Genomic DNA, 57,671 nt, shown 5'->3' with positions numbered 1-57,671 from the left:
GCGACGGCACCATCAATGTCTCGTCACGTTTCAGACGCGAGCAGATGATTTTGTCGCTGTTCAGAATCGGGACATCCTGAATTGCCATATTGTTGATGTTTGGGTTTTCCACACGGATGTTCATCGTCTGAATCAGTGCGTGCCCGTTGGTTAGCGTGGATTCATGCTGCTGGGCTTCAGCATCGACGTTAACGCGGAAAATAAGGCGCATCAGCCACATGGTGAGTAAAATTCCGCAAATGCCGAAAGGATAAGCCATGGCATAGCTCATCCCCATCTGGTCAACCACATCGCCAGGGGTACCCAGATCGCGCAGAATTTGCTGCCCGGCTCCCAACGCCGGGGTATTGGTGACCGCCCCGGAGAATATACCCAGTACCACGGGAAGAGGAATGGCAAAAAGCTTATGCAGGATCGCGGTGACCAGGCCACCCATGATGACAATCAGCACAGCAAACAGATTCAGCCGCAGGCCCGAAACGCGCAATGACGCAAAAAAGCCCGGTCCGACCTGGATACCGATGGTGTAGACGAACAGGATCAGGCCAAATTCCTGAATGAAATGCAGCATGTCGCCGCTCAGGGTCATCCCTGCCTGATCGACAAAATGCCCGACAATAATACCGCCGAAAAGCACGCCTCCGATGCCAAAACCCACACCACGTATTTTTATGTTGCCGATCCATAATCCGACAACTGCCACTAATGCCAGAACGCTGACCGTCAATGCTATATCACTCATTATCTTGTTCCCTGTGAATAACATCATTAAGTAAATGGATTCTCGCAGAGTACAGTCGCAATGTATGGGTGGTAAAGCACAAAAAAGCCCCGTCATTTCTGGCGGGGCAAAGGCATGGAGCTATTTAACTATTTAATGCGGGACGTTCGCTGATAGCGATACGTTGTGGAGCAATGGCTTCAGGTTCATTCCGGGTCAAATCGATATGCAGCAAGCCGTTAGTGAAGCTTGCGCCGGAGACCTCCATATTTTCAGCCAGCGTAAAGCTCAGGCTGAACGGCTGAATGACCAGCCCCTGGTGCAACCATTTGGTCTCTTTTTCCGGCTGCTGCGGCGTACCTTTCACGGTCAGGCGCGTACCTTCCAGTTGAATATCCAAATCTTCCTGGCGGAAACCGGCTAACGCAAGGGTAATGCGGTAGTGGTTATCATCGCTCTTTTCGATGTTATAAGGCGGGAAGCTCTGGCTTTCACCGGTGTTTTGCAAAGCATTGGCCAGTTTGTCAAAACCGATCCATTGACGCAGCAGTGGGGATAAATCGTAGTTACGCATAATAATCTCCTTCTAAGAAGCGAGTAGGTACCTTTCGGCTCCCTGACGGCAAGCCGATGACTTAGTAAGGCCGCCTGAAGCGGCCTATAGAATTAGTTGATTTCGATGCGGCGCGGCTTATTCGCTTCAGGAATCACGCGCTCAAGATCGATATACAGCAGACCATTTACCAGGTTTGCGCCGCGAACATGAATGTTCTCCGCTAACTGGAACTTACGTTCGAAGTTGCGCTCGGCAATACCCTGATACAGGTAAGTACGTTCTTTTTGATCGTCCGCATGGGCGCCTTTCACCACCAGCAGATTATCCTGGGCAGTAATTTCCAGTTCGCTTTCAGCAAAACCGGCAACGGCAATTGCAATGCGGTAATGGTTTTCGTCTACCAGCTCAACGTTGTACGGAGGGTAGCCGCCATTGCTTTGGCCCTGATTGTTTTCCAGCAGGTTAAACAGACGGTCAAAACCAATAGCAGAACGGTACAGCGGGGATAAATCAAAGTTACGCATAATTAATAGCTCCTGAAATCAGCGAGAATAATTGACCTTCCATCATGGACAGGTCAGGTAGCCAGGACACCCATCAGGCATGCCCTTCATTTGTCTACACTCTAAAAATGGGTCTTAATACAAACTTTTCAAGCGTATTCATCTGACTTTTTTTGCAGTTTGTTGTCTATTGCATACACTGGGGGGAGCAGTTGTTCTCGTTAAATCGCGATGGCCGCCACAGTGCGACGAAATGGTGATGTTATTTTCGCAACGGATCGCTTTAACTCACCATGCAAACACGATAAATACAGATGAATAAATGATGATTAAAAAAATGTTGGTAACACTGACGATGTGTAGTGGGATGGCGTTTGTAAGCGGCTGTTCCAGCATCATGTCGCATACCGGTGGCAAAGAAGGGACATATCCTGGCACGCGAGCCAGTGCCACAATGATTAGCGAAAGTGATACGAACTGGGGAACCAAGTCACTGGCGATTCTGGATATGCCTTTCACCGCGGTGCTCGATACGGTATTGCTACCGTGGGATCTCTTTCGCAAAGACAACTCGGTGAGATCCCGCGTAGAAAAGAGCGAGGAGAGAACCCAGGCCACGAACGCCGTTATTCCCCCGGCAGAAATGTCCGCTCCATAAGTTAACGCCCGGTTTCAGTCACCCACAGCTGGCGGAAACCCTCGACGTCTTCCATCCACGCAACCTGTCGACCATCAGGGGAGAAGACGATCGCATCGGCCGACGGCGGGTTACCATGACGTTCCGTTAAAAAATCAATCTTGCCCGTTTGAACATCACAACAAGCAATTCTGTTCTCCAGTACAAATCCCAGCCATTTCCCCGATGGGTGCCAGTTAAAGGCTGACTGAATATTCGTAGAGCATTGGGTAAGCTGACGCGGTGCTCCCCCCTGTGGGGAAATCAGCCATAGCTGCACAATACTGTTGTCATCACGCATTAAAAACGCAATCTCAGACGCCTTTGGATTACTGCGTACCCAATGGCGAGGTTGATTCACCAGCCCCGGGAAGACGCGCTCATGGGTAAACGTCAGGCGACGTTGGCAAATACCGGATGGCGGCGCAGGCATGGTCATGTCAGTCCCCTCCAGAGGCGCGTCCCCCGGCTGTTTCCAGCCGTTTTCATCCAGTGGCAAATCGACAATAAACAATTCCGGTACTTTTTCGCCATTCACTGACAACGTATCGCCGATAAACGCCAGCCTGTTTTCTCCTACCCAGCCCTCTTCATAGGCACGGTTAATCTCATCGCTACCCGGTTTTGGCGTTGGTGTCGTCTGGCTCACCAGCACGCACCAATGGCTGCCACTGTATTCACGCGGATGCTGCGCGGAGACCTTCACCGGCCCATACGGTGCAGCCACGCCGACGTTACGTAAATCCAGCGCCGCCGAGCGCTCATGCAAAACATGGTCGTTATAGGTGAAACTGACAAACTCACCGTTTGGGCTAAAGACATGCACATGACTCCCGCCACGCAGCGCGCCTGGCGTGTACGGCGCGGTAATATCCATCGCATCCAGATTCTCCACCCCAGCCTGCGTAACAATCACCCCACGACGATGATGGAAGTCGTAATGCCATGTTTCATCAGGATTTTCAGGCCCATGAATGAATACATATTTTTCCGACTTTGGATGAACGGTCACCACGCCAACGTGCGCTCCCTGAGTAGCCCGGTAAATCACCTCCAGTTCGCCAGTATGGATATTGACGCGCTCAATTGTTTCACCGGTAAAGGAGGTGCCAGAAGGACGCACATCAAAGACCAGCCACTGGCTGTCCGGTGTCCAGGTGTTAATATTGGTAAGCTGATGATTACGCAGCGTAAAGGTGATTTGCTTCATGAGATGCCCTGATACAAGACGATTAAAGCAATCATACTTCACAAGCACTTCACTTTCAGGCTTTAGCGTATCGCCATCTTCATTTTTGCGGACAGAAAGATGGAACATTTTGACGTGGCGATTATCGGATTAGGTCCGGCAGGCGCAGGGCTGGCGCGGCAGTTGAGCGGAAAAATGCGCGTGATTGCGTTGGATAAAAAACGCCAGTGCGGCAACGAAGGTTTCACTAAACCCTGCGGCGGTCTGCTGGCCCCGGACGCCCAGCGTTCGTTTATCCGCGATGGTATAACCTTACCCGTTGATGTCATCGCCAACCCGCAGATTTTTAGCGTTAAAACGGTTGATGTTGCCGCTTCTTTGACGCGTAACTACCAGCGCAGCTACATTAATATCAACCGCCATGCTTTTGATTTATGGCTTAAATCTCTCATCCCTGATGATGTGCAGGTGTACCACGACAGCCTGTGTCGGAAAATCTGGCGCGAGGGCGATAAATGGCATGTTATTTTCCGCGCCGACGGTTGGGAGGAGCAGATCACCGCGCGTTATCTAGTGGGGGCAGACGGTGCGAATTCACTGGTGCGCCGTCATCTCTATCCCCAGCACCAAATCCGTAAATATGTCGCTATTCAACAATGGTTTGCGGAGAAACATCCTGTGCCGTTCTATTCCTGTATTTTTGATAACGATGCAACTGACTGTTATTCATGGAGTATCAGCAAAGATGGCTATTTTATCTTTGGTGGCGCCTACCCCATGAAGGACGGACAGGCACGCTTTGACGCGCTGAAGGAGAAGCTGAAAGCATTCCATTTCCAGTTCGGCAAACCGGTGAAAAGTGAAAAATGTACGGTTCTGTTCCCCTCACGCTGGAAAGACTTTGTCTGCGGAGAGGACAACGCATTTTTGATTGGTGAAGCGGCCGGTTTTATTAGCGCCAGCTCGCTGGAAGGGATTAGCTATGCGCTGGACAGCGCGGAGATCCTCAAATCGGTACTGCTGCGGGATACGCCAGATATGAATCACGCTTACCGTAAAGCTACCCGAAAAATACGTCTCAAACTGTATGGCAAAATCCTGAAAAGCCGGGCACTCACGTCAGCATTTTCCCGTAAATGGATTATGCGCAGCGGCGTGGCGCATATTCCCCAGGGAGACCATTCAGCACCACAAATCATGGCTGAAACAGGGCAAATGAAACAAGGCACTTGCCCATAATTTCTTAATTCAGCGCAAATTTCTCAATGGCATACGCGACGCCATCTTCGAGGTTGGATTTGGTCACGAAGTTGGCGATTTCTTTGACTGATGGAATAGCGTTGCCCATGGCAACACCCACGCCTGCGTATTCAATCATCGCGATGTCGTTTTCCTGATCGCCTATCGCCATCACCTCTTCGGCTTTAATACCTAACGCATCGGCCAGCGATTTTACGCCCGTCCCTTTATTGACGCGTTTATCGAGGATTTCGAGGAAATACGGCGCACTTTTCAATACGGTGTACTTCTCTTTTACTTCTGCTGGGATGCGCGAGATGGCTTTATCGAGGATCTCCGGTTCATCAATCATCATCACTTTCAGGAACTGGGTTTCTGGATCCATTTTCTCGGCTTCACAGAACACCAGCGGGATGGTCGCGACAAACGATTCGTGCACCGTGTAGTAGCTGATATCACGGTTCGCGGTATACAACGTGTTGCGATCGAGGGCGTGGAAATGTGAGCCAACTTCCCGGGAAAGCTGCTCCAGGTAGCGATAATCGTCATAGCTTAACGCAGTTTGCGCTACGGTACTGCCATCTCCAGCTTTCTGCACCAGCGCACCGTTGTAGGTAATGCAGTAGTCACCGGGCTGTTCCATATGTAGTTCTTTCAGATAGCTGTGAACGCCGGCATACGGGCGTCCCGTGGTCAGCACCACATTCACGCCACGCGCGCGCGCTGCGGCAATCGCCGTTTTGACCGCAGGTGAAATGGTGTGATCGGGCAGCAGAAGTGTGCCATCCATGTCGATAGCAATAAGTTTGATAGCCATGAGTTCCCCGGATTAAATGAGTCCGTCCTCATGCTAACGCGATTCCGCTCAAAAAACAGCTACGAAAAGGGGGATAGAAAGGGGAATCGAGATTCCCCTTTTGACAATCGATGGTAGGCCGGATAAGGCCTGAGCCGGCAAACGTAGACGAACTGCCTGATGGCGCTTCGCTTATCAGGCCTACAGGAGCAGGCCTGAGGTACATGTTAGATATCGATATTCGCCGCTTTCAGGGCATTCTCTTCGATAAACGCGCGACGCGGTTCAACGGCATCACCCATCAGCGTGGTGAACAGCTGGTCGGCAGCAATCGCATCCTTCACGGTAACGCGCAGCATACGACGGCTTTCCGGATCCATGGTGGTTTCCCACAGCTGTTCCGGGTTCATCTCGCCCAGACCTTTATAACGCTGGATAGCGAGGCCGCGACGTGACTCTTTCTGCAGCCATTCCAGCGCCTGCTCGAAGCTGGCAACCGGCTGGCGACGCTCGCCACGTTCGATAAACGCATCGTCCTCGATCAGTCCACGCAGCTTCTCGCCGAGCGTACAAATACGACGATATTCGCCACCGGTCACAAATTCATGCTCCAGCGGATAATCGGTATCAACGCCGTGGGTACGCACGCGGATCACCGGCTCGAACAGGTTCAGTTCAGCGTCTTTACGCACAAAGCTGTTCCAGGTGCTGCCGTGAACTTCGTTTTCATTCAGTACGTTAACCAGCTGGGACACCCAGGCAGTGACTTTCGCTTCATCAGCCAGATCGGCTTCAGCCAGCGTCGGCTGATAAACCAGTTCTTTCAGCAGCGCTTTCGGGAAACGACGTTCCATACGGCCAATCATTTTCTGCGTCGCGTTGTATTCAGAAACCAGTTTTTCTAACGCTTCACCCGCCAGGGCTGGTGCGCTGGCGTTGGTGTGCAGCGTGGCGCCATCAAGGGCGATAGAGATCTGGTACTGATCCATCGCTTCATCGTCTTTGATGTACTGTTCCTGCTTGCCTTTCTTCACTTTGTACAGCGGCGGCTGTGCAATGTAAACGTGGCCGCGCTCAACGATTTCCGGCATCTGACGATAGAAGAAGGTCAACAGCAGCGTACGGATGTGCGAGCCGTCGACGTCCGCATCGGTCATGATGATGATGCTGTGATAACGCAGTTTGTCCGGGTTGTACTCGTCGCGACCGATGCCGCAGCCCAGCGCGGTGATCAGCGTCGCCACTTCCTGAGAAGAGAGCATCTTGTCGAAACGCGCCTTCTCAACGTTAAGAATTTTACCCTTCAGCGGCAGAATCGCCTGGTTCTTACGGTTACGTCCCTGCTTCGCAGAGCCGCCCGCTGAGTCCCCTTCCACCAGGTACAGTTCAGAGTGAGCCGGGTCGCGTTCCTGACAGTCCGCCAGTTTGCCCGGCAGACCCGCTAAGTCCAGCGCGCCTTTACGACGGGTCATTTCACGCGCGCGACGTGCAGCTTCACGAGCACGCGCAGCATCAATGATTTTGCCGACAACGATTTTCGCGTCAGACGGGTTTTCCAGCAGGTATTCGCTCAGCAGTTCGTTCATCTGCTGTTCTACCGCCGATTTCACCTCAGAGGAGACCAGCTTGTCTTTGGTCTGTGAGGAGAACTTCGGATCCGGTACTTTCACGGAAACAACGGCAATCAGGCCTTCACGGGCATCGTCACCGGTGGCACTGACTTTGGCTTTTTTGCTGTAGCCTTCTTTGTCCATGTAGGCGTTCAGGGTACGGGTCATCGCCGCACGGAAACCTGCAAGGTGAGTACCGCCGTCACGCTGCGGAATGTTGTTGGTGAAGCAGTAGATGTTTTCCTGGAAACCATCGTTCCACTGCAGCGCAACTTCAACGCCGATACCGTCTTTTTCGGTGGAGAAGTAGAAGATATTCGGGTGGATCGGCGTTTTGTTTTTGTTGAGGTATTCAACAAACGCCTTGATGCCACCTTCGTAGTGGAAATGGTCTTCTTTGCCGTCGCGCTTGTCGCGCAGACGAATAGAGACGCCGGAGTTCAGGAATGACAGCTCACGCAGACGCTTCGCCAGAATGTCGTATTCGAACTCAACGACGTTGGTAAAGGTTTCGTGGCTTGGCCAGAAACGGACCTGAGTCCCCGTCATTTCTGTTTCGCCAGTTACTGCCAGCGGCGCCTGCGGCACACCGTGCACGTAAGTTTGCTGATGCACTTTGCCTTCACGACGAATCACCAGTTCCAGCTTCTGTGACAGGGCGTTAACGACGGAAACACCCACACCGTGCAGACCGCCGGAAACTTTATAGGAGTTATCATCGAATTTACCGCCTGCGTGCAAAACGGTCATGATAACTTCCGCTGCCGAAACGCCCTCTTCCGGGTGAATACCGGTTGGGATACCACGGCCATCATCGGTAACGGACACGGAGTTGTCAGCGTGAATCGTTACCACGATATCTTTACAGTGACCCGCGAGCGCTTCGTCGATAGCGTTATCTACCACCTCGAATACCATGTGGTGCAGACCGGTGCCGTCATCCGTGTCGCCGATATACATACCCGGGCGCTTACGCACCGCATCCAGTCCTTTCAGGACTTTGATACTGGAGGAGTCATAAGAATTCGACATCAACGTTTCTCGCTCATTTTATCTTGGGTTAATCCGTTATTTTACCCTTTTCCACGGTAAACATCTTCGAATTTTCATCGGACATGTCTATAACGTGTTCAGCGCTAATTGCGCTGACAAAGACCTGAGATTGCGTGGCTTTTAAGCGGCTGGCCAGCAGCCCGCGACGCGCATCATCCAGTTCAGAGGCAAAATCATCTATCAGGTACAGGCAGCGCCGTCCGCTTTCGCGGGTCAGGAACTCCCCTTGCGCCAGACGTAAGGCGCACATCAGCAGCTTGAGCTGCCCACGCGACAACGTATCTTCCACCGGCGCACCGTCGGCGCGAATGCGGAAATCCGCCTTATGCGGACCGTGCGCGGTGTAGGTCAACATGCGATCGCGTTCAAAACTACGTTCCAGCACTTCGGCGTAATCTGTCTCTTTCTCCCAGCCGCGCTGGAAAGAGAAGGAGAGAGAAAACTCGGGAAGAAACTGCTGGCAGGTATCCGCCATATCCTGCGCGATACCGGCGCTGTACTCCGCGCGCCAGGTGCTGATTTGTTCCGCCAGTGGGATCAGTTCTTTATCCCACGGGCGCAGTTGCTCATAACGACTCACCTGGCGCAGCGCTGCATTGCGCTGCTTGAGCAGTCGCTTCAGGTTACTCCAGGCGGTGAAAAATCCGGCTTCATTGTGAAAGCATCCCCAGTCAAGGAATGCTCTTCTGTATTTGGGGCCGCCATTGAGTAAAGTAAACCCCTCAGGCGTGATCAACTGCATCGGCATCAGGTGCGCCAGTTCCGCGACCTTGTGCCCGTCAGTGCCGTCAATGCGCACTTTGCTGTCACCCAGTTTGTCTTTCGTCAGGCCAATCGACGTCTCACGTTCTTCACCCTGCAAACGCCCGTGTAAAACAAACGACTCCTGCTCGTGGCGAATCACGCGGCCAATCTGCAAACTGCGAAACGCCCGACCATGGCCGAGCGTATAGATAGCTTCCAGCACGCTGGTTTTGCCGCTGCCGTTAACGCCTACCAGAAAGTTAAAGCCGGGAGATAAAGCGAGATCCGCATTTTCGATATTGCGAAAATCGCGGATCAACAGGCGGGTCAGCGACATTACAGTCTCATTGGCATAACAACGTAAGCCGCGCTCTGGCTGGCTGCATCTTCAATTTGTACACTGGAGACGGAATCGGTCAGCAGAATACGCACGTTTTCGCACTTCAGCGCGTTCAGAACGTCCAGTACGTAGCTAACGTTAAAGCCGATTTCCAGTTCAGTACCAGGATAGGAAACATCCAGAATTTCTTCTGCTTCTTCCTGCTCCGGGTTGTTGGCAGTGATTTTGAGCTGGTTTTCGCTGACATACAGACGCACGCCACGGAATTTCTCGTTGGAGAGAATCGCCGCACGCGCAAACGCCTGTTTGAGGATATCGCAACCGGCTTCCAGATGTTTGTCCGGATTCTTCGGCAATACGCGGCGATAATCCGGGAAACGACCGTCAACCAGCTTGGAAGTAAAGATGAAGTCACCAACGTGCGCACGAATATTGTTGCTGCCAATCTGCACGCGCAGCGGGTTATCGCCGCCGTCGAGCATACGCATCAGTTCAATCACACCTTTACGCGGTACGATCACCGAATGGCTAGGCAACGGCTGACCGACAGGCATTGAACAGACCGCCAGGCGGTGACCGTCGGTCGCCACGGTACGCAACTCTTCCCCTTCGGTTTCAAACAGCATGCCGTTTAAGTAGTAACGCACGTCCTGATGCGCCATCGAAAACTGCGTGGCTTCAATCAGGCGCTTCATTGTCGCCTGTGGCAGGGTGAATTCGACTTCGCTCTGCCAGTCGTCCAGATTCGGGAAGTCGGCGGCAGGCAGCGTAGACAGCGAGAAACGGCTACGGCCAGAACGCACCAGCATACGGTCGCCTTCCAGTTGAACGGCAATTTCCGCCCCTTCTGGTAATCCACGGCAAATATCGAAGAATTTACGCGCCGGTACGGTGGTCGCACCAGGTTCATGAGGCTGGATCAGCGCCACGCGCGCCACCATCTCCATTTCGAGATCGGTACCGGTAAGCGAAAGGGTGCCGTCAGCAACCTGCAGCAGCAGGTTTCCGAGGATCGGCAGTGTAGGACGTCCACCCAGCGGGCCGCTGACCTGCTGAAGCGGTTTTAATAAATGTTCACGTTCAACGGTAAATTTCATAGCGTCACGAAGATAATGTTCTGATTAAATTGGAGAAATCTTCTTTAATATCATGGCTTTCTTCACGCAACTGCTCAATCTTGCGGCAGGCATGAAGCACGGTAGTATGGTCACGCCCACCAAACGCGTCGCCAATTTCCGGCAGACTGTGGTTAGTGAGCTCTTTTGCCAGCGCCATCGCCATCTGGCGCGGACGAGCTACCGAGCGAGATCGACGCTTAGAAAGCAGATCCGCAATTTTGATTTTGTAATACTCCGCCACCGTCTTCTGGATATTGTCGATGGTGACCAGCTTTTCCTGCAAAGCCAGCAGATCGCGCAGCGCTTCACGCACGAAATCGATAGTAATCGCCCGGCCGGTAAAATTGGCGTTGGCGATCACGCGGTTCAGTGCGCCTTCCAGCTCACGTACGTTAGAGCGTAGACGCTTGGCAATAAAGAACGCTACTTCACCCGGCAGACGAATGTCGTTTTCGTCGGCTTTTTTCATCAGGATCGCAACACGCGTTTCCAGTTCAGGCGGTTCGATCGCGACAGTCAGTCCCCAGCCAAAACGGGATTTCAGACGATCTTCAACGCCGTTGATCTCCTTCGGATAGCGATCCGAGGTCAGGATGATCTGCTGATTGCCTTCCAGCAGGGCGTTAAAGGTGTGGAAAAACTCTTCCTGCGATCGCTCTTTATTCGCGAAGAATTGGATATCGTCAATCAGCAGCGCGTCAACGGAACGGTAGTAGCGTTTAAACTCTTCGATCGCATTGTTTTGCAGGGCTTTGACCATGTCCTGCACAAAACGCTCGGAGTGCATATACACCACTTTGGCGTTTGGCTTACGCGCCATAATGCCGTTACCGACAGCGTGCAGCAGGTGAGTTTTACCCAGGCCCGTACCGCCATAAAGGAATAACGGATTGTAGGCGCCGCCAGGATTGTCCGCCACCTGACGTGCCGCCGCGCGCGCCAGTTGGTTAGATTTACCTTCAACGAAGTTATCAAACGTGTGTTTGACGTTGACGTTAGAACGATAGGTAGGTTCTGCCGGAGCCGGGACGTTATCCCAGCCTGGACGCGCCGCCGGAGCAGCACGTTGTGGTTGCACTTGCTGAGTCACGTGGGCGGGCGCAACAACGTTGTTGACCGGCGTTTTCAGCGTTTGCGTGACGGGTTTAGTACCGACTTCAAAGCGCAGCTGTGGGGCATCCGCTCCACAGAAATTATTGAGTAATCCATTAATATTATTAAGGTATTTATCCCTTACCCAATCGAGCACGAAACGGTTTGGCGCGTACAAAGCCAGCGTGTTATCGCTCAGTTCCGCCTGCAACGGGCGTATCCACATACTGAACTCTGTGGCTGGTAACTCATCCTGCAATCGGGCAAGACACTGCTGCCAAAGCGAAAGTGACACGGCGGACTCCACTCGAACAAAAGTCGATAAATGACAAAGGCTGAAACATTCATGATTGTTGACGCACACCGACAAGACCCTATGCAAAGGGTGACGTGCGAATTGCTATCTGCAATTTTTACCCGATCAGGATCCATTGAAACGATCAGGACCGCGGATCATAGCGTAAACTGAGAAAGAGATCTTCTGTTTCTCACAGATTCTTCCCGATTTATCCACAGGATGATCCAGAATCGGCTAAGTGTAAACGATCCTGGAGAAGTGCTGCAGGTTTTAGCGCGCATATTGAAAAAATTAATGAGTAAAGATGCTTTACTGCTTAAACGATCTAATAAAGATCCCGAGCGATCCTTGCGCTTTATCCACCAGCCCGTATAATTCTTACCCCCAGCGAGTAACGGTCGCCTTACGGCGTCAACGCTGCCTGTTTTTTACGCGAAACCATGCGGAAAAAAGCGGGAAATAAGGAAAGAGAATTGACTCCGGAGTGTACAATTATTACAATCCGGCCTCTTTAATCACCCACACTGTGGCGTAAGTCGTTCGAAATTCGTTCGGGTATACGCAAAAGTCAGTGAATTTATTCAAGTTTAGGTAGAAATCGCCATGAAACGCACTTTTCAACCGTCTGTACTGAAGCGCAACCGTTCTCACGGCTTCCGTGCTCGTATGGCTAATAAAAATGGTCGTCAGGTTCTGGCACGTCGTCGTGCTAAAGGCCGTTCTCGTCTGACCGTTTCTAAGTAATAAAAGCTAGCCCCTGAGTGGTTAAGCTCGCATTTCCCAGGGAGTTACGTTTGTTAACTCCCACTCATTTCACATTCGTCTTCCAGCAGCCACAACGGGCTGGCACGCCGCAAATCACCATCCTCGGCCGCCTGAATTCGCTGGGGCATCCCCGTATCGGTCTTACAGTCGCCAAGAAAAATGTTAAACGTGCGCATGAACGCAATCGGATTAAACGTCTGACGCGTGAAAGCTTCCGTTTACGTCAGCACGACCTTCCAGCAATGGATTTCGTGGTGGTGGCGAAAAAAGGGGTTGCTGACCTCGATAACCGTGCTCTCTCGGAAGCGTTGGAAAAATTATGGCGTCGCCATTGTCGCCTGGCTCGCGGGTCCTGATAGCCCTCATTCGGGTCTATCAACGCCTGATCAGTCCGCTGCTTGGGCCGCATTGCCGTTTCACTCCAACCTGTTCGAGCTACGGAATTGAGGCATTGCGCAGGTTTGGAGTGATAAAAGGCAGTTGGTTGACGGTGAAACGCGTATTAAAATGCCACCCTTTACACCCTGGTGGTGACGATCCCGTCCCGCCCGGACCATTTGATACCAGAGAACACTAACGATGGATTCGCAACGCAATCTTTTAGTCATCGCTTTGCTGTTCGTGTCTTTCATGATCTGGCAAGCCTGGGAGCAGGATAAAAACCCGCAACCTCAGGCCCAACAGACCACGCAGACAACGACCACCGCAGCGGGTAGCGCCGCAGACCAGGGCGTACCGGCCAGTGGCCAGGGGAAACTGATTACGGTTAAAACTGACGTGCTTGATCTGACCATCAACACCCGTGGTGGTGATGTGGAACAGGCTTCACTGCCAGCTTACCCGAAAGAACTCGGTTCTACCGAACCGTTCCAGTTACTGGAAACCACGCCACAGTTCATCTATCAGGCACAGAGTGGCCTGACAGGTCGTGACGGCCCGGATAACCCGGCTAACGGCCCGCGTCCGCTGTACAACGTCGAGAAAGACGCGTTTGTACTGGCTGACGGTCAGAACGAACTGCAGATCCCGATGACCTATACTGACGCAGCGGGTAACACATTCACTAAAACGTTTGTACTCAAGCGTGGTGAATATGCTGTCAACGTTAACTACAGCGTGCAGAACGCCGGCGAAAAACCGCTGGAAGTCTCCACCTTTGGTCAGCTGAAGCAATCCATCAATCTGCCATCTCATCGCGACACAGGTAGCAGCAACTTTGCGCTGCACACCTTCCGCGGCGCGGCGTACTCCACGCCGGATGAGAAGTATGAGAAATACAAATTCGACACCATTGCTGAAAACGAAAACCTGAACGTCAATGCTAAAGACGGCTGGGTCGCAATGCTGCAACAGTATTTCGCAACGGCATGGGTTCCGCGTAACGACGGCACCAACAACTTCTATACCGCTAACCTGGGTAACGGCATTGCCGCTATCGGCTATAAGTCACAGCCGGTACTGGTACAGCCTGGCCAGACTGGCGCGATGACCAGTACCCTGTGGGTCGGCCCGGAAATTCAGGATAAAATGGCGGCCGTTGCACCGCACCTGGATCTGACCGTGGATTACGGCTGGTTGTGGTTCATTTCTCAGCCGCTGTTTAAACTGCTGAAGTGGATCCATAGCTTCCTGGGTAACTGGGGCTTCTCCATCATCGTTATCACCTTTATCGTTCGTGGCATCATGTACCCGCTGACCAAAGCGCAGTACACCTCCATGGCGAAGATGCGTATGCTGCAGCCGAAGATTCAGGCAATGCGTGAGCGTCTGGGCGATGACAAACAGCGTCAGAGTCAGGAAATGATGGCCCTGTACAAAGCTGAGAAGGTTAACCCGCTGGGCGGCTGCTTCCCGCTGATCATCCAGATGCCAATCTTCCTGGCGTTGTACTACATGCTGATGGGCTCCATTGAACTGCGTCATGCGCCGTTCGCTCTGTGGATCCATGACCTGTCTGCACAGGACCCGTACTACATTCTGCCGATTCTGATGGGCGTGACGATGTTCTTCATTCAGAAGATGTCTCCGACCACTGTAACCGACCCGATGCAGCAGAAGATCATGACCTTTATGCCGGTCATCTTCACCGTGTTCTTCCTGTGGTTCCCGTCAGGTCTGGTGCTGTACTATATCGTCAGCAACCTGGTAACCATTATTCAGCAGCAGCTGATTTACCGTGGTCTGGAGAAGCGTGGCCTGCATAGCCGCGAGAAGAAAAACTCCTGATTCGGTGTAGGCCGGATTAGGCGAAGCCGCCATCCGGCAAACGGAACATAAAGTAAAGGGCGGTCATTAGACCGCCTTTTTTATTGCATTAAGAAGAGACAAACCATGAGCCATAACGACACCATCGTCGCTCAGGCCACCCCACCGGGACGTGGTGGCGTGGGTATCCTGCGTATCTCCGGCCTGAAGGCGCGTGAGGTCGCAGAAACCGTACTGGGGAAACTACCCAAACCGCGTTATGCCGATTATCTGCCGTTTAAAGACGCGGATGGCAGCACGCTGGATCAGGGGATTGCCCTGTGGTTCCCCGGCCCGAACTCCTTTACCGGCGAAGACGTTTTAGAGCTTCAGGGTCACGGAGGTCCGGTGATTCTTGACCTGCTGCTCAAACGTATTCTGACCATTCCCGGGCTGCGCATTGCCAGACCGGGTGAATTCTCCGAGCGCGCGTTTCTCAATGATAAGCTCGATTTAGCCCAGGCAGAGGCGATTGCCGACCTGATCGATGCCAGCTCGGAGCAAGCCGCTCGCTCGGCGCTGAACTCGTTGCAGGGTGCATTTTCCGCACGGGTAAATCATCTTGTGGAAGCGCTCACTCACCTACGCATCTATGTGGAAGCGGCGATCGACTTCCCGGATGAAGAAATCGACTTCCTGTCTGACGGCAAGATTGAAGCGCAGCTCAATAACGTTATCAGCGATCTTGATGCCGTACGTGCCGAAGCGCGTCAGGGTAGCCTGCTGCGCGAAGGGATGAAGGTAGTCATTGCCGGTCGCCCTAACGCCGGGAAATCAAGCCTGCTGAACGCGCTGGCAGGCCGTGAGGCGGCTATTGTGACCGACATTGCGGGGACGACTCGCGACGTACTGCGTGAGCATATTCATATCGACGGTATGCCGCTGCACATCATCGATACTGCCGGTTTGCGCGATGCCAGCGATGAAGTTGAACGCATTGGTATCGAACGTGCGTGGCAGGAAATCGAACAAGCCGACCGTGTGCTGTTTATGGTGGATGGCACCACCACCGATGCCGTGGACCCAGCTGACATCTGGCCAGACTTTATTGCCCGTCTGCCAGCCAAACTGCCGATTACCGTGGTACGTAACAAAGCGGATATTACCGGTGAGACGCTGGGCCTTAGCGAAGTAAATGGCCACTCACTGGTTCGTCTCTCCGCACGTACCGGTGAAGGCGTTGACGTACTGCGTAACCATCTCAAACAGAGTATGGGCTTTGAAACCAATATGGAAGGCGGCTTCCTGGCGCGTCGTCGTCACCTGCAGGCACTGGCAGAAGCGGCGGAGCATCTTGAGCAGGGTAAAGCCCAACTTCTCGGCGCATGGGCCGGAGAATTGCTGGCAGAGGAGCTACGTCTGGCGCAGCAGAACCTCAGTGAGATCACCGGGGAATTTACCTCCGACGATCTGCTGGGACGAATTTTCTCCAGTTTCTGTATTGGTAAGTAACGTTGTGTTGCCCGGTGGCGCGATGCTTGCCGGGCCTACAGGCCCTGTAGGCCGGATAAGGCGTTTACACCGCCATCCGGCAACAACAATTTCCCATGCGGAAATCACTGTTGTCCAAATGGCAACTCGTGCAGTTGACTCTCTGACCGTATGCTTAGCGCCACATTTCTCATGAGGTCGCTATGACACGCTTTCTAATCTGCAGTTTCGCCCTGGTTCTTCTTTATCCTGCCGGTATTGATATGTATCTGGTGGGGCTGCCCCGTATTGCGGCCGATCTACAGGCCAGCGAGGCGCAACTGCATATCGCGTTTTCGGTTTATCTGGCGGGAATGGCGACGGCGATGCTTTTCGCCGGAAAAGTTGCCGACCAGTCAGGACGTAAACCAGTCGCTATTGTCGGTGCACTCATCTTTATTTTCGCCTCTGCGCTGTGTTCATTTGCCGAGAGCGGTACGCCGTTCCTGGTAGGCCGCTTTATTCAGGGTGTGGGCGCCGGCTGCTGCTATGTGGTGGCTTTCGCTATTCTGCGCGATACGCTCGACGATCGTCGCCGGGCGAAGGTACTGTCGTTGTTGAACGGTATTACCTGTATCGTGCCGGTGCTGGCTCCGGTGATGGGGCATCTGATCATGCTCAAATACCCGTGGCAGAGCCTGTTCTACACGATGATGGGAATGGGTGTGGCTGTTTGCCTGCTGTCGGTGTTTGTCCTGCGAGAATCGCGCCCAGCAACGCTTATGGCGACGATGGAAAAGAACCACACAACCGAATCACTGGTAAACCGCTTTTTCTTAAGCCGTCTGGCCATTACCACCCTCAGCGTGTCGGTGATCCTGACCTTTGTGAATACGTCTCCGGTGCTGCTGATGGAAGTGATGGGCTTCGACCGCGGCGAGTACGCCACTACCATGGCCATGACCGCTGGCATCAGTATGGCGGTCTCTTTCTCTACGCCATTTGCTCTGAGCGTGTTTAAACCTCGCGTTATGATGCTGACCTCGCAGGTGCTGTTTCTGTGTGCTGGCGTGGTGTTAACCCTTGCTACTTCACACGCGGTAACGTTGTTCGGGTTAACCTTAATCTGCGCCGGATTCTCGGTCGGTTTCGGTGTTGCGATGAGCCAGGCGCTGGGACCGTTCTCGCTGCGCGCGGGCGTCGCCAGCTCGGCATTAGGTATTGCACAGGTTTGCGGTTCCTCGCTGTGGATTTGGCTGGCGGCTGTTCTTGGCCTTGATGCGCTGAATATGCTGATCGGGATTCTGATTGGCTGTAGCATAGTGAGTATCATGCTGATTATCACTGTTGCACCTAACCGGTCCGCGCCAACTCATGAAGAAATCCCTCAGCAGTCTCGATCTTAATTTATTGCTCTGCCTGCAGCTGTTGATGCAGGAACGCAGCGTCACTAAAACCGCTAAACGGATGAACGTCACACCGTCGGCGGTCAGTAAGTCGCTGTCGAAGCTGCGGGCCTGGTTTGACGATCCCTTGTTTGTGAACACCCCGCTGGGGCTATCGCCGACGCCGCTGATGGTCAGCATGGAGCAGAGCCTGGCTGAATGGATGCAGATGGGCAATCAGCTGCTCGATAAACCGCACCATGAATCGCCGCGCGGGCTGAAGTTTGATCTGGTGGCCGAAACGCCACTGGTGATGATCATGTTTAACGCGCTCTCCCGGCAGATTTACCAGCGCTATCCTCAGGCGACGATCAAAATACGCAACTGGGACTATGATTCGCTGGATGCCATTATTCGCGGTGAAGTGGATATTGGCTTCACCGGCCGCGAAAGTCATCCGCGTTCGCGCGAACTGCTGAGTTTGTTGCCATTGTCGATCGACCATGAAGTGCTGTTTTCCGATCTGCCCTGCGTCTGGCTACGTGAAGATCATCCCGCACTGCAGGAAGAGTGGAATCTGGACACCTTTCTGCGCTATCCGCACATCAGCATTAGCTGGGAGCAAAGCGATACCTGGGCGCTGGATGAAGTCCTGCAAGAAATGGGGCGCGCACGCAATATCGCGTTATGTCTGCCTGGTTTTGAGCAATCGCTGTTTATGGCAGCGCAGCCAGATCACGCGCTGATTGCCACCGCACCGGTTTATTGCCAGCGTTATAACCAACTCCATCAGCTTCCACTCGTTGCGCGGCCGATGCCATTTGATACGGCGCAACTGGAAAAAATGCGCGTACCGTTTACTCTTCTTTGGCATAAACGCAACAGCCACAATCCTAAGATCGTCTGGCTAAAAGACACGATCAAGGCGCTTTATCGCGATATATCCTGACGATCCGTCATTTTGGTGTTTCTAAATCGACCATTCTGGCAACAGAAATGTAAATATCGCGTAATGTATCCCATTTCCGCTTATTTTTTGGGCAGCAAAGCCTGCCCGGAAGCCGTGTAAATGTTACTCTGGTGATAATCACGGACCATTAATCACGGAGCGAAAAATGGCGACACATTTTGCCAGAGGGATTCTTACGGAGGGACACCTGGTTTCAGTTCGTCTCCCTACTCCATGTCACATTGAAGCAAGAGATCTACCCGCCCACCGCCGAACACGCTTCCTGGCCTCCCGAAGTCTTCTCGCCGAACTGATGTTCATGCTTTACGGCACCAGCACGTTACCTGAGATTGTTACTGAGGCGAAAGGTAAGCCCGTTTTTCGCGATAAGAATCTACCGGGATTTTCGATCTCTTATGCCGGAAATATCGTCGGCGTTGTGCTAACGACTGAAGGAACTTGCGGCCTGGATATGGAACTTCAGCGGGCAACCCGCGGGTTTAACAATCCAAATTCAGCGGAAACGTGGCGCTTCTCCAGTAACGAAAACCTGTGGATCAATAATCAAAACGACCCCAATGAAGCGCGCGCGCAGCTCATTACATTGCGCCAGAGCGTACTCAAACTCACTGGCGATGTATGCAATGACGATCCGCGCGAGCTCCAGCTTTTACCCGGCGCAGGACGACTGAAATGTGCCCATGTGGCGCAGGTTGAAGCCATTTGCGATGCGGAAGATGTACTGGTGTGGTCAGTTGCGGTTACGCCAACCATTGAAAAACTCAAGGTTTGGGAGTTTGATGGTAAACAGGACTGGAAAAGTTTGCCTGATATCCAGACTCGCGCCAATGAGCCAACGGGTCGTCTGATCCGGTTCTCTCAATTATGCGCAGCGAAAAGCCATACGCTTTGATTTAACCTTCATGATGAAACAGGAGTCACCATGTCTGAAACATTGAATGTTGTTACGTTACTGGGAAGTCTGCGCAAAGGTTCGTTTAATGGAATGGTTGCCCGTACACTGCCCAAGATTGCTCCCGCAGGAATGGAAGTGAGCGCGTTACCGTCGATTGGTGATATCCCACTGTACGATGCCGATCTCCAGCAGGAAGAAGGTTTTCCGGCCAGCGTAGAAGCACTGGCTGAGCAAATCAGAAAGGCTGACGGTGTCGTCATCGTCACACCTGAATATAACTATTCTGTTCCGGGCGGACTGAAGAACGCCATCGACTGGCTGTCTCGCCTGCCCGATCAGCCATTATCCGGCAAACCGGTGCTGATCCAGACCAGCTCCATGGGTGCCATTGGCGGCGCGCGCTGCCAGTACCATCTGCGTCAAATCCTGGTGTTCCTCGACGCCATGGTAATGAACAAGCCGGAATTTATGGGCGGGGTCATTCAAAACAAGGTGGATCCGCAGACGGGTGAAGTGATTGACCAAAGCACGCTGGACCATCTGACCGGCCAGTTGACCGCATTTGGCGACTACATCCAACGCGTGAAAGCCTAAAAGAAAACGCCCGCCAGCAACGATGCCTGGCGGGCAGTTGTCCAGACCGATATTTTAGTGCGCGTCGATAAACACAATCTTCAGTACAAACAGCAGCGCGACAACGATGACGCACGGGCTGAGATCGCGGAAACGTCCAGTACCGATTTTCATCACGCAGTAAGAGATAAAGCCCAGCGCAATACCTTCGGTAATTGAGAAGCTAAACGGCATCATCACAGCGGTAATAAACGCCGGAACCGCTTCAGTCAGATCATCCCACTTCACGCGTGACAGGCTTGATGTCATCAGCACGCCAACATAAATCAGCGCACCTGCTGCTGCATAGCCCGGTACCATACCCGCCAGCGGCGACAGGAAGATAACCAGCAGGAACAGCAGGCCAACGACGACTGCCGTCAGGCCGGTACGGCCACCAACCGACACCCCGGAAGAGGATTCAATATAGGCGGTAACGGAAGAGGTCCCGATAAACGCCCCGGTAACCGACGACACGCTATCCACATACAGCGCCTGCTTCATGCGTGGGAACTTGCCCTTCGCGTCCGCCAGACCGGCTTTATCCGTCACGCCAATCAGCGTACCGGAGGAGTCAAACAGGTTGACCAGCATGAACGAGAAAATCACACCCGCCAGGCCAATGTTAAACGAACCAGCCAGATCGACATGTCCGATAACGGACATCACGCTCGGCGGCGCAGAAACGATACCGTTGTAATGGACATCGCCCAGCATCCAGCCCAGCAGCGTGGTTACAATGATGGAAATCAGCACCGCCGCATGAATGTTACGTGACGCCAGAATCGCGATGATAAAGAAGCCCAGAATACCGAGAAGTACGCTGTGGGACGTCAGGTTACCGATAGACACCAGCGTGTCTTTGTTGGCGACGATAACACCTGCGTTTTTCAGCCCCATCATGCCGATGAACAGACCGATACCGCTGGTGATCCCTACGCGCAGGCTCACCGGGATATTGGCAATCATCCAGTAACGTACGCGGAAAATGGTCAGCAGCAGCAGACCTACCGCGCCCCAGAAGATAGCACCCATACCGATCTGCCATGACAGGCCCATCGCGCCGACGACCACGAAAGCGAAAAATGCGTTCAGGCCCATAGCAGGCGCAAGTGCGACCGGCAGGTTAGCAAATAGCCCCATCAGGATGCTACCAAAGGCAGCAATAAGGCAGGTGGTAACAAAGACGGCGCTGGTATCCATGCCAGCCACGCCAAGAATTTGCGGGTTAACAAAAACGATATACACCATCGTCAGGAAGGTGGTTAAACCGGCGATCACTTCGGTCCGTGCCGTCGTGCCATGTTCGCGCAGTTTGAACACGCGTTCCAGCATCCCCTGGCCAGAAGCCTGGGTTGTGTGTTGTTGACTCATTATCAATTTCCGAACAAGGAGGGAAAATTCGTCGCTATCCTATACCAAAATGCGACAATAGGGTTGGGTTATGAGCAACTTTTTTCATTGATTTTGCTTATACGGCAACGATTGCGTCGCCCAATAATGCATTACGAAAACGTTAAACTTGTTAAAACGGAAATGACATGTCCCAGATAGAAGCCGTATTTTTTGACTGTGACGGTACCCTTGTCGACAGTGAAGTGATTTGTTCTCGCGCGTATGTCAGCATGTTCCAGGCGTTTGGCATTACGCTCGATCTTGAAGAAATTTTCAAACGCTTCAAGGGGGTAAAGCTGTACGAGATCATCGACATTATCAACGAAGAGCACGGTGTCGAACTGGCAAAAGCCGATTTAGAACCGGTTTACCGCGCTGAGGTCGCACGTCTGTTCGATACCGAGCTGGAAGTCATTGCTGGTGCGAACACGCTGCTGGACAGCATGGCTGTGCCAATGTGCGTGGTGTCTAACGGTCCGGTCAGCAAAATGCAGCATTCGCTGGGTAAGCTGGGCATGTTGCACCATTTTCCTGATTTACTGTTCAGCGGCTACGATATCCAACGCTGGAAGCCCGATCCGGCCCTAATGTTCCATGCGGCAAAAGCAATGGACGTTAATGTTGAGAACTGCATTCTGGTTGATGATTCCAGCGCAGGCGCGCAGGCGGGGATTGCGGCGGGGATGGAAGTGTTCTACTTCTGCGCCGATCCGCATAACAAACCGATCGATCATCCAAAAGTCACGACCTTTACCGATCTGACACAGTTGCCGGAATTGTGGAAGGCACGGGGTTGGGATATTACCCGGTAATTTTTTGTAGGCCCGGTAAGCTTGCGCCACCGGGCAATTGCCGGATGGCGCTAACGCTTATCCGGCCTACTTTCTACGTTTTTATCACTCTTTAGGATCTTTGCCCGCCAGCAGCTTATCCAGCTCATCGCCGCCCACGTGACGGAAGTCTTGTCCCTTCACGAAATAGAAGATGTATTCGCAGATATTCTGGCAGCGGTCACCGATACGTTCGATGGAACGTGCGCAGAACAGCGCGGTCAGCACGCTTGGAATGGTACGTGGGTCTTCCATCATATAAGTCATCAGCTGACGCACGATGCCTTCATACTCCTGGTCGACTTTCTTATCTTCGCGATAAATACGTACCGCTTCGTCGAGATCCATACGCGCAAACGCATCCAACACGTCGTGCAGCATCTGCACGGTGTGACGACCCAGCGACTCCAGACTTACCAGCAGCGGCTGGTGCTGTTGCGAGAACTTCTCCAGCGCGGTGCGGCAAATTTTATCTGCCACGTCACCAATACGTTCCAGCTCAGCGATGGTTTTGATAATCGCCATCACCAGACGCAGGTCGCTCGCTGTCGGTTGACGCTTGGCGATGATACGCACGCAGGCTTCGTCGATCGCCACCTCCATCATGTTGACGTTCTTATCGCCTTCAATGACGCGCTTCGCCAGCTCGCTGTCCTGGTTGTGCATCGCCGTGATTGCATCAGAAAGCTGCTGCTCGACCATGCCGCCCATGGTCATCACCTGGGTACGGATGCTTTCCAGCTCTGCATTGAACTGGCCGGAAATATGTTTATTAAGGTTAAGGTTATCCACAACAAGCTCCTGAATCAGCCGTAACGACCGGTGATGTAATCTTCAGTTTGTTTCTTCGCGGGCTTGGTGAACAGATCGTCCGTGTTACTGAACTCAATCAACTCGCCCAGGTACATAAATGCCGTGTGATCGGAACAACGCGCAGCCTGCTGCATGTTGTGGGTAACGATAACGACGGTGTAATCCTCTTTCAGCTCAGTGATCAGCTCTTCGATACGCCCGGTAGAAATAGGGTCGAGCGCTGAACATGGCTCATCAAGCAGAAGCACTTCCGGGCGAATGGCGATGCCACGCGCAATACACAGTCGCTGCTGCTGACCACCCGAGAGAGAGTACCCGCTCTGGTGTAATTTATCTTTGGTTTCATTCCACAATGCGGCCTTGGTCAATGCCCACTGCACGCGTTCGTCCATATCCGCACGCGAGAGTTTCTCAAACAGACGTACGCCAAAAGCGATGTTGTCGTAGATGGACATCGGGAACGGCGTGGGCTTCTGGAATACCATGCCCACTTTGGCTCGCAGCAGAGCGATATCCTGGGTATTGGTGAGAATATTGTCGCCATCCAGCAGAATTTCACCTTCCGCACGCTGCTCCGGGTACAGTTCAAACATTTTGTTGAACGTACGCAGCAGCGTCGATTTACCACAGCCAGAAGGACCGATAAACGCCGTTACCTGGTTTTTAGCAATATCCAGGTTGATGTTCTTCAGGGCATGGAATTTGCCATAGTAGAAGTTCAAATCACGAACCTGAATTTTACCTGGGGCAGTATCAACCATACTCATTTCAATCTTTTCCTCATCCGGCGCCGCATCAGCCACGCCGTAAAAATTAACCGTGTTTCTTCTTCGCGAAAATGACGCGCGCCAGAATGTTCAGCAGCAGTACGCACAGGGTAATAATCAGTACCCCGGCCCAGGCCAGTTGCTGCCACTCAGCAAACGGGCTCATCGCAAACTTAAAGATAGTGACCGGCAGGTTGGCGATAGGCTGCATCATGTCGGTGCTCCAGAACTGGTTGGAGAGCGACGTAAACAGCAGCGGAGCCGTTTCACCTGCGATACGAGCAATTGCTAACAGAACACCTGTAATGATCCCCGAGACAGATGCCTTCAGGGTGATCGCAGAAATCATCTTCCATTTCGGCGTACCCAGTGCATAGGCGGCTTCACGCAGACTATCTGGCACCAGCTTGAGCATGTTCTCTGTGGTACGAATAACAATAGGCACCTGCAGCAGCGCCAGCGCGATCACGCCCGCCCAGCCGGAGAAATGCTCCATTTTTGCTACCACGATGGTGTAAACGAACAGACCGACCACGATAGATGGCGCAGAAAGCAGGATGTCATTGATAAATCGGATGACCTCAGCCAGCCAGGACTTACGCCCATACTCCGCCAGGTAGATACCCGCCATAATACCGAGCGGGGTACCAAACACGGTCGCCCACAGAATCAACAGACCGCTACCGGCCAGGGCGTTCGCCAAACCACCGCCCGCCGTATTCGGCGGCGGCGTCATTTCGGTGAACAGCGCCAGCGACATACCGTCAATACCGCGGGTGATCGTGGACATCAGGATCCAAATGAGCCAGAACAGACCGAACGCCATGGTCGCCATAGAGAGCGTCAGCGCGATGCGGTTTTTCAGACGACGACGCGCCTGCATTTTACGGCGGGATTCCGCAAGCTGAGCGGTGTTTTGCATTTCAAGCGTAGCCATTAGCGTGCCCCCTCGTTCTTCGCAAGGCGCATGATCATGAACTTAGACGCAGCCAGCACGATGAAGGTGATCACAAACAGAATCAGACCCAGCTCCATCAACGCTGCAACGTGCAGCCCAGATTCCGCTTCGGCAAATTCATTCGCCAGCGCAGAGGTAATACTGTTGCCCGGCATGTACAGCGAGGCGCTATCGAGCTGGTAGGTGTTACCGATGATAAAGGTCACCGCCATGGTTTCACCCAGCGCACGCCCCAGACCCAGCATCACGCCGCCAATTACACCGTTTTTAGTGAACGGCAGGACGATACGCCAGATAACTTCCCAGGTGGTACAGCCGATGCCGTAGGCCGACTCTTTCATCAGTACCGGCGTTTGTTCGAACACATCACGCATAACCGCCGCAATGTACGGGATGATCATTATGGCGAGGATCACGCCAGCCGCCAGAATACCGATACCAAAAGCTGGGCCGGAGAACAGTGCGCCAACAAACGGAATGTTGGAAAGGATGTTTCCGACCGGCTCCTGGAAATAAGTCGCAAACAGCGGGGCAAAGATAAACAGCCCCCACATGCCGTACACGATACTCGGAATTGCCGCCAGCAGTTCAATAGCGATGCCCAGCGGGCGACGCAGCCAGCCAGGTGCAAGTTCAGTCAGGAACAGCGCAATGCCGAAACTCACCGGAACGGCAATCAGCAGTGCAATAAGTGAGGTAACCAGCGTACCGTAAATCGGTACTAAAGCACCGTAGATATCGTTCGGCGCATCCCAGTCTTTGGTCCACAGAAAAGAGAAACCAAATTTCTGAATGCTTGGCCAGGAGGAGATAACCAGAGAGACAATAATGCCACCCAACATCAATAGCACAATCAGCGCAGCCAGTCTTACCAGCGCGCTGAAGATCATGTCACCCTTTTTACCCGGTGGGTTAAAAGCAGGCTTGGTTGCAGCCATAAATCACTCTTTAAGTTAAACGCGTTTACGAAGTTGCCCATGCCGGATGGCGCTACGCTTATCCGGCCTACAAAGCGGGCCTACAGTCGAAACCGTAGGGCGGATAAGCGTAGCGCCATCCGCCAACTCGTTAAAGATATTCTATTAGTACAGCGCTTTACCGCTGCTGTCTTTCACGTTGGTCTTCCATGCAGCACGAACCTGCTCAACCACGCTGTCCGGCAGGCTGGCGTAATCCAGGTCGTTAGCCTGTTTGCCGCCATTTTTGTACGCCCAGTCGAAGAACTTCAGCACTTCTGCGCTCTGCTCTGGTTTCTTCGACTCTTTATGGACCAGGATGAAGGTGGTGGAGGTGATTGGCCACGCGTCGTCACCTTTCTGGTTAGTCAGATCCTGAGCGAAGGTTTTGCTCCAGTCAGCGCCTTTTGCGGCGTTAGCAAAGCTCTCTTCTGTCGGGCTTACCGGTTTGCCATCAGCAGAGACCAGCTTGGTGTACGCCAGGTTGTTCTGCTTAGCGTAAGCGTACTCAACGTAACCGATAGAACCCGGCAGACGCTGTACGAACGCAGCGATACCGTCGTTACCTTTACCGCCCAGACCGGTCGGCCAGTTCACGGTAGAGCCGGAACCAATTTTAGATTTCCACTCTTCGTTTACTTTTGCCAGGTAGCTGGTGAAAACGAAGGAAGTACCGGAACCGTCAGCGCGACGCACAACGGCGATATTCTGTGAAGGCAGCTTCAGACCCGGGTTCAGTTTGGTGATGGCTTCATCATCCCACTTCTTAATTTTACCGAGGTAGATGTCACCCAGCGTTTTACCGTCCAGCACCAGCTCGCCGGATTTCAGGCCCGGGATATTCACAGCCAGCACTACGCCACCGATCACGGTCGGGAACTGGAACAGACCTTCTTGCGCCAGTTTTTCGTCAGACAGCGGTGCATCAGAAGCGCCGAAATCAACGGTATTGGCCGTAATTTGTTTTACACCACCGGAGGAGCCGATACCCTGGTAGTTTACTTTGCTACCGGTCTCTTTCTGATAGGTATCTGCCCATTTGGCATACACTGGCGCAGGGAAGGTTGCACCTGCACCTGTCAGGCTCGCTGCTGCAAACGCAGAGAACGCGCTCATGGATAAGGTCGCGGCGACAACAGTTGCGACAGTGGTACGCATAACTTTCATAATGTCTCCTGCACGGTTTTCGTAAATCGTTGTTTGAGTTGCTACTGTGAGCAAAATAGGACAAACAGGTGACAGTTAAATGTACGAAATATGACAGTTTTATGACAACGAAAAATACGGGAAGTTTTTTATCTAAAAACACATTCAAAACAAAAAGTTAGTCGCTATCATGACAATAACATTTCGTTAAAATTTTCTTTTTATGACACTGAAAACAGTAGTTGAAGATGACGGTTTGTCACATAAAACAGGCGGGATAATTGATTAAAAACAGAACAAGTTTAAAAAAATGCCCCGCTTGTAGCAGGGCATTTCCAGTTCAGTTAAGCACGGATTACTCTACGGTAACTGACTTCGCCAGGTTACGCGGCTGATCGACGTCGGTGCCTTTAATCAGTGCCACATGATACGCCAGCAGCTGCAGCGGAACAGTGTAGAAGATCGGTGCAATCACCTCTTCCACATGCGGCATCTCGATGATGTGCATGTTTTCGCTGCTGGTAAAGCCAGCATCCTGGTCAGCAAAGACGTACAGCTGACCGCCACGGGCGCGAACTTCTTCAATGTTGGATTTCAGTTTTTCCAACAATTCGTTGTTCGGCGCAACCACGATAACCGGCATATCGGCATCAATCAGCGCCAGCGGACCGTGTTTCAGTTCACCTGCGGCATAAGCTTCAGCGTGAATATAAGAGATCTCTTTCAGCTTCAGCGCGCCTTCCAGCGCAATTGGATACTGATCGCCACGGCCGAGGAACAGCGCATGGTGTTTATCAGAGAAACCTTCTGCCAGAGCGGCAATGCGTTTGTCCTGAGACAACATCTGCTCAATACGACTCGGCAGCGCCTGCAGACCGTGAACGATCTCCTGCTCAATAGACGCATCAAGGCCTTTCAGACGGGACAGTTTCGCCACCAGCATCAGCAGAACGGTCAGCTGAGTGGTAAATGCCTTCGTGGAGGCCACACCGATTTCGGTACCGGCATTGGTCATCATCGCCAGGTCAGATTCACGCACCAGAGAGGAGCCCGGAACGTTACAGATAGCCAGCGATCCCAGATAGCCCAGCTCTTTGGATAAGCGCAGGCCCGCCAGGGTATCCGCCGTTTCACCAGACTGAGAAAGGGTAATCATCAGGCTGTTACGACGCACGGCAGATTTGCGATAGCGGAATTCGGAAGCGATTTCGACATCACAAGGAATACCCGCCAGCGATTCAAACCAGTAACGGGACACCATACCGGAGTTGTACGACGTACCGCAGGCGATAATCTGGATATGCTCAACCTGAGACAGCAGCTCGTTGGCACGCGACCCCAGCTCGCTAAAATCCACTTCACCGTGGTTAATGCGCCCGGTCAGCGTATTTTTAATCGCGTTCGGCTGTTCGTAGATCTCTTTCTGCATGTAGTGGCGATAAATACCTTTTTCGCCCGCGTCATACTGCAGATTCGATTCGATATCCTGACGTTTCACTTCTGCGCCAGACTTGTCGAAAATAGAGACAGAACGACGAGTCACTTCCGCGATGTCACCCTCTTCCAGGAAGATGAAGCGACGGGTTACCGGCAGCAGCGCCAGCTGATCGGAAGCGATGAAGTTTTCGCCCATACCCAGACCAATCACCAGCGGGCTACCAGAACGGGCCGCCAGCAGGGTTTCCGGATTACGGGTATCCATGATCACCGTGCCGTAGGCACCGCGCAGCTGCGAAATAGTACGCAGCACGGCTTCACGCAGCGTTCCACCCTGTTCCAGTTCCCAGTGCACCAGGTGAGCAATCACTTCGGTGTCGGTTTCAGAAACAAAGGTATAGCCACGCGTTTTCAACAGCTCACGCAGTGGTTCATGGTTTTCAATGATGCCGTTATGCACCACAACAATGTGTTCAGAAACATGGGGATGCGCGTTCGCTTCTGAAGGTTCACCGTGTGTCGCCCAGCGGGTGTGAGCGATACCTGTACCACCATGCAACGGATGTTCTTCCGCAGCAGCAGTCAGCATCTGCACTTTACCCAGACGACGCAGACGGGTCATGTTACCTTCAGCATCGACGACGGCCAGACCAGCAGAGTCATAACCACGATATTCCAGACGACGTAAACCTTCGAGAAGGATTTCAGCTACATCACGCTGCGCGATAGCGCCAACAATTCCACACATATTTTTTGATTCCGAATTTAGGCATTATGCCTGTCGTTGTCGCTGACCTGTATTTGCCCATTTCGGGCGCCCCGAGCCTTGTAGAGAGTGGGGTTATTTTTATGGTACTGCTTGTTGAGCGGAGGATTATGTTATCCCCTCATCTCTTGTGTGCCTGATGGCGCTTACGCTTATCAGGCCTACAGAACGTCACCGCACGTAGGCCGCCATCCGGCAAAAATCACTTACTTCTTCTTCACCGGACGCTGCCAGCCCTGTTTATGGACCTGAGGTACACGGCTTAATACCAGTTCGTTATCGGCGACATTACGCGTTACGGTGGTTCCGGCGGCGATCGTTGCACCTTTACCCACGGTGACAGGCGCCACCAGCTGAGTATCAGAACCCACAAACACATCATCACCAATAATGGTTTTAAACTTATTGGCGCCATCGTAGTTGCAGGTAATCGTACCCGCGCCGATATTCACGTTATCGCCAATTTCCGCATCGCCCAGGTAGGTCAAATGACCGGCTTTGGAGCCTTTACCCAGACGCGCTTTTTTCATTTCGACGAAGTTACCCACGTGTGCGCCTTCCTGCAGCTCAGCACCCGGGCGCAGACGTGCGAATGGACCAATGGTGCAAGCGGCTTCCAGATGGGCATCTTCCACCACACTGTATGGGCTAAGCTCGCAACCCTCACCAATCACGCTGTTTTTGATGATGCAACCGGCGCCAATCTTGACGCGATCCCCAACGGTTACGTTACCTTCAATGATAACGTTAGTATCAATTTCAACATCGCGCCCGTGAATAAGCGTACCGCGAAGATCAAAACGTGCCGGATCGCGCAGCATCACGCCTGCCAGCAGCAGTTTTTCTGCCTGCTCGGACTGATAAACACGTTCCAGACGGGATAGCTGAAGACGGTTATTCACCCCTTCAGTTTCGCTAATGCGTGCCGGATGTACTGCAGCAATTTCACGTCCTTCCTGATACGCCATCGCGATGATATCGGTGATGTAGTATTCACCCTGCACGTTGTTGTTGGTCAGTTTAGACAGCCAACGCTTCATGTCAGCGCCGTTGGCAATCAGGATACCAGTGTTTATTTCCTGGATTTGACGCTGCTCGTCGGTGGCATCTTTATGCTCAACGATACCCGTGACATTGCCGTTATCGCGGGTAATTCGGCCATAACCGGTTGGGTCATCAAGTTTTACCGTTAGCAAGCCAATGCCGCCCTGCGGTTTGGCTTCACGCAGGCGACGTAAGGTATCGGTAGAGATCAGCGGCACATCGCCATAGAGCATTAAAATGTCTTCATCATCACCAAAGAATGGCGCCGCCTGCTGCATTGCATGGCCGGTACCCAACTGTTCCGCCTGCAGAACCCAGTTCAGATTGCCATCTTTCAGCGTCTGCTTGAGCAAATCACCACCGTGCCCGTAGACCAGATGTACGTGAGTCGCACCTAATTCATTAGCAGCATCAATGACATGCTGAACCATCGGTTTTCCTGCGAGGGTATGCAGCACTTTAGGGAGATCGGAATACATACGCGTGCCTTTGCCTGCGGCAAGGATCACGACGCTCATAGCTTTATTCAACATACACGTCCTGACTGTAATTTGAGAACGAATTTATACCGTTTCACATTGAAAATACTACATTTTTTTCATCGTGAAATGGACCGAAGATAAAACGTTCAACAGGGGTAATTCCCCATCTGATAACTCACTATTTTCGTCTAAATCAGTGTCTTTTGTCTGCCAAAAACCTGGGGTCTGCTCTTATTAAAGCCTTAGGTTAATGTTTTTGCTATTTTTTTACCGCATGAATAAAGAGTTACACATGCAAAGCCCGATTTTATTTATGTGATTCAGTGAGAAACCGAAAATGCGTACGCGAAATAAAAAGTTGAGGGAGAAGAGTAGGGGGAGGGGATTTATAACAACAAGTGGCGCTGACTGATAAACCATATCAAGCATAGCGCCACAGGACAGGCAGGTAAAGTCTAAAAGCTCATATTGCTGAACATGGCGATGATTTTATTGAGTAATTTCATGTTGGCATCTCTTTTTATCTGATTTTATTATGTGACATACATCACACAAAAAGAGTCTACGCCGCATTTTTTAGCCAATCAATATTTTTATGATCTAAATCACAAAACAGTTTTCAATTTAAATGTTCTTGCAGCAAAAGCAAAAAAAGCCAGCCTGGAAACCAGACTGGCCTTTGTGCTTTTCAAGCCGGTGTTACATCGCTTTTTTGGTCAACTCGATTACGCGCAGTTTCGCGATCGCTTTGGCCAGTTCCGCAGATGCCTGAGCGTAATCCACGTCACCATGAGAGCTCTTGATGTGCTCTTCAGCCTTACGCTTCGCTTCCAGGGCTCTCGCTTCATCGAGATCCTGTCCGCGAATCGCGGTATCAGCCAGAACGGTCACGCTGCCAGGCTGCACTTCGAGAATGCCGCCGGACAGGTAGATAAACTCTTCATGACCGAACTGTTTAACGATGCGGATCATACCAGGCTTAATGGCGGTGAGCAGCGGTGCGTGACCAGGGAAAATACCCAGTTCACCTTCACTACCCGTTACCTGGATTTTCTCGACCAGACCAGAGAACATTTGTTGCTCTGCGCTGACGACGTCCAGGTGGTAAGTCATTGCCATATCACCCTCCGATTAAGGCGTTAAAGTTTTTTGGCTTTTTCCACGGCTTCGTCGATAGAACCAACCATGTAGAACGCCTGCTCTGGCAGGTGGTCGTATTCGCCTTCCATGATGCCTTTAAAGCCACGGATGGTGTCTTTCAGGGAAACGTATTTGCCCGGAGAACCGGTGAATACTTCCGCAACGAAGAACGGCTGGGACAGGAAGCGCTGAATCTTACGTGCGCGTGCTACCACCAGTTTATCTTCTTCAGACAGTTCATCCATACCCAGGATGGCGATGATGTCTTTCAGTTCCTGATAACGCTGCAGCAGGGACTGTACGCCACGCGCGGTGTCGTAGTGTTCCTGACCAACAACCAGCGGATCCAGCTGACGGCTGGTGGAGTCCAGCGGGTCAACTGCCGGGTAGATACCCAGAGATGCGATCTGACGGCTCAGTACCACGGTTGCATCCAAGTGAGCAAAGGTGGTTGCTGGGGATGGGTCAGTCAAGTCATCCGCTGGTACGTATACCGCCTGAACGGAGGTGATAGAACCGGTTTTGGTGGAGGTGATACGTTCCTGCAGAACACCCATCTCTTCCGCCAGGGTCGGCTGGTAGCCTACCGCTGATGGCATACGACCCAGCAGTGCAGATACTTCTGTACCGGCCAGGGTGTAACGATAGATGTTATCAACGAACAGCAGAACGTCACGACCTTCGTCACGGAACTTCTCAGCCATGGTCAGACCGGTCAGCGCAACACGCAGACGGTTTCCCGGCGGCTCGTTCATCTGGCCATATACCAGGGATACTTTGTCCAGAACGTTGGAGTCGGTCATTTCGTGGTAGAAGTCGTTACCCTCACGAGTACGTTCACCTACGCCCGCAAACACGGAGTAACCGGAGTGTTCGATCGCGATGTTACGGATCAGCTCCATCATGTTTACGGTTTTACCTACACCCGCACCACCGAACAGACCAACTTTACCGCCCTTAGCGAACGGACACATCAGGTCGATAACTTTGATACCGGTTTCCAGCAGTTCCTGAGAGCTTGACAGCTCTTCGTAGGAAGGTGCTGCACGGTGGATAGCCCAACGCTCTTCTTCACCGATATCGCCTTTCATGTCGATCGGGTGACCCAGGACGTTCATGATACGACCCAGCGTTGCTTTACCTACCGGGACTTCGATCGGGTGCTCGAGGTCTTTAACTTCCAGACCACGACGCAGACCGTCAGAAGAACCCATGGCGATGGTACGTACGATACCGCCGCCGAGCTGCTGCTGAACTTCCAGCACCAGGCTCTCTTTACCATTCATAACCTCAAGAGCATCGTACACGCGCGGTACGGCATCCTGAGGGAATTCGACGTCAACCACGGCGCCGATTACCTGGACAATTTTTCCAGTAGCCATCTTGAATCCTCTACGAATTAACCTGGTTATACCGCGGATGCACCACCGACGATTTCGGTGAGTTCCTGAGTAATGCTGGCCTGACGAGCTTTGTTGTATACCAACTGCAGCTCTTTAATCAGGCTGCCGCCATTGTCGGTCGCGGCTTTCATCGCCACCATACGTGCGGCCTGCTCGCTGGCCAGGTTTTCTACCACGCCCTGATAAACCTGAGACTCGACATAACGACGCAGCAGGGTATCCAGCAGCGCTTTCGGGTCTGGCTCATACAGGTAATCCCAGGATTTACGCTTCAATTCATCATCATCTGATGCCGGCAGAGGCAGCAGTTGGGTGATGGTTGGCGTCTGAGACATGGTGTTAATAAATTTGTTGCTGACAACGTACAGTCTGTCCAGGCGACCTTCATCGTAGGCCTGCAGCATCACTTTAACCGGACCGATCAGTTCGGACAGGGAAGGGTTATCCCCCATACCGGTTACCTGAGCAATCACATTACCGCCAACGGAGTTAAAGAAAGACACGCCCTTAGAGCCGATCATTGCGATATCGCACTGAACGCCTTTATCGGACCATGTTTTCATATCCGCCAGCAGCTTTTTGAACAGGTTAATGTTCAAGCCACCGCACAGACCACGGTCGGTCGACACCACCAGGTAGCCCACGCGTTTAACGTCGCGTTCTTCCAGGTAAGGGTGCTTATATTCCAGATTACCATTCGCAAGGTGACCAATCACTTTGCGCATGGTCTCTGCATAAGGACGGCTGGCCGCCATGCGATCCTGCGATTTACGCATTTTGGAAGCGGCGACCATCTCCATCGCTTTAGTGATCTTCTGCGTGTTCTGGACGCTTGCGATCTTACTACGTATCTCTTTTGCGCCGGCCATGAGCTTCTCCTCAATGCCTTGCGGTCCACCCTAAAGCAGACCGCCAGACGTTACCAGGACTGGGTTGCCTTGAAGGAATCGAGGATAGCTTTCAGCTTGCCTTCGATTTCATCGTTATAGCCACCGGACTGGTTGATCTCTTGCATCAGCGGAGCGTGGTCACGGTCAACGTAAGCCAGCAGAGCGGCTTCGAAGCTACCGATTTTCGCCAGTTCCACATCTTCGAGGTAACCGCGTTCAGCCGCGAACAGCACCACACCCTGCTGTGCAACAGACATTGGCGCATACTGTTTCTGCTTCAGCAGTTCAGTTACTTTCTGACCGTGGCTCAGCTGCTTACGAGTAGCTTCATCCAGGTCGGAAGCGAACTGAGAAAACGCTGCCAGTTCACGATACTGCGCCAGTGCGGTACGAATACCACCGGACAGTTTCTTGATGATCTTGGTCTGCGCTGCACCACCAACACGAGATACGGAGATACCCGGGTTAACTGCCGGACGAATACCGGAGTTAAACAGGTTGGTTTCCAGGAAGATCTGACCATCGGTAATGGAAATTACGTTGGTCGGAACGAACGCAGAAACGTCACCCGCCTGGGTTTCGATAATCGGCAGAGCGGTCAGGGAGCCGGTTTTACCTTTAACTTCACCATTGGTGAACTTCTCAACGTATTCCGCGTTTACGCGGGATGCGCGTTCCAGCAGACGGGAGTGGAGGTAAAATACGTCGCCCGGGAATGCTTCACGTCCTGGTGGACGACGCAGCAGCAGGGAAACCTGACGGTAAGCAACAGCCTGTTTAGACAGGTCATCGTAAACGATCAGTGCATCTTCACCGCGGTCACGGAAGTATTCGCCCATTGCGCAACCGGCATATGGTGCCAGGTATTGCAGTGCAGCAGATTCAGACGCGGTCGCCACAACAACGATGGTGTTGGACAGCGCGCCGTGTTCTTCCAGTTTACGAACCACGTTAGAAATGGTGGACGCTTTCTGGCCGATAGCCACGTACACACATTTGATGCCGGAATCACGCTGGTTGATGATGGCATCGATTGCCATCGCGGTTTTACCTGTCTGACGGTCACCGATGATCAGCTCACGCTGGCCACGACCGATTGGGATCATGGCATCAACAGATTTATAACCGGTCTGCACTGGCTGGTCGACGGACTGACGTTCGATTACGCCTGGTGCGATAACTTCGATTGGCGAGAAGCCATCGTTATCAACCGGACCTTTACCGTCAATCGGGGAACCCAGAGTGTTCACCACACGACCCAGCAGGCCACGGCCAACCGGAACTTCCAGAATACGACCCGTACACTTAACCTTCATGCCTTCGGCGAGGTCAGCGTATGGACCCATCACAACTGCACCTACGGAGTCGCGCTCCAGGTTCAGTGCGATAGCGTAACGGTTACCCGGCAGGGAAATCATCTCACCCTGCATACAATCGGCCAGGCCGTGAATGCGGATAACACCGTCACTTACAGAAACAATAGTACCTTCGTTGTGAGCTTCGCTCACAACATTGAACTGAGCAATGCGCTGCTTGATCAGTTCGCTGATTTCGGTGGAATTCAGTTGCATGCTCCAGTCCCCTTAAGACTGCAAGACGTCTGCAAGGCGTTCAAGACGGCCGCGTACGCTGCCATCAATGACCATATCACCCGCTCGGATGATTACGCCTGCCATTACAGACTTATCGATTTTGCAATTCAGCTTAACTTTGCGTGACAGACGTTTTTCCATCGCTGCGCTAATCTTCTTAAGCTGTTCATCACTCAGTGCATTGGCAGAAGTAACTTCTACCTCAGAGATAGCCTCACTGGCTGCACGCAGGTGAATAAACTGCTCAAGAACATCCGGGAGCGCATTCAGACGGTTATTTTCAGCCATTACCCGAATCAGGTTTTGGCCGCTTTCGTCCAGTTGCTCACCGCATACGGCGATAAACGACTCAGCGAGCGTTTCCGGCGCCAGCGCGCCAGAGAGAAGCTCTGCCATTTGTTCGTTTTTTGTCACCTCAGCGGCAAACATCAGCATATCCTGCCAACGGTCAACGCTTTGGTGCTCAACGGCAAAGTCAAAAGCTGCTTTGGCGTAGGGGCGAGCTACCGTAACAAATTCAGACATCAGCCCCTCCCTCCTTACAGTTCAGCGACAAGTTTGTCCACGATGTCGCTATTAGCAGCTTCATCCACGGAACGTTCGATGATCTTCTCGGCGCCAGCAACAGCCAGGATAGCAACTTGCTTACGCAGCTCTTCGCGAGCACGTTTACGCTCGGCTTCAATTTCCGCCTGCGCCTGTGCCACGATTTTAGTACGTTCCTGCTCTGCTTCAGTTTTAGCTTCGTCCAGGATCTGAGCACGGCGTTTGTTCGCCTGCTCGATGATTACCTGAGCTTCCGCCTTCGCTTTTTTCAGCTGGTCGGTCGCGCTGGCCTTTGCAAGGTCAAGATCCTTATGTGCTCGTTCTGCAGAAGCAAGGCCGTCAGCAATTTCTTTTTGACGTTTTTCGATGGCAGCCATTAAAGGCGGCCATACGTACTTCATGCAGAACAGAACGAACAGGACAAACGCGATGGCCTGGCCGAGGATTGTTGCGTTAAGATTCACAGCACAATGCCTCTATCTAGTTAACGTTCTGATATTGCTCTTAATTCAAGCAACGCTTACTACGCGACAGCAAACATCACGTACAGACCCAGACCTACAGCGATCATTGGGATTGCATCCACCAGACCCATAACGATAAAGAACTGAGTACGCAGCAGAGGAATCAGATCCGGTTGACGCGCTGCGCCTTCCAGGAATTTACCCCCGAGGATGCCGATACCGATCGCAGCACCGATTGCCGCCAGACCCATCATCACAGCGGCAGCAATGTACAGCAGATCCATATTCAGGTTTTCCATGACAGTCTCCAGTTTGTTTCAGTTAAAACGTAGTAGTGTTGGTAAATTAATGCTCTTCAGATGCCATCGACAGATAGACAATCGTCAGAACCATAAATATGAAGGCTTGCAGCGTGATAATCAGTATGTGGAAAATGGCCCACGGCACATTCAGGATCCACTGTGACCACCACGGCAACAGACCAGCAATCAGAATGAAAATCAGCTCACCAGCGTACATGTTACCGAACAGTCGCAGACCAAGTGAGATTGGTTTGGACAGCAGGCTTACCCCTTCAAGGATTAAGTTGACAGGGATGAACGCCCAGTGATTGAACGGCTGCAGCGTCAACTCTTTCGCGAAGCCACCGATGCCTTTCATTTTGATGCTGTAGAACAGAATGAGGATAAATACGCCCAGCGCCATCGACAGGGTGATGTTCACGTCAGCAGACGGAACCACACGCAGAGCCGGTAGGCCAAAGATATGCTCACCGATGTACGGCAGCAGGTCGATAGGCAGCAAATCCATCAAGTTCATCAGGAATACCCAGACGAAAATCGTCAGGGCCAGCGGAGCAATCAGCTTGCTTTTGCCATGGTACATGTCTTTCACGCTACCATGCACAAAGCCGATTACCAGCTCAATCGCAGTCTGAAATTTACCTGGTACGCCGCTGGTCGCCTTTTTGGCTACGCTACGGAACATAAGCAGGAACAACAGACCCAGAACCACCGAGAAGAAAATGGAGTCAATATTGAGCGTCCAGAAGGTGGCTGGGGGGTTGTGCGGATCCACCAGCGAGAATGTACGTAGGTCCAACTGAAGGTTATTCAGATGGTGCCCTATGTAATCCTGCGGCGTCATATTTTCTGAAGCCATGATGCCTTTACCCTTTGTTGTTAATTACAGCCGGCGCCAGTATCTGAACCACCAGCACCAAAACCCACGTAACGATCAGCGGCATGAATACCGCTTTCAAAACAGCCAACGCCACCACCAACAACACCAGCATAGCTAATACCTTGAAGGCTTCGCCGAAAGCGAACGTCCAGGCCACTCGGCCTTTAGCTGGTGTATGTGCCTGGTGACGCCAGGCAAATATCATAAACAACACATTAGGCAGTAACACTGCCAATCCACCGCACAATGCGGAGATGCCCCAGAAAGGGTCTTTGAGGCTAAATAGCAGTCCACTTGCTATTACCGCCAGAAACTGTGTGAGCAAAAGCTTACGAGCAACGTTTCGACTCAAGAGCGACATAGACATCACGTTTTTACTCCTGCTCCCTTCGAGGTATGCCGCGTGTCGTATAAAACGTTCTTTATGGCTTAGAGTCAAGCATCAAAAAGCGGTCAAATTATACGGTGCGCCTTCTCGATTTCAAACAATAAGTAGCTAAAAAGTGAATAAATGTTTAAATATTTTTCGCTACGCCACATTTATCACTTTTATGCAAACTGTGAACGATCATGCAAAACTGCAAAAGCCGCGTAAACACTGGCTGCAAAGCGTGCACCAGATCACATATTAAGCATATTCGCCCCGGCACTATTTATTTACTTGGCAAATGATGCCATTTCAACTTTTTGATATTTAAGCCTAAAATTCGTTACTGTTTTAAAAATAGCGAATAACAACAAAAAAACCACCCATTGACATTTATAATAAAAAATTAACACGAGCGGTGATTCTTTGATTCTATTTTTAGCAGGCTGATATTTTCACAGCTGACTTGTTTCACTTTTAACAAAAAACGGTACGTTATAGTTATGATGCAAAACCGTAAGGCATTAGTGAAATGTAACGACATTTAACCACACTATTCCTTATGACTTTTAACACCCGAAGAACCGTTTTTTTTCTATTTTTTTTGATAAAAATTAAATTTTGTTTGGCTTAATAACCACCAGATGACGTTCACCATCCAGTTGCGGAACGCGTAATTTTTCGACCGACTCGACGCTGAATTCTGCAGGCAACGAGGCAATTTCATCTTCAGGCAACTGCCCTTTTAGCGCATAAAAACGCCCTTCCTGACCAGGCAAATGATGGCACCAGCTCACCATATCATTGAGTGACGCGAAAGCACGGCTAATCACCCCATCAAACGGCGGCTCTGAAGGGAATTCTTCAACGCGACTTTGCACTGGAGTGATGTTAGTAAGCGCAAGCTCATGCTGCACCTGGCGCAAGAAACGAACGCGTTTTCCCAGGCTATCCAGCAGTGTGAAATGCGCTTCAGGACGTACGATGGAGAGAGGGATTCCCGGTAGGCCCGGACCAGTGCCGACATCGATAAAACGCTCGCCCTTCAGGTACGGCGCGACGACAATGCTGTCCAGAATATGGCGCACCAGCATTTCGTTGGGATCACGCACCGACGTCAGGTTGTACGCTTTGTTCCATTTATGCAGCATATCGACATACGCAATCAGCTGATTTTTCTGGTGATCGGTAAGAGAAATACCGGCATCAGCCAGCAGACGAGAGAGTTTGTTGAGCACGGTCGTTACCTGTAAATAATCTATTGCCCGACGCGCTGTCGCTTATCGGGCCGACAAATTTGTAGGGCGGGCAAACGAAGCACTCCCGCCAAAAAGTGATATCAAGCGCTGCGACGCAGCATACCTTGTTTTTTCAGCCATACCAGCAGAATGGAGATGGCGGCAGGTGTTACGCCGGAAATACGCGATGCCTGGCCGATCGATACCGGTTTGTGATCGTTCAGTTTGGCAATGACCTCATTCGACAAGCCGGAGACCTGACGATAATCCAGCGTTGCAGGCAACAGGGTGTTCTCATTACGCTGTTGTCTCTCGATCTCTTCCTGCTGACGGGCGATATATCCTTCGTATTTCACCTGAATTTCAACCTGCTCCGCGGCCTGAGCATCATCAAGCGCAGGTGCAAACGCAGATAAAGAGGTCAACTGAGCATAGGTCATATCCGGGCGACGCAGCAGATCTTCACCGCTCGCTTCACGTGACAGAGGTGTCGCCAGGTGAGCATTCACTTCTGCAGCGGACTCCGCTAACGGATTCACCCAGGTTGATTTGAGACGCTGGCGTTCTTGTTCAATACGCTCCAGCTTCTCGTTGAAGCGAGCCCAACGCTCATCGTCCACCAGTCCCAGCTCACGGCCAATTTCGGTCAGACGCAGGTCGGCGTTATCTTCGCGCAGCATCAAACGGTATTCCGCGCGTGAGGTGAACATGCGGTACGGTTCTTTGGTGCCCAGCGTACACAGATCGTCCACCAGCACACCAAGATAAGCCTGATCGCGGCGCGGCGCCCAGCCGTCTTTGTCAGCAGACAAGCGTGCGGCGTTCAGACCAGCCAGCATCCCTTGCGCGGCAGCTTCTTCATAACCGGTCGTACCGTTGATCTGACCAGCAAAGAACAGACCCTGGATGAATTTGCTTTCCAGAGTAGGTTTCAGGTCGCGCGGATCGAAGAAATCATACTCAATCGCGTAGCCAGGACGGACGATTCTGGCATTTTCCATCCCCTGCATGGAACGGACAATTTGCATCTGCACATCGAACGGCAGGCTGGTGGAGATGCCATTCGGGTAAATTTCGTTAGACGTCAGTCCTTCCGGTTCGAGGAAGATCTGATGTTGGTTACGATCGGCAAAGCGCATCACTTTGTCTTCGATCGACGGGCAATAGCGTGGGCCGATACCTTCGATCACGCCTGCGTACATCGGGCTACGATCGAGGTTATTACGGATCACATCATGGGTTTTTTCATTGGTATGCGTGATATAACACGGCATCTGGCGCGGATGTTGAGATGCATCGCCCAGGAATGAGAAGACCGGCATCGGGTTATCGCTGTTTTGCTGGCCGAGCACGCTGAAATCAATCGTGCGCGCATCGATTCGCGGCGGTGTACCGGTTTTCAGGCGACTGACGCGCAGCGGCAGTTCACGCAGACGACGTGACAGCGGAATAGACGGCGGATCGCCAGCGCGGCCACCGCTGTAGTTGTCCAGACCAATATGAATTTTGCCGTCGAGGAAAGTCCCCACGGTTAACACGACCGCTTTGGCACGGAACTTCAGTCCCATTTGGGTCACTGCGCCCACGACACGATCGTTTTCAACAATCAGATCTTCAACCGCTTGTTGGAAGATCATCAGGTTAGGTTGATTCTCCAGCGCGGTACGTACTGCCTGGCGATAGAGCACACGATCGGCCTGAGCGCGAGTAGCACGAACGGCAGGCCCTTTGCTGGCGTTTAGTATCCTAAACTGGATACCCGCATGGTCGATCGCTTTTGCCATCAACCCACCAAGCGCATCCACTTCTTTTACCAGGTGTCCCTTCCCAATACCGCCGATCGCCGGGTTGCAGCTCATCTGTCCCAGAGTGTCGATATTGTGTGTCAAAAGCAGAGTCTGTTGACCCATTCGCGCCGCGGCCATTGCGGCCTCGGTGCCTGCATGACCCCCGCCAATGATGATGACGTCAAAAGGATCCTGATAAAACATGGTGATTGCCTCGCATAACGCGGTGTGAAAATGGATTGAAGCCCGGGCCGTGGATTCTACTCAACTTTAGTCGATGGAGAAAGACCTGGGATCCTGGGTATTAAAAAGAAGATCTTTTTATTTAGAGATCTGTTTTATTGTGATCTCTTATTAGGATCGCACCTTTCTGTGGATAAGGTCGATCCTTTAAGTAAGATCAACAGGTTGCTGAGGATCATTAGCTGTGAATGATCGGTGATCCTGGTCCGTATAAGCTGGGATCAGAATGAAGGGTTATACACAACTCAAAAACTGAACAACGGTTGTTCTTGGGATAACTACCGGTTGATCCAAGCTTTTAACCAGAGTTATCCACATAAAAAAGTACGATCTTTACAAATCTCTGAGCAACGGATGCCACGATCCCAGCCAAATTTCAGCCGGATCTTCCGGAATTTCATGTTCCAGTACGTTGATCCTGAGTGTTTCGCCGATCTGTTTTGCCCCACAGGCCTTCAATTCGGCTTCCAGCTTGTCGATTGCGCCGCAAAAGGTGTCATATTCACGACTGCCGATCCCGATTGCACCAAAGTGCACTTGTGACAGGTTCGGTTTCTGCTCGCGTAAGGCATCATATAAAGGCTGCAGGTTGTCAGGAATGTCTCCTGCTCCGTGTGTGGAGCTGATAATCAGCCAGATCCCGTCAGTCGGAACCTCTTCAAGCATTGGCCCATGCAGTATTTCGCTGGAAAAACCGGCGTCGTCCAGCTTTTCAGCCAGATGCTCTGCTACATATTCCGCACTGCCAAGCGTACTACCGCTGATAAGAGTGATGTCTGCCATGATCGCCCACCTTTATAAAGAGGGCGTATTGTACGCTGTGTGCGAGCTGGGATCTACCTGTGGAAAAATAGGGGATTAAAAAAACCGATCATGGCTTGATGGTACGCATAATCGGGTTCTGCAAGACGATCAGGGTTTCAGTGGACTGAATTTCGTCAATTGTTTGGATCTTGTTGATAAGTACCTGCTGCAACGCGTCGATCGATTTGCACATTACCTTAATAAAGATGCTGTAGTGCCCGGTGGTGTAATACGCTTCGGTCACTTCATCGAGGCTTTCCAGTCTTGCAAGTGCTGACGGATAGTCTTTCGCACTTTTCAGAATGATGCCGATAAAGCAGCCGACGTCGTAACCCAATTGTTTGGGACTAACATCAATCCGCGCGCCGGTAATGATCCCGGCCTGCTTCATCTTTTCTACGCGAACGTGAATTGTTCCTGGGCTGACGCCGAACTGTTTGGCTAATTCTGCGTAGGCAGTACGGGCATTTTCCATCAGGGCATCAAGAATGCCGCGGTCCAGATTGTCGATCTGATAATTTTCCATAGGTTTTTCTTATGTAGATTAATGATTCCCTCTATTTTAGTCGTTAATTTTAACGAATCAAAATCGAAGTCGGCTTTTTGTTTGTTGATTATTGAATATTACCTCCATTCTGTTGCTTAATCATAGGCAACAGGACACAGGAGTACACATAATGAAAACCGCTTACATTGCCAAACAACGTCAAATTAGCTTCGTAAAATCTCATTTTTCTCGCCAGCTGGAAGAGCGTTTAGGTCTGATCGAAGTTCAGGCTCCGATCCTCAGCCGCGTTGGAGATGGCACGCAGGATAACTTGTCGGGCTGTGAAAAAGCGGTGCAGGTGAAGGTTAAAGCATTGCCAGACGCTCAATTCGAAGTGGTTCATTCACTGGCGAAGTGGAAGCGTCAAACGTTAGGACAACACGACTTTAGCGCAGGCGAGGGGCTGTACACGCACATGAAAGCCCTGCGTCCCGATGAAGATCGCCTCTCCCCGCTGCACTCAGTGTACGTTGACCAGTGGGACTGGGAGCGCGTGATGGGCGACGGTGAGCGTCAATTCTCCACTCTGAAAAGCACGGTAGAGGCTATCTGGGCGGGAATTAAGGCCACCGAAGCTGCGGTTAGCAAAGAGTTTGGTCTGGCACCGTTCCTGCCAGAGCAGATCCACTTTGTTCATAGCCAGGAGCTGCTATCTCGTTATCCGGATCTTGACGCAAAAGGTCGTGAACGTGCGATCGCTAAAGAGCTGGGCGCGGTATTCCTGGTGGGGATCGGCGGTAAACTCAGTGACGGTCACCGTCATGATGTACGCGCGCCAGATTATGATGACTGGAGTTCAGCGTCTGAGCTGGGTCATGCCGGTCTGAACGGTGATATTCTGGTCTGGAACCCGGTTCTGGAAGATGCGTTTGAGCTGTCTTCTATGGGGATCCGTGTGGATGCTGACGCTCTGAAACACCAGCTGTCTTTGACCGGTGATGAAGATCGCCTGAGTCTGGAATGGCACCAGGCGCTGCTGCGTGGTGAAATGCCGCAGACAATTGGTGGGGGGATTGGGCAGTCGCGTCTGACCATGCTGTTGCTGCAATTACCGCACATTGGCCAGGTTCAGTGTGGCGTATGGCCGGCCCAGGTACGTGAAAGCGTCGCTTCTCTGCTGTAACAATTAACGCCGCCAGCGTCTGAGCAGGCGGCTTCGCATCCCGGTATCAAAGCGCCAGATATGATCGAAAATGCGCATGATGCCGGGTTTGCCATGTGCTGACATCGCTACCGCATGAAAACGGTGCTGGTGCACCCGCTGTAATTCCCCCACTTTGCTGACGACTTCATCGGGTAATCGCTGAGCGATAAAATCTGAGATAACCACCGCATCGGCATCAAACCATTCCCGACCCTGCATGCGTTCAATAATGGCGCGAAAACAGCTGGCAATATCAGTGCCCCCACGAAAGCGCTGACTTAAAAAGCGGATCGCCTGTTCGATGCCCTCCGGGCCGGAAAGCTCATAGCGCACCACTTCTGTTGAAAACAGCATAATGAAACAGCGCCGGTTATCGGCAAGGGCGACGCGCATTAGCGCCAGGCAAAAGGCTTTCGCACACTGCTCATTAAATCCGCCCATCGATCCTGATGTATCAACGCAGACGATAAAAGGTCCGCGCGGCTGCTCGTCAAAATCCTGATGCACCACCGGACGTTCTGTTACTTTCTCACGCCATGCTTCGCCGTGCAGGCGGTAGGTCAGCAGTTGCTTTTCCACCAGCCGTCGGTAGAACTCGTATTCCAGTTCGGTTATGCCCAACGTGGCCAGTTCTGGCGGTAGCAGGCGCAGGATATCGTCACTTTGCTGGATGCCATCCACCTGCTCCGGGACGGTTGCCGGTTCGCGCACCAGGGTACGGAAGGTTTCCATTGGCGCATCTTTACGCGGCACGGATTTCGCCTCTCTGGAACGACCTAACTGCTCGGCCAGGCGCTGGAGTTCGGGTTGTTGCGTCAGAAATTCGCCGTATTTCACCATCAACTGATAATCACCGCGCTTGATTTGGCCCGCGCTCATATCCCACAACCGGCCTGCAGCGTTGTCATTTTCCGCCAGAACGGGTTCCAGTTGTCCGCTAAGGGTCATCCGTTCCTGTACTTCACTGAGCAAATGCTCGCGCTCTTCTTCCAGCAGTTGCTGATTCAGCGTTGTGGTTTGCACCACCAGGCTCAGGCGCCAGCGCTGGAGAAAAAGCGTATGCAGGGCGGGCGTAAAGGTGCTGTTGTCATTGACCAGTTGCTGCGCTTGCCCAGCCCAGGGCGAATGGAGTCGGTGCAATAGCGATAATATTTGCGGTAGTTGAACGATAAACTGCGCATGAGAGAGGAGCTGGCTTTGTTGATAACAAATGACCTCTTCTGCCAACTCTGGCGGCACATGGGTATCTTTGAGGCGGCTACGCAAAGATTCGCGCCAGCGGGGAATATCGTCAGTGATCGCTTTTTTAAGGCGAGGAAATTTTTTAAAAAATACCACCATCTTTGGGGAAGCCAACAGGGCGACGATCATCTCTTCGATCATCGCCTCTTCGCTGACTGCCAGCATTATGTTGAGTGTATCAAGGGTCAGCATTGTTGCGCCTGGCGGATTTGCGCCCCGACATCCTGCAGGCTGGCCTCAATGCGGCCTAACCAGTCGCTATGAATAAACAGGCATTTTTGCTGTTCGCTGAATGCGCTGTGCTGCTGATGCCACTCGTTATCGAGGGCTTCAAGCTCCTGTTTTATCTCTGCGGGCATACTCTCTTGCGAAGCCCCCGGCAGCGCCAGGCGAGAACCCTGTAAACTGACATCGCGCACAACCAGATGCTGTGCACTATCGACTTCCATATTCAGCGTTTGGGCAAAGCCGATCCCGTTTAATTTTCCGCGGATTTCACCGCCTTTTGTTAGCCACAGTTCCAGCGCACTGCGTTCGAAAGCAATATGGATAACTTCCATATCATGCAGCTTTAATGGCTTTTGTAGCAGTAATGTCACGACTGAGGACGTAGCTTCCGGTGGTAAATCATAATGAGGACGACGACTGAACATGCCACCCTGACGGATTACCGTGAACGCCGTTTTGTCGCTTTGTTGCTGCTGGAGTTGAATGCGGCGCTGCACAATACTGCCCAGGCGCGTCAGCATGGCTTGCTGCTGCCAGGCGTGTCCGGTCATCAATATTTCAAGCTGCTGTTGCATCAGATTCAGGCTTTGCGCGTCGTACCACAGACAATCTTTCAGCAGGATCAGGTCGATAGGTACTACCGCATCACGTCCGCTAAAGAAAGCGCTGGCCTGGAGTAAGCGGATCGCTTTTTTCCAGCGACGATCGGACACGTAGGGGGCATTCGGTAGCGTGTCCAACTGCTGGCGTAGGGTGAAAATAAGCTCAAACACGCGATCGGGAAGCTTGATGGCGCCAATGTCTTTTTGCCACTGGTGATACTCTTCATCCGTCACCTGCAATGATGCGGGGACCGGGTTGTCGCTTTCATCCTGCTGACTTAGCAGCATGGAGCGGAAATTGGCCTTGTCCTGAACTTTATCCAGCCACAGACGGATCAGCATTCGGTCGTACAGTGCTTCCAGGCTGCTGTCGGCTTCAGGCAGTTCGTTGGAAGCGGCCACCAGCAGACGCATCGGAATTTTTTCTTCATACGCGCCGTTGCGAAAGTGACGTTCGTTAATGGCGGTCAGCAGGGTGTTAAGAATTGCCGGGCCTGCTTTCCAGATTTCATCGAGAAAAACGATTTCAGCTTCAGGAAGATAGCCCGCCGTTAAGCGTTCATAGCGACCTTCGTCTTTAAGGGCCTGAATGGACAGCGGGCCGAAAACTTCTTCCGGCGTAGAGAAGCGCGTCATCAGGTATTCAAAAGCGCGTGCATTTTGGAAGGCAAACTTTAGTCGGCGGGCAATTAAGCTCTTTGCGATCCCCGGGGGCCCTAATAAGAAAACGCTCTCGCCGCTGAGTGCTGCCAGCAGACACAGACGAATGGCGTGGCTACGTTCAAAAAGTCCCTTTTCCAGCGCATTGCTCAGACGGGAAATTCTTTCCGCTAATAAATGTGGGTGAGCCATAATGAAGTGGCGTCCTTTCGCCAAATGTACTGCATAAACTGCGAGTATAGATGCTTCACACCATTGCAGTAATAGACTGAAGGTGCGCTTATTTTTCTTTGAGCCAGATTAATCTGGTCTCATTTAGGGGTACGATTTTGTGATTAATCGTGCATACTGTGCGCCTTTTTGTGGGCCAAGGGACGACGCACACATTTCTTATATATACACCAAATCAATCAAGCTGCACCAAGGCGGCAATGGAGTTTTCTCCTGGGATGGGGGGAATAACGAATGCAGCCCACACGGAGTGGCTTGAAAGATGATGTGTATAAACGAAAGACGAGTCTATGAGCACTGATAATAAACAATCATTGTCTGCGATTACCCTTGCAGCCATTGGGGTTGTCTACGGTGATATTGGTACCAGCCCACTTTATACGCTTCGTGAATGTTTGTCCGGCCAGTTTGGTTTTGGCGTTGAACGTGATGCCGTATTTGGTTTTCTCTCGCTGATTTTCTGGCTGCTGATCTTTGTTGTCTCCATTAAATACCTGACGTTTGTCATGCGCGCAGATAACGCCGGAGAAGGCGGGATCCTGACGCTGATGTCATTGGCCGGGCGCAATACCTCGGCACGAACAACCTCCATGCTGGTCATTATGGGATTGATAGGCGGCAGCTTCTTCTATGGTGAAGTGGTGATTACGCCAGCCATTTCTGTGATGTCTGCGATTGAAGGTCTGGAGATTATTGCCCCGCAACTGGATACCTGGATTGTTCCGCTCTCGATAATCGTACTGACCCTGCTGTTTTTGATTCAAAAACACGGTACCGGCATGGTCGGTAAGCTGTTTGCGCCGATTATGCTGCTGTGGTTCCTGACGCTGGCGGTTTTAGGCGTGCGCAGTATTATTGGCAATCCGGAAGTACTGCAGGCGCTAAATCCGTATTGGGCGGTGCATTTCTTCCTCGAATTCAAAACGTTGTCTTTTATTGCGCTGGGTGCGGTGGTGCTGTCGATTACCGGTGTTGAAGCGCTGTATGCGGATATGGGCCACTTCGGTAAGTTGCCGATTCGCCTGGCATGGTTCTCTGTGGTGTTGCCTTCACTGGTACTGAACTATTTTGGTCAGGGGGCGCTATTGTTAAAGCATCCTGAAGCGATCAAAAACCCGTTCTTCCTGTTGGCGCCAGACTGGGCGTTGATCCCGCTACTGATCCTCGCCGCGCTGGCGACGGTAATCGCTTCGCAGGCGGTTATCTCCGGTGTCTTCTCGCTGACGCGTCAGGCCGTGCGTTTGGGATATTTATCGCCAATGCGCATTATCCATACCTCGGAAATGGAGTCGGGCCAGATCTACATTCCTTTCGTTAACTGGATGCTCTATTTTGCGGTGGTTATCGTGATTGTGAGTTTTGAACACTCCAGTAATCTGGCCGCGGCGTACGGGATTGCGGTAACGGGGACGATGGTGCTGACCTCTATTTTGTCGACCACCGTGGCGCGCAAAAACTGGCACTGGAATAAATACTTCGTCTTCCTGATCCTGGTGGCATTCTTGTGCGTCGATGTTCCGCTGTTCTCCGCGAACCTCGATAAACTGATTTCCGGCGGTTGGCTGCCTCTGACGTTGGGTCTGGTGATGTTCACCATCATGACCACCTGGAAAAGTGAACGCTTCCGTCTGCTGCGTCGCATGCATGAGCACGGTAACTCTCTGGAGGCGATGATTGCTTCTCTGGAGAAATCGCCACCGGTACGCGTGCCGGGAACGGCGGTGTATATGTCCCGCGCACTGAACGTCATCCCGTTTGCGCTTCTGCATAACCTCAAACATAACAAGGTGCTGCATGAGCGCGTTATTCTGCTGACGCTGCGCACGGAAGATGCGCCCTATGTTCACAACGTGCGTAGGGTGCAGATTGAGCAGTTATCGCCCACCTTCTGGCGCGTGGTTGCCAGTTACGGTTGGCGCGAAACGCCGAACGTGGAGGAAGTGTTCCATCGCTGCGGTCTGGAAGGCTTAAGCTGCCGGATGATGGAAACCTCCTTCTTCATGTCGCACGAGTCGCTGATTGTCGGCAAACGACCATGGTACTTGCGTCTGCGCGGTAAGCTGTATCTGCTGTTACAGCGCAATGCGCTGCGTGCGCCGGACCAGTTTGAAATCCCACCGAACCGGGTTATTGAGCTCGGTACTCAGGTCGAGATTTAATCTCATCGACGCCCTCTTTCATCGCGAAAGGGGGCGTTTTGTTTTGCCCCTCCCAGTTTTCATTTCATCTAATGATAATCCTTGCGAAACGTTTCGATGGCGATCACATTTTCGTAACGTCGCGGTGGTTTTCTGTCCACTCTTCGCACTACACTTATCTCCAGCGAAACGTTTCGCTAGTGGGGAAAGAAAATGAAGAAAGGCACGGTACTCAACTCTGAAATTTCATCGGTGATCTCCCGTCTGGGGCATACCGATACGCTGGTGGTGTGTGATGCAGGTTTACCCATCCCGAACAGCACAACGCGTATCGATATGGCATTAACCCAGGGCGTACCTTCTTTTATGCAGGTACTGGATGTGGTCACACGTGAAATGCAGGTCGAGGCGGCCATTCTCGCGTCGGAAATTAAACAACATAATCCGCAACTCCACGAAACGTTGCTCAGCCACATTGAGCAACTGCAACAACACCAGGGAAACACCATAGAAATTCGTTACACCACGCATGAACAATTCAAAAAACAAACCGCAGACAGTCAGGCGGTAATTCGCAGCGGAGAGTGTTCTCCGTATGCGAATATTATTCTCTGTGCTGGCGTCACGTTCTGAGGCCATCATGAACGCATTACTGCAACTCAAAGGGATCGATAAAGCGTTCCCGGGCGTAAAAGCGCTATCCGGCGCCGCGCTGAATGTCTACCCAGGCCGCGTAATGGCGCTGGTGGGCGAAAACGGTGCGGGTAAATCCACCATGATGAAGGTGCTGACCGGAATCTACACCCGTGATGCCGGTTCCTTATTGTGGCTGGGTAAAGAGACCACCTTTAACGGCCCGAAATCCTCCCAGGAAGCCGGAATCGGTATCATCCACCAGGAGCTGAACCTGATCCCGCAACTCACTATCGCTGAAAACATTTTTCTCGGTCGTGAGTTTGTGAATCGCTTTGGCAAAATTGACTGGAAGAAGATGTACGCCGAAGCCGATCTGCTGCTCGCCAAACTCAATCTGCGCTTTAAAAGCGACAGGCTGGTCGGTGAGCTGTCGATTGGCGATCAGCAGATGGTCGAAATTGCCAAAGTGCTGAGCTTTGAATCGAAGGTCATCATTATGGATGAACCGACGGATGCCCTCACCGATAATGAAACCGAATCCCTGTTCCGCGTCATTCGCGAACTGAAATCCCAGGGACGCGGCATTGTCTATATTTCTCACCGCATGAAAGAGATCTTCGAGATTTGCGATGACGTAACAGTCTTCCGCGACGGGCAGTTTATTGCCGAGCGTGAAGTCGCATCGCTTACCGAAGACTCGCTGATTGAAATGATGGTGGGACGTAAGCTGGAAGATCAGTACCCGCGCCTGGAAAAAGCGCCGGGTGATATTCGCCTGAAGGTCGATAATTTGTGCGGTCCTGGCGTAAACAATGTGTCATTCACGCTGCGTAAAGGCGAGATCCTTGGCGTATCGGGGCTGATGGGGGCAGGACGTACCGAGCTGATGAAAGTGTTGTACGGCGCATTGCCACGCACCAGCGGCTACGTCACGCTTGATGGCCATGAAGTGGTTACCCGTTCGCCGCAGGATGGACTGGCTAACGGCATCGTCTATATTTCTGAAGACCGTAAACGCGATGGTTTAGTGCTCGGCATGTCGGTGAAAGAGAACATGTCACTGACCGCGCTGCGCTATTTCAGCCGTGCAGGCGGAAGCCTTAAACATAAAGATGAGCAGCAGGCGGTAGGGGATTTTATTCGCCTGTTCAATGTTAAAACGCCATCGATGGAACAGGCTATCGGCCTGCTCTCCGGCGGTAACCAGCAGAAAGTGGCGATTGCGCGCGGTCTGATGACCCGGCCAAAAGTGCTGATCCTTGATGAACCAACGCGCGGCGTTGACGTTGGGGCCAAGAAAGAAATCTATCAGCTTATCAACCAGTTTAAGGCCGATGGGCTGAGTATCATTCTGGTCTCTTCTGAGATGCCAGAAGTATTGGGCATGAGCGATCGAATTATCGTTATGCATGAAGGGCATCTCGGCGGTGAATTCACTCGCGAGCAGGCCACTCAGGAAGTATTAATGGCTGCCGCTGTGGGCAAGCTTAATCGCGTGAATCAGGAGTAAAAAAGATGACTACCCAGGCTGTTTCTGGTCGCCGTTATTTCACTAAAGCATGGCTTCTGGAGCAAAAGTCGCTCATCGCTCTGTTAGTGCTGATCGCGATTGTTTCCACCATGAGCCCTAACTTTTTTACCGTTAATAACCTGTTCAACATTCTTCAGCAAACGTCGGTGAACGCCATCATGGCGGTTGGCATGACGCTGGTTATCCTGACGTCGGGTATCGATCTGTCCGTCGGTTCATTGCTGGCGCTGACCGGTGCGGTTGCGGCTTCGATTGTAGGGATTGAAGTCAATGCGCTGGTGGCTGTTGCTGCGGCCCTGGCGCTCGGCGCTGCCATTGGCGCGGTGACCGGAGTGATTGTCGCGAAAGGTCGCGTGCAGGCGTTTATCGCGACTCTGGTTATGATGCTGCTGCTGCGCGGTGTGACCATGGTCTACACCAACGGCAGTCCGGTAAACACCGGGTTTACTGACAATGCCGATCTGTTTGGCTGGTTCGGGATTGGTCGTCCGTTAGGCGTCCCTACGCCGGTGTGGATCATGGGGATCGTCTTCCTCGCGGCGTGGTACATGCTGCACCACACGCGTCTGGGGCGTTATATCTATGCGCTGGGCGGTAACGAAGCGGCAACGCGTCTGTCCGGTATCAGCGTCAGTAAAATCAAAATTATCGTTTACTCACTGTGCGGTCTGCTGGCATCGCTGGCGGGCATCATTGAAGTTGCGCGCCTCTCCTCTGCGCAACCGACGGCAGGTACTGGCTATGAGTTGGATGCTATCGCTGCGGTGGTATTAGGCGGAACTAGCCTGGCGGGTGGTAAAGGACGAATTGTTGGGACGCTGATCGGCGCATTGATTCTTGGTTTCCTCAATAATGGGTTGAATTTGTTAGGTGTATCCTCCTATTACCAGATGATCGTCAAAGCGGTGGTGATTTTGCTGGCGGTACTGGTAGACAACAAAAAGCAGTAACAACGATTACAGGACATCTTAAATATGAACATGAAAAAACTGGCTACCCTGGTTTCTGCTGTTGCGCTAAGCGCCACCGTGAGCGCGAATGCGATGGCTAAAGATACCATTGCGCTGGTGGTCTCCACCCTCAATAACCCGTTCTTTGTTTCTCTGAAGGATGGGGCGCAAAAAGAGGCGGATAAGCTGGGTTACAACCTGGTGATTCTGGACTCGCAGAACAACCCGGCGAAAGAGCTGGCTAACGTTCAGGACTTAACGGTTCGTGGAACTAAAATTCTGCTGATCAACCCAACCGACTCTGATGCCGTTGGTAATGCTGTGAAGATGGCTAACCAGGCAAAAATTCCGGTTATTACCCTTGACCGTGTTGCCTCCAAAGGCGAAGTGGTAAGCCACATTGCGTCTGATAACGTGTTGGGCGGCAAAATTGCGGGTGATTACATCGCGAAGAAAGCAGGTGAAGGCGCGAAAGTTATCGAACTGCAGGGGATTGCCGGTACTTCTGCGGCGCGTGAGCGTGGCGAAGGTTTCCAGCAGGCCGTTGCGGCACACAAATTTAACGTCCTGGCCAGCCAGCCGGCAGACTTCGACCGCACTAAAGGTTTGAACGTTATGCAGAACCTGCTGACCGCGCATCCTGATGTGCAGGCCGTATTTGCTCAGAACGATGAAATGGCGCTGGGTGCGCTGCGCGCACTGCAAACCGCGGGTAAATCTGATGTGATGGTGGTTGGATTTGACGGCACTCCAGATGGCGAAAAAGCAGTAAATGATGGCAAACTGGCTGCGACCATTGCTCAGTTGCCGGATCAGATCGGCGCGAAAGGCGTTGAGACTGCGGATAAAGTCCTGAAAGGCGAGAAGGTTCAGGCTAAATATCCGGTTGACCTGAAGCTGGTCATCAAGCAGTAATACCGATTCAGGTCGCTCGCGGCCTGATGGAGACATAAATACGCCATCCCCGTATCTGGTTTTGGGGATGAAAGCGTAAAAAGAAAAGCAGGGCACGCGCCACCCTAACCCGGTGGCGCACTTTGACTTGGAACACCAAATATGAAAACCGCAGGCAACCTCGTTGTTCTTGGCAGTATCAATGCCGATCACATCCTTAACCTTAACTCTTTCCCGACACCTGGTGAAACCGTAACCGGTAGCCATTATCAGGTCGCATTTGGCGGTAAAGGCGCGAATCAGGCTGTTGCTGCGGGTCGTAGTGGCGCGAATATCGCATTCATTGCCTGTACGGGCGATGATGATATTGGCGAAAGTGTGCGTAAACAGTTAGCCAAAGACAACATTGATATTGCGCCGATTAGCGTAATTTCGGGGGAATCGACCGGTGTTGCGTTGATTTTTGTGAATGGTGAAGGTGAGAACGTTATCGGCATTCATGCCGGAGCTAACGCAGCTCTTTCGCCAGCGCTGGTGGAAGCACAGCATGAGCGTATTGCGCAGGCGTCCGCTTTGCTGATGCAGCTAGAGTCGCCGATCGAAAGCGTTCTGGCTGCGGCAAAGATTGCACATCAAAATAAGACCATGGTCGCCCTAAACCCGGCTCCGGCACGTGAACTTTCTGACGAGCTGTTGGCGCTGGTAGATATTATTACCCCGAATGAAACCGAGGCTGAAAAGCTGACGGGGATCCGGGTTGAAAATGATGAAGACGCGGCCAAAGCGGCGCAGGCATTGCATGCTAAAGGAATCCATACTGTACTGATTACCTTAGGGAGTCGCGGTGTGTGGGCCAGCGTGAATGGCGAAGGTCAGCGAGTGCCCGGTTTTAAAGTGGAAGCCGTTGATACTATTGCCGCCGGAGACACCTTTAATGGCGCGTTAATTACAGCGTTACTGGAAGAGACTCCGCTGCCTGAAGCGATCCGTTTTGCGCATGCCGCTGCGGCGATTGCGGTTACCCGTAAAGGTGCACAGCCTTCCGTTCCGTGGCGCGAAGAAATAGAAGCGTTTTTAAGTCAACAGAGGTAACGCTTGGCTACAATGAAGGACGTCGCCCGCCTGGCGGGTGTTTCCACGTCGACGGTTTCTCACGTCATTAATAAAGATCGCTTTGTCAGTGAGTCTGTCACTGACAAAGTAGAAGCTGCGATTAAAGCGCTTAACTACGCTCCCTCCGCGCTGGCGCGTAGCCTCAAGTTAAACCAGACCCGCACGATTGGCATGTTAATCACTGCCAGTACCAATCCCTTCTATTCTGAGCTGGTGCGCGGCGTTGAACGTAGCTGTTTTGAGCGCGGCTACAGCCTGGTGCTGTGCAATACCGAAGGCGATGAACAGCGCATGAACCGTAATCTGGAAACGCTGATGCAAAAACGCGTGGATGGCTTGCTGCTGCTCTGCACGGAAACACATCAGCCTTCCAGAGAGATAATGCAGCGTTATCCTTCTATACCGACCGTGATGATGGACTGGTCGCCCTTTGATGGTGAAAGCGATCTGATTCAGGATAACTCCCTGCTGGGCGGGGATTTAGCCACGCAACATCTTATCGAAAAAGGTTTTACGCGCATTGCCTGCATCACCGGGCCGCTGGATAAAACCCCGGCGCGTTTGCGCCTGGAAGGATATCGGGCGGCAATGAAGCGGGCGGGCTTGCCTGTCCCGGAAGGCTACGAGATTACCGGTGACTTTGAGTTCGGTGGCGGCTTTGAAGCTATGCAAACGTTGCTGTCGCATAAACAGCGACCGCAGGCCGTTTTTACCGGTAATGATGCAATGGCGGTTGGCGCGTATCAGGCTCTGTACCAGTCGGGATTGCGCATTCCGCAGGATATGGCGGTGGTGGGTTATGATGATATCGAGCTGGCGCGCTATATGACGCCTCCGCTGACGACCATACATCAACCAAAAGATGAATTGGGCGAACTGGCCATCGATGTATTAATCCATCGGATGGCCCAGCCCGCATTACAACAACAGCGTTTGCAGCTTACTCCTGTTTTGATGGAGCGGGGGTCGGTTTAGGTTTGTGCCGATCTTTGATCAGGTTACGTCCATCTTTAGCTTTTAGCAGCATGAACATCAGCGCGGATATTACCGTGATAGCGCCCATCGTCATAAAGGTGTAATGGAACTGCTCGACCGTATTGGTTCCTTCCATACCTTCATAGATACGCAGAACGGCGGCGCTGATGGCAACCCCTAAACTGATTGATAACTGCTGAGTAACGGCCAATACGCTGTTGCCGCTGCTGGCGTTTTCATCGGTCAGATCCGCCAGAGTGATAGTATTCATTGAGGTAAACTGGGTGGACATCGCCATACCTAAAATGAACAGCGGCAGGATCAGCATCCAGACCGGCATGGCAGGAGATTGCAAAGCGAACTGCGCAATCATCAGGCCGATAAAAACCGTAACACCCACCAATGTGGTCCTGTAGCCGAGTTTGCGCAGAACCTGCGTCACCATGGATTTTGCCAGAATTGAACCCAACGCCGTTGGCGCCATCATACAACCGGCTATCAGAGCCGGATATCCAAAGCCTACCTGCAACATCAGCGGCATTAAGAAGGGCACGCAACCTGTGCCCAGGCGAGTGGCGAGGTTGCCGGCGATCCCAACAGAAAAGGTTCGAGTCTTAAATATCGGAAGAGATATAAGTGGCGTTGGGTGACGACGAGCATGGCGAATATAGGCGAGTAGTAACAACACACTGGCAAGAATAATACCGAGTGCGATCCAGGTAGCGACAAGCTCCTCACCGAACAATTCAACGCCGCTGGAAAACAACACCAGGCTCAAACCAAACAGAAAGAAACCGGTCATATCAAAACCGCGGCGTGGGGTGGTGAAGTTCGGCATATATTTGCGGGCATAGAAGATACCGGCAATGCCAATTGGAATATTAATCAGGAAGATCCAGTGCCAACTGGCCCATGTAACCAGTACACCGCCCAATACCGGACCTAAAATCGGCCCCACAAGTCCAGGCATGGTGACGAAGTTAAGCACGGGAAGCAGTTCACTGCGAGGGTAGGCACGCAATAACGCCAGACGGGCAACGGGCATCATCATGGCGCCACCGATCCCCTGAATGACACGGAAAATCACCAGCTCGCTTAGGGAGCTGGACAGCGCACAGGCCAGCGATCCCAACGTAAACAGGCTAACAGCAATCATAAAGACGCGTCGGGTACCAAATCGGTCTGCCAACCAACCACTTACCGGGATCAGCATCGCGACCGTCAGGGTATAGCTGATAATGGCCGACTGCATGGCGAGCGGAGAGCGGTTAAGACTATGTGCTATTGCGGGTAGGGCGGTATTGAGGATAGTGGCGTCTAGTGCCTGCATAAAAAAGGCCATGGCTGCTATCCACGGTAGCCCGGCCATACTGCGTGATTTCTTTTCCGACATATTATTTATCCGGTAGCACGTTCGGTGCTATCAGCAATGCCTGACAAGCAGCAAAGGCGCGATCGCCATCGTTATCATCTATTGCATCGACAATGGCCTGGTGCAAATCCAGTTTCACCACATCGTTATAGGTAATAGAGGTAAAGTAGGTCTGGTAAACCGAATGGAACAGAGATGCAAAGGAAATAAGGAACGGATTCGCACTCATTTCATAGATGTGTTCATGCCAGGCGATATCAACCTCAATCCAGCGTTCGCGTCTGAAGTTTCTTTTCAGCTCGACCATCTCTTCCATCAGCGTGTTGAGGTGCGCTTTCTGTTCAGCCGTACCAATGGTTGCCGCCAGTAAACACGCCTGAGGCTCCAGGCTGATACGCATCACCAGAAAATGTTTAATGACCTGCGGGAAATTATCTTCCGTCATCCACCAGGTGAGCAGTTCCTGGTCGAGGAAGTTCCAGTTTGCTTGCGGCATGACGCGTGTGCCGATACGTGGGCGTGGTAATACCATACCTTTTGCCGTTAACGTTTTTACCGCCTCTCTTACCGCGGTGCGACTCACACCAAACTGATCGCCCAGCTCTATTTCGCCAGGCAATATAGCGCCCGGCGCGTATTCACCTTTTAATATTCGCTGAGCCAGCTTTTCGGCCAGAACGTAGGACAAGTTTTTCTGTGCGGCTAGCTGTTGGGCATTTAACGGCATGAATGTTCTTCCTTACTCTTTTTCTTATTCATTAGTATGCCACCTGGAAGTGTGATTGCGGCTGCAAAAACGGCAATTTGCTTATTTTATGGCATGTTAATGGTTGTTTTGGTGAAAAAACACGCATTCAGAAAGTTATTTTAAATTTCCCCTTGTCAGCCTGAAATAACTCCCTATAATGCGCCTCCACTGACACGGAACAACGGATTACAAGC

Annotated in this window: 55 protein-coding genes and 1 other annotated feature (1 of these 56 running past the window's edge); of the genes, 21 read left to right on the top strand and 34 right to left on the bottom strand. The window is 52.1% G+C overall.

Going from position 1 to position 57,671, the window contains the following annotated elements:
* The 3 genes from OGV85_RS01850 to ibpA form a co-directional block, all read right to left on the bottom strand.
* A protein-coding gene (locus tag OGV85_RS01850; protein WP_003023886.1) for a putative transporter crosses the window boundary here: on the bottom strand, positions 1–742 show its 5' portion. 920 nt of this gene lie to the left of the window's left edge; the window shows 742 of its 1,662 coding nt (coding positions 1–742); it begins with the start codon at positions 740–742; the stop codon falls past the left edge of the window.
* Positions 743–866: 124 nt separating this feature from the next.
* Positions 867–1,295, bottom strand: a complete 429-nt coding sequence (gene ibpB, locus OGV85_RS01845) for a small heat shock chaperone IbpB (RefSeq protein ID WP_003840609.1) — start codon at positions 1,293–1,295, stop codon at positions 867–869.
* Positions 1,296–1,387: 92 nt separating this feature from the next.
* A complete protein-coding gene (gene ibpA / locus OGV85_RS01840; protein WP_003023882.1) occupies positions 1,388–1,801 on the bottom strand; it encodes a small heat shock chaperone IbpA in 414 nt (137 codons plus the stop codon).
* Positions 1,795–1,867, bottom strand: a sequence feature (ROSE (Repression Of Heat Shock gene Expression) occurs in the 5'-region of heat shock genes and acts as an RNA thermometer to modulate expression.). (Overlaps the previous gene by 7 nt.)
* Before the next feature lie 238 nt (positions 1,868–2,105).
* On the opposite strand from ibpA, the gene OGV85_RS01835 reads away from it, so the two are divergent.
* Positions 2,106–2,438: a YceK/YidQ family lipoprotein gene (locus OGV85_RS01835; RefSeq protein WP_003023879.1), complete on the top strand. Its 333-nt coding sequence runs from the start codon at positions 2,106–2,108 to the stop codon at positions 2,436–2,438.
* 1 nt (position 2,439) lies between these two features.
* Here OGV85_RS01835 and OGV85_RS01830 read toward each other — a convergent pair whose 3' ends face one another.
* Positions 2,440–3,666 carry a YidR family protein gene (locus tag OGV85_RS01830; protein ID WP_061547773.1) on the bottom strand — a complete coding sequence of 409 codons (1,227 nt, stop codon included), beginning with the start codon at positions 3,664–3,666 and terminating at the stop codon, positions 2,440–2,442.
* 99 nt (positions 3,667–3,765) lie between these two features.
* Here OGV85_RS01830 and cbrA point away from each other — a divergent pair, with 99 nt between their 5' ends.
* Positions 3,766–4,884, top strand: a complete 1,119-nt coding sequence (cbrA, locus tag OGV85_RS01825) for a colicin M resistance lipid reductase CbrA (RefSeq protein ID WP_061547772.1) — start codon at positions 3,766–3,768, stop codon at positions 4,882–4,884.
* Between the two features lie 4 nt (positions 4,885–4,888).
* On the opposite strand, the gene yidA is transcribed toward cbrA, so the two are convergent.
* The 5 genes from yidA to dnaA form a co-directional block, all read right to left on the bottom strand.
* Positions 4,889–5,701 (bottom strand): sugar-phosphatase, encoded by an 813-nt coding sequence (yidA, locus tag OGV85_RS01820; protein ID WP_061547771.1) that lies wholly within the window; start codon positions 5,699–5,701, stop codon positions 4,889–4,891.
* Between the two features lie 206 nt (positions 5,702–5,907).
* Positions 5,908–8,322, bottom strand: coding sequence for a DNA topoisomerase (ATP-hydrolyzing) subunit B (gene gyrB, locus OGV85_RS01815; protein ID WP_003844435.1), 2,415 nt, complete (start codon positions 8,320–8,322; stop codon positions 5,908–5,910).
* A gap of 28 nt (positions 8,323–8,350) precedes the next feature.
* Positions 8,351–9,424, bottom strand: a complete 1,074-nt coding sequence (recF, locus tag OGV85_RS01810; RefSeq protein ID WP_061547770.1) for a DNA replication/repair protein RecF — start codon at positions 9,422–9,424, stop codon at positions 8,351–8,353.
* Positions 9,424–10,524 carry a DNA polymerase III subunit beta gene (dnaN, locus tag OGV85_RS01805; RefSeq protein ID WP_003023863.1) on the bottom strand — a complete coding sequence of 367 codons (1,101 nt, stop codon included), beginning with the start codon at positions 10,522–10,524 and terminating at the stop codon, positions 9,424–9,426. The genes recF and dnaN overlap by 1 nt, the downstream gene beginning before the upstream one ends.
* A gap of 4 nt (positions 10,525–10,528) precedes the next feature.
* Positions 10,529–11,932 carry a chromosomal replication initiator protein DnaA gene (dnaA, locus tag OGV85_RS01800; RefSeq protein WP_003023861.1) on the bottom strand — a complete coding sequence of 468 codons (1,404 nt, stop codon included), beginning with the start codon at positions 11,930–11,932 and terminating at the stop codon, positions 10,529–10,531.
* 222 nt (positions 11,933–12,154) lie between these two features.
* Here dnaA and OGV85_RS24510 point away from each other — a divergent pair, with 222 nt between their 5' ends.
* The 10 genes from OGV85_RS24510 (at position 12,155) to OGV85_RS01755 (ending at position 20,198) form a co-directional block, all read left to right on the top strand.
* Entirely contained in the window at positions 12,155–12,310 is a 156-nt protein-coding gene (locus OGV85_RS24510) for a hypothetical protein (protein ID WP_418219453.1), read from the top strand.
* Between the two features lie 228 nt (positions 12,311–12,538).
* Positions 12,539–12,679 carry a 50S ribosomal protein L34 gene (gene rpmH / locus OGV85_RS01795; protein ID WP_003023858.1) on the top strand — a complete coding sequence of 47 codons (141 nt, stop codon included), beginning with the start codon at positions 12,539–12,541 and terminating at the stop codon, positions 12,677–12,679.
* A gap of 17 nt (positions 12,680–12,696) precedes the next feature.
* A complete protein-coding gene (rnpA, locus tag OGV85_RS01790; RefSeq protein ID WP_003023848.1) occupies positions 12,697–13,056 on the top strand; it encodes a ribonuclease P protein component in 360 nt (119 codons plus the stop codon).
* Positions 13,020–13,277, top strand: a complete 258-nt coding sequence (yidD, locus tag OGV85_RS01785) for a membrane protein insertion efficiency factor YidD (protein WP_003023846.1) — start codon at positions 13,020–13,022, stop codon at positions 13,275–13,277. Before rnpA ends, yidD begins: the two co-directional genes overlap by 37 nt.
* A gap of 2 nt (positions 13,278–13,279) precedes the next feature.
* Positions 13,280–14,926, top strand: coding sequence for a membrane protein insertase YidC (yidC, locus tag OGV85_RS01780; protein ID WP_003023844.1), 1,647 nt, complete (start codon positions 13,280–13,282; stop codon positions 14,924–14,926).
* 105 nt (positions 14,927–15,031) lie between these two features.
* Positions 15,032–16,396: a tRNA uridine-5-carboxymethylaminomethyl(34) synthesis GTPase MnmE gene (mnmE, locus tag OGV85_RS01775; RefSeq protein ID WP_003840593.1), complete on the top strand. Its 1,365-nt coding sequence runs from the start codon at positions 15,032–15,034 to the stop codon at positions 16,394–16,396.
* Positions 16,397–16,578: 182 nt separating this feature from the next.
* Positions 16,579–17,760: an MFS transporter gene (locus tag OGV85_RS01770; RefSeq protein WP_003840591.1), complete on the top strand. Its 1,182-nt coding sequence runs from the start codon at positions 16,579–16,581 to the stop codon at positions 17,758–17,760.
* Complete coding sequence (yidZ, locus tag OGV85_RS01765) at positions 17,729–18,688, top strand: HTH-type transcriptional regulator YidZ (RefSeq protein WP_003023837.1); 960 nt, start codon at positions 17,729–17,731, stop codon at positions 18,686–18,688. Before OGV85_RS01770 ends, yidZ begins: the two co-directional genes overlap by 32 nt.
* Before the next feature lie 166 nt (positions 18,689–18,854).
* A complete protein-coding gene (locus OGV85_RS01760) occupies positions 18,855–19,601 on the top strand; it encodes a 4'-phosphopantetheinyl transferase family protein (protein WP_057063275.1) in 747 nt (248 codons plus the stop codon).
* Between the two features lie 30 nt (positions 19,602–19,631).
* Positions 19,632–20,198: an NADPH-dependent FMN reductase gene (locus OGV85_RS01755; RefSeq protein ID WP_003023832.1), complete on the top strand. Its 567-nt coding sequence runs from the start codon at positions 19,632–19,634 to the stop codon at positions 20,196–20,198.
* 54 nt (positions 20,199–20,252) lie between these two features.
* Here OGV85_RS01755 and adeP read toward each other — a convergent pair whose 3' ends face one another.
* Positions 20,253–21,590 carry an adenine permease AdeP gene (gene adeP / locus OGV85_RS01750; RefSeq protein WP_003023830.1) on the bottom strand — a complete coding sequence of 446 codons (1,338 nt, stop codon included), beginning with the start codon at positions 21,588–21,590 and terminating at the stop codon, positions 20,253–20,255.
* Positions 21,591–21,757: 167 nt separating this feature from the next.
* Between adeP and yieH the strand changes: the two genes are divergently transcribed.
* The gene (gene yieH, locus OGV85_RS01745; RefSeq protein WP_016151219.1) at positions 21,758–22,423 is read left to right on the top strand and encodes a 6-phosphogluconate phosphatase; all 666 of its coding nucleotides are present in this window, start codon (positions 21,758–21,760) and stop codon (positions 22,421–22,423) included.
* 84 nt (positions 22,424–22,507) lie between these two features.
* Here the strand turns inward: yieH and phoU are convergent, their stop codons facing one another.
* From phoU to asnC, 20 genes are all read right to left on the bottom strand, one after another.
* Entirely contained in the window at positions 22,508–23,233 is a 726-nt protein-coding gene (gene phoU / locus OGV85_RS01740; RefSeq protein ID WP_003023824.1) for a phosphate signaling complex protein PhoU, read from the bottom strand.
* A gap of 14 nt (positions 23,234–23,247) precedes the next feature.
* Positions 23,248–24,021, bottom strand: a complete 774-nt coding sequence (gene pstB / locus OGV85_RS01735; protein ID WP_003023821.1) for a phosphate ABC transporter ATP-binding protein PstB — start codon at positions 24,019–24,021, stop codon at positions 23,248–23,250.
* A gap of 46 nt (positions 24,022–24,067) precedes the next feature.
* Positions 24,068–24,958, bottom strand: coding sequence for a phosphate ABC transporter permease PstA (pstA, locus tag OGV85_RS01730; RefSeq protein WP_003023819.1), 891 nt, complete (start codon positions 24,956–24,958; stop codon positions 24,068–24,070).
* On the bottom strand, positions 24,958–25,917 hold the full coding sequence (gene pstC, locus OGV85_RS01725; RefSeq protein ID WP_003023817.1) for a phosphate ABC transporter permease PstC: 960 nt from the start codon (positions 25,915–25,917) through the stop codon (positions 24,958–24,960). Before pstC ends, pstA begins: the two co-directional genes overlap by 1 nt.
* A gap of 144 nt (positions 25,918–26,061) precedes the next feature.
* Entirely contained in the window at positions 26,062–27,102 is a 1,041-nt protein-coding gene (gene pstS / locus OGV85_RS01720) for a phosphate ABC transporter substrate-binding protein PstS (protein WP_003023814.1), read from the bottom strand.
* A 334-nt stretch (positions 27,103–27,436) separates the two neighbouring features.
* Entirely contained in the window at positions 27,437–29,266 is a 1,830-nt protein-coding gene (gene glmS, locus OGV85_RS01715; RefSeq protein WP_061547769.1) for a glutamine--fructose-6-phosphate transaminase (isomerizing), read from the bottom strand.
* A gap of 224 nt (positions 29,267–29,490) precedes the next feature.
* Positions 29,491–30,861 (bottom strand): bifunctional UDP-N-acetylglucosamine diphosphorylase/glucosamine-1-phosphate N-acetyltransferase GlmU, encoded by a 1,371-nt coding sequence (glmU, locus tag OGV85_RS01710; RefSeq protein ID WP_003023811.1) that lies wholly within the window; start codon positions 30,859–30,861, stop codon positions 29,491–29,493.
* Positions 30,862–31,509: 648 nt separating this feature from the next.
* Positions 31,510–31,929, bottom strand: a complete 420-nt coding sequence (locus OGV85_RS01705) for a F0F1 ATP synthase subunit epsilon (RefSeq protein ID WP_003023809.1) — start codon at positions 31,927–31,929, stop codon at positions 31,510–31,512.
* A 20-nt stretch (positions 31,930–31,949) separates the two neighbouring features.
* Positions 31,950–33,332 (bottom strand): F0F1 ATP synthase subunit beta, encoded by a 1,383-nt coding sequence (atpD, locus tag OGV85_RS01700; protein WP_003023806.1) that lies wholly within the window; start codon positions 33,330–33,332, stop codon positions 31,950–31,952.
* 26 nt (positions 33,333–33,358) lie between these two features.
* Positions 33,359–34,222: a F0F1 ATP synthase subunit gamma gene (atpG, locus tag OGV85_RS01695; protein WP_003023804.1), complete on the bottom strand. Its 864-nt coding sequence runs from the start codon at positions 34,220–34,222 to the stop codon at positions 33,359–33,361.
* Between the two features lie 50 nt (positions 34,223–34,272).
* Entirely contained in the window at positions 34,273–35,814 is a 1,542-nt protein-coding gene (gene atpA, locus OGV85_RS01690; protein ID WP_003023802.1) for a F0F1 ATP synthase subunit alpha, read from the bottom strand.
* A gap of 12 nt (positions 35,815–35,826) precedes the next feature.
* On the bottom strand, positions 35,827–36,360 hold the full coding sequence (gene atpH, locus OGV85_RS01685; RefSeq protein ID WP_003023799.1) for a F0F1 ATP synthase subunit delta: 534 nt from the start codon (positions 36,358–36,360) through the stop codon (positions 35,827–35,829).
* Between the two features lie 14 nt (positions 36,361–36,374).
* Positions 36,375–36,845, bottom strand: coding sequence for a F0F1 ATP synthase subunit B (gene atpF, locus OGV85_RS01680; RefSeq protein ID WP_003023796.1), 471 nt, complete (start codon positions 36,843–36,845; stop codon positions 36,375–36,377).
* Between the two features lie 59 nt (positions 36,846–36,904).
* Positions 36,905–37,144 carry a F0F1 ATP synthase subunit C gene (gene atpE, locus OGV85_RS01675; RefSeq protein WP_003023794.1) on the bottom strand — a complete coding sequence of 80 codons (240 nt, stop codon included), beginning with the start codon at positions 37,142–37,144 and terminating at the stop codon, positions 36,905–36,907.
* 46 nt (positions 37,145–37,190) lie between these two features.
* Positions 37,191–38,006, bottom strand: a complete 816-nt coding sequence (gene atpB / locus OGV85_RS01670; protein WP_003023792.1) for a F0F1 ATP synthase subunit A — start codon at positions 38,004–38,006, stop codon at positions 37,191–37,193.
* A 7-nt stretch (positions 38,007–38,013) separates the two neighbouring features.
* Positions 38,014–38,394: a F0F1 ATP synthase subunit I gene (atpI, locus tag OGV85_RS01665; RefSeq protein ID WP_003023790.1), complete on the bottom strand. Its 381-nt coding sequence runs from the start codon at positions 38,392–38,394 to the stop codon at positions 38,014–38,016.
* 614 nt (positions 38,395–39,008) lie between these two features.
* The gene (gene rsmG / locus OGV85_RS01660; RefSeq protein ID WP_003023788.1) at positions 39,009–39,632 is read right to left on the bottom strand and encodes a 16S rRNA (guanine(527)-N(7))-methyltransferase RsmG; all 624 of its coding nucleotides are present in this window, start codon (positions 39,630–39,632) and stop codon (positions 39,009–39,011) included.
* A 101-nt stretch (positions 39,633–39,733) separates the two neighbouring features.
* Positions 39,734–41,623 carry a tRNA uridine-5-carboxymethylaminomethyl(34) synthesis enzyme MnmG gene (gene mnmG, locus OGV85_RS01655; protein WP_003023784.1) on the bottom strand — a complete coding sequence of 630 codons (1,890 nt, stop codon included), beginning with the start codon at positions 41,621–41,623 and terminating at the stop codon, positions 39,734–39,736.
* A 372-nt stretch (positions 41,624–41,995) separates the two neighbouring features.
* The gene (gene mioC / locus OGV85_RS01650) at positions 41,996–42,445 is read right to left on the bottom strand and encodes an FMN-binding protein MioC (protein ID WP_003023782.1); all 450 of its coding nucleotides are present in this window, start codon (positions 42,443–42,445) and stop codon (positions 41,996–41,998) included.
* Between the two features lie 88 nt (positions 42,446–42,533).
* Positions 42,534–42,992, bottom strand: coding sequence for a transcriptional regulator AsnC (gene asnC, locus OGV85_RS01645; RefSeq protein WP_003023780.1), 459 nt, complete (start codon positions 42,990–42,992; stop codon positions 42,534–42,536).
* 151 nt (positions 42,993–43,143) lie between these two features.
* Here asnC and asnA point away from each other — a divergent pair, with 151 nt between their 5' ends.
* Positions 43,144–44,136 carry an aspartate--ammonia ligase gene (gene asnA, locus OGV85_RS01640; protein WP_003827009.1) on the top strand — a complete coding sequence of 331 codons (993 nt, stop codon included), beginning with the start codon at positions 43,144–43,146 and terminating at the stop codon, positions 44,134–44,136.
* 3 nt (positions 44,137–44,139) lie between these two features.
* Here the strand turns inward: asnA and viaA are convergent, their stop codons facing one another.
* Entirely contained in the window at positions 44,140–45,591 is a 1,452-nt protein-coding gene (viaA, locus tag OGV85_RS01635) for an ATPase RavA stimulator ViaA (RefSeq protein ID WP_003023773.1), read from the bottom strand.
* Complete coding sequence (gene ravA, locus OGV85_RS01630; RefSeq protein ID WP_044700493.1) at positions 45,585–47,081, bottom strand: ATPase RavA; 1,497 nt, start codon at positions 47,079–47,081, stop codon at positions 45,585–45,587. The genes viaA and ravA overlap by 7 nt, the downstream gene beginning before the upstream one ends.
* Positions 47,082–47,410: 329 nt before the next feature.
* On the opposite strand from ravA, the gene kup reads away from it, so the two are divergent.
* The 7 genes from kup (at position 47,411) to rbsR (ending at position 55,357) form a co-directional block, all read left to right on the top strand.
* On the top strand, positions 47,411–49,279 hold the full coding sequence (gene kup, locus OGV85_RS01625; RefSeq protein ID WP_003023768.1) for a low affinity potassium transporter Kup: 1,869 nt from the start codon (positions 47,411–47,413) through the stop codon (positions 49,277–49,279).
* Between the two features lie 192 nt (positions 49,280–49,471).
* Positions 49,472–49,891, top strand: a complete 420-nt coding sequence (gene rbsD, locus OGV85_RS01620; RefSeq protein ID WP_003023766.1) for a D-ribose pyranase — start codon at positions 49,472–49,474, stop codon at positions 49,889–49,891.
* Positions 49,892–49,898: 7 nt separating this feature from the next.
* The gene (gene rbsA, locus OGV85_RS01615; protein WP_286552940.1) at positions 49,899–51,404 is read left to right on the top strand and encodes a ribose ABC transporter ATP-binding protein RbsA; all 1,506 of its coding nucleotides are present in this window, start codon (positions 49,899–49,901) and stop codon (positions 51,402–51,404) included.
* Positions 51,405–51,409: 5 nt separating this feature from the next.
* Entirely contained in the window at positions 51,410–52,375 is a 966-nt protein-coding gene (gene rbsC / locus OGV85_RS01610) for a ribose ABC transporter permease (protein ID WP_003023762.1), read from the top strand.
* Between the two features lie 24 nt (positions 52,376–52,399).
* Positions 52,400–53,290: a ribose ABC transporter substrate-binding protein RbsB gene (gene rbsB / locus OGV85_RS01605; RefSeq protein WP_003023760.1), complete on the top strand. Its 891-nt coding sequence runs from the start codon at positions 52,400–52,402 to the stop codon at positions 53,288–53,290.
* 141 nt (positions 53,291–53,431) lie between these two features.
* On the top strand, positions 53,432–54,361 hold the full coding sequence (rbsK, locus tag OGV85_RS01600) for a ribokinase (protein ID WP_003023758.1): 930 nt from the start codon (positions 53,432–53,434) through the stop codon (positions 54,359–54,361).
* Between the two features lie 3 nt (positions 54,362–54,364).
* The gene (gene rbsR, locus OGV85_RS01595) at positions 54,365–55,357 is read left to right on the top strand and encodes a ribose operon transcriptional repressor RbsR (protein ID WP_003023757.1); all 993 of its coding nucleotides are present in this window, start codon (positions 54,365–54,367) and stop codon (positions 55,355–55,357) included.
* On the opposite strand, the gene mdtD is transcribed toward rbsR, so the two are convergent.
* Both mdtD and OGV85_RS01585 read right to left on the bottom strand, forming a co-directional pair.
* A complete protein-coding gene (gene mdtD, locus OGV85_RS01590) occupies positions 55,323–56,750 on the bottom strand; it encodes a multidrug transporter subunit MdtD (protein ID WP_061547768.1) in 1,428 nt (475 codons plus the stop codon). The genes rbsR and mdtD overlap by 35 nt on opposite strands.
* Before the next feature lies 1 nt (position 56,751).
* Positions 56,752–57,456, bottom strand: coding sequence for a FadR/GntR family transcriptional regulator (locus OGV85_RS01585; protein WP_003023753.1), 705 nt, complete (start codon positions 57,454–57,456; stop codon positions 56,752–56,754).
* Positions 57,457–57,671: the final 215 nt, after the last annotated feature.

The organism is Citrobacter sp. Cf132 (genome assembly GCF_030333885.1).
GTDB classification, from domain to species: domain Bacteria; phylum Pseudomonadota; class Gammaproteobacteria; order Enterobacterales; family Enterobacteriaceae; genus Citrobacter; species Citrobacter freundii.
Note: the sequence above shows the minus strand (reverse complement) of the source record. Positions and strands in the feature narration are given on the sequence as shown.

Coding starts and splice junctions, on each gene's coding strand:
- atpG (WP_003023804.1), bottom strand. CDS start 34,222: ATGGCCGGCGCAAAAGAGATACGTAGTAAGATCGCAAGCGTCCAGAAC.
- atpB (WP_003023792.1), bottom strand. CDS start 38,006: ATGGCTTCAGAAAATATGACGCCGCAGGATTACATAGGGCACCATCTG.
- ibpA (WP_003023882.1), bottom strand. CDS start 1,801: ATGCGTAACTTTGATTTATCCCCGCTGTACCGTTCTGCTATTGGTTTT.
- atpA (WP_003023802.1), bottom strand. CDS start 35,814: ATGCAACTGAATTCCACCGAAATCAGCGAACTGATCAAGCAGCGCATT.
- OGV85_RS01705 (WP_003023809.1), bottom strand. CDS start 31,929: ATGGCAATGACTTACCACCTGGACGTCGTCAGCGCAGAGCAACAAATG.
- asnA (WP_003827009.1), top strand. CDS start 43,144: ATGAAAACCGCTTACATTGCCAAACAACGTCAAATTAGCTTCGTAAAA.
- yidC (WP_003023844.1), top strand. CDS start 13,280: ATGGATTCGCAACGCAATCTTTTAGTCATCGCTTTGCTGTTCGTGTCT.
- yidA (WP_061547771.1), bottom strand. CDS start 5,701: ATGGCTATCAAACTTATTGCTATCGACATGGATGGCACACTTCTGCTG.
- cbrA (WP_061547772.1), top strand. CDS start 3,766: ATGGAACATTTTGACGTGGCGATTATCGGATTAGGTCCGGCAGGCGCA.
- yieH (WP_016151219.1), top strand. CDS start 21,758: ATGTCCCAGATAGAAGCCGTATTTTTTGACTGTGACGGTACCCTTGTC.
- recF (WP_061547770.1), bottom strand. CDS start 9,424: ATGTCGCTGACCCGCCTGTTGATCCGCGATTTTCGCAATATCGAAAAT.
- yidD (WP_003023846.1), top strand. CDS start 13,020: ATGGCGTCGCCATTGTCGCCTGGCTCGCGGGTCCTGATAGCCCTCATT.
- mnmG (WP_003023784.1), bottom strand. CDS start 41,623: ATGTTTTATCAGGATCCTTTTGACGTCATCATCATTGGCGGGGGTCAT.
- OGV85_RS01760 (WP_057063275.1), top strand. CDS start 18,855: ATGGCGACACATTTTGCCAGAGGGATTCTTACGGAGGGACACCTGGTT.
- OGV85_RS24510 (WP_418219453.1), top strand. CDS start 12,155: ATGATCCAGAATCGGCTAAGTGTAAACGATCCTGGAGAAGTGCTGCAG.
- rbsD (WP_003023766.1), top strand. CDS start 49,472: ATGAAGAAAGGCACGGTACTCAACTCTGAAATTTCATCGGTGATCTCC.
- rbsC (WP_003023762.1), top strand. CDS start 51,410: ATGACTACCCAGGCTGTTTCTGGTCGCCGTTATTTCACTAAAGCATGG.
- atpH (WP_003023799.1), bottom strand. CDS start 36,360: ATGTCTGAATTTGTTACGGTAGCTCGCCCCTACGCCAAAGCAGCTTTT.
- mioC (WP_003023782.1), bottom strand. CDS start 42,445: ATGGCAGACATCACTCTTATCAGCGGTAGTACGCTTGGCAGTGCGGAA.
- rpmH (WP_003023858.1), top strand. CDS start 12,539: ATGAAACGCACTTTTCAACCGTCTGTACTGAAGCGCAACCGTTCTCAC.
- adeP (WP_003023830.1), bottom strand. CDS start 21,590: ATGAGTCAACAACACACAACCCAGGCTTCTGGCCAGGGGATGCTGGAA.
- mnmE (WP_003840593.1), top strand. CDS start 15,032: ATGAGCCATAACGACACCATCGTCGCTCAGGCCACCCCACCGGGACGT.
- OGV85_RS01835 (WP_003023879.1), top strand. CDS start 2,106: ATGATTAAAAAAATGTTGGTAACACTGACGATGTGTAGTGGGATGGCG.
- glmU (WP_003023811.1), bottom strand. CDS start 30,861: ATGTTGAATAAAGCTATGAGCGTCGTGATCCTTGCCGCAGGCAAAGGC.
- OGV85_RS01755 (WP_003023832.1), top strand. CDS start 19,632: ATGTCTGAAACATTGAATGTTGTTACGTTACTGGGAAGTCTGCGCAAA.
- atpD (WP_003023806.1), bottom strand. CDS start 33,332: ATGGCTACTGGAAAAATTGTCCAGGTAATCGGCGCCGTGGTTGACGTC.
- OGV85_RS01830 (WP_061547773.1), bottom strand. CDS start 3,666: ATGAAGCAAATCACCTTTACGCTGCGTAATCATCAGCTTACCAATATT.
- pstA (WP_003023819.1), bottom strand. CDS start 24,958: ATGGCTACGCTTGAAATGCAAAACACCGCTCAGCTTGCGGAATCCCGC.
- gyrB (WP_003844435.1), bottom strand. CDS start 8,322: ATGTCGAATTCTTATGACTCCTCCAGTATCAAAGTCCTGAAAGGACTG.
- yidZ (WP_003023837.1), top strand. CDS start 17,729: ATGAAGAAATCCCTCAGCAGTCTCGATCTTAATTTATTGCTCTGCCTG.
- rbsK (WP_003023758.1), top strand. CDS start 53,432: ATGAAAACCGCAGGCAACCTCGTTGTTCTTGGCAGTATCAATGCCGAT.
- ravA (WP_044700493.1), bottom strand. CDS start 47,081: ATGGCTCACCCACATTTATTAGCGGAAAGAATTTCCCGTCTGAGCAAT.
- pstC (WP_003023817.1), bottom strand. CDS start 25,917: ATGGCTGCAACCAAGCCTGCTTTTAACCCACCGGGTAAAAAGGGTGAC.
- rbsA (WP_286552940.1), top strand. CDS start 49,899: ATGAACGCATTACTGCAACTCAAAGGGATCGATAAAGCGTTCCCGGGC.
- OGV85_RS01585 (WP_003023753.1), bottom strand. CDS start 57,456: ATGCCGTTAAATGCCCAACAGCTAGCCGCACAGAAAAACTTGTCCTAC.
- pstS (WP_003023814.1), bottom strand. CDS start 27,102: ATGAAAGTTATGCGTACCACTGTCGCAACTGTTGTCGCCGCGACCTTA.
- viaA (WP_003023773.1), bottom strand. CDS start 45,591: ATGCTGACCCTTGATACACTCAACATAATGCTGGCAGTCAGCGAAGAG.
- rbsB (WP_003023760.1), top strand. CDS start 52,400: ATGAACATGAAAAAACTGGCTACCCTGGTTTCTGCTGTTGCGCTAAGC.
- atpI (WP_003023790.1), bottom strand. CDS start 38,394: ATGTCTATGTCGCTCTTGAGTCGAAACGTTGCTCGTAAGCTTTTGCTC.
- asnC (WP_003023780.1), bottom strand. CDS start 42,992: ATGGAAAATTATCAGATCGACAATCTGGACCGCGGCATTCTTGATGCC.
- ibpB (WP_003840609.1), bottom strand. CDS start 1,295: ATGCGTAACTACGATTTATCCCCACTGCTGCGTCAATGGATCGGTTTT.
- kup (WP_003023768.1), top strand. CDS start 47,411: ATGAGCACTGATAATAAACAATCATTGTCTGCGATTACCCTTGCAGCC.
- mdtD (WP_061547768.1), bottom strand. CDS start 56,750: ATGTCGGAAAAGAAATCACGCAGTATGGCCGGGCTACCGTGGATAGCA.
- dnaN (WP_003023863.1), bottom strand. CDS start 10,524: ATGAAATTTACCGTTGAACGTGAACATTTATTAAAACCGCTTCAGCAG.
- glmS (WP_061547769.1), bottom strand. CDS start 29,266: ATGTGTGGAATTGTTGGCGCTATCGCGCAGCGTGATGTAGCTGAAATC.
- atpE (WP_003023794.1), bottom strand. CDS start 37,144: ATGGAAAACCTGAATATGGATCTGCTGTACATTGCTGCCGCTGTGATG.
- pstB (WP_003023821.1), bottom strand. CDS start 24,021: ATGAGTATGGTTGATACTGCCCCAGGTAAAATTCAGGTTCGTGATTTG.
- OGV85_RS01770 (WP_003840591.1), top strand. CDS start 16,579: ATGACACGCTTTCTAATCTGCAGTTTCGCCCTGGTTCTTCTTTATCCT.